Origin of the sequence: Sinomonas susongensis, assembly GCF_005877005.1 — a bacterium.
In the GTDB taxonomy this organism is placed as follows: domain Bacteria; phylum Actinomycetota; class Actinomycetes; order Actinomycetales; family Micrococcaceae; genus Sinomonas; species Sinomonas susongensis.
The window spans coordinates 569440-627110 of sequence record NZ_SSNH01000001.1 but is presented as its reverse complement, the minus strand read 5'-3'; the positions used below and the strand labels follow the sequence as shown (position 1 = coordinate 627110).

Below are 57671 nucleotides of genomic sequence, written 5' to 3'. Positions count from 1 at the left end.
AGAGCCCGAGGGCGAGCGCCGCGCCGAGGACCCCGGCGACGAACGTGAGAGGGTCTCGCGCCCACGTGACCGTGGTCGAGGCGAGGGCGACGGTGGTGCACACACCGGGCACGCCGATGAGTCCGCCCAGCGCCTGGCCGACGAGGAGGCGCGAGAGCGGGATCGGGTACGGCGCGAAGCGTCCCGGGTCGAGGGTGAGATCGACGCCGGACACCAGGATCGGCGCGAATGTCCACCCGGCCAGGAGCGCCGAACCGCCGAGCACGACGATGGGGCCCGCGATCCCCGCGTTCACGAGCCGCAGCAGGATGAGGCCGAGAACGGCCAGGAAGAGCAGCCCGAGCCCGTAGAGAGACGCGACGATGAGGCCGACGAGCTGTGCAACATTGCGGCGAAGGCCGTTGCGCAGGAGCGCCAGCTTGAGCGTGATCAGGTGTGCAACCACGAGAGCCCCTCTGCGGGGCCGTGTCCGCCGACGAGTTCGACGAAGCGGTCCTCGAGGCTCGACCCGCTCCTCACCTCGTCGACGGTCCCTGCCGCAAGGATCCGTCCCTGGGCGACGACCGCGACGTGGTCGCACATCCGCTGCACGAGGTCCATGACGTGGCTCGAGACGATCACCGTCCCGCCGGAGTGCACGTAGTCGGTCAGGATTGCGCGGATGTTGGCCGCGGAGACGGGATCGACCGACTCGAACGGCTCGTCGAGGACGAGCAGGCGCGGAGCATGCACGAGCGACGCGGCGAGGGCGATCTTCTTGGTCATGCCGGCCGAGTAGTCGACCACGAGGTTCCGCGCGTCGCCCGTGAGGTCGAATGCCTCGAGGAGATCGCGGGTCCGCGCCACCACGGTTGCCCGGTCGAGCCCGTGCAGGAGGCCCGCGTACGTGATGAGCTGCTCGCCGCTGAGGCGGTCGAAGAGCCGCACCCCGTCCGGCAGCACTCCCATGAGCCGCTTCGCACCGAGCGGATCCTGCCACACGTCACGGCCCAGCACGAGCGCGGTTCCGGCATCGGGTCGGAGGAGGCCCGTGGCCATCGAGAGCGTTGTGGTCTTGCCCGCCCCATTGGGGCCGACGAGCCCGTAGAACGAGCCGGTGGGGACCTCGAGACTAATGCCGTCGACTGCGGTCTTTCCCGCGAAGGCCTTGGCGAGGCCTCTGATGGAGAGCGCCGAGCCGGCGGGGTACCCCGCGCCCTCGGGCACCGGGTAGCTGGGCAGGGTCATGACCTCACGCTAGCAAGCCGATCGGGCAAAGGGATCCCTCCCACGGAGGACACCCTGGGAAGGAGGACTCGAGAAGGCGTCCTCCCCGACGGACAAGGACTAGAAGAGCGCGCGGGCGAGCTGCTGGCGCGCCGAGCTGACGCGCGGATCCGTTGCGCCGACCACCTCGAAGAGCTCGAGCAGGCGCACCCGGGCCTGCTCGCGCTCGGGCCCGAAGTTGCGCGAGATGAAGCCGACCAGCCGGGCGAACGCGTCCTCGACGTGGCCCCCTACGAGGTCCAGATCGGCGACAGCGAGCTGCGCCTCGACGTCGTCCGGCGCGGACGCCGCCGTCGCACGCGCGCGCTCCGCCTCCTCCTGGCCGAGGCTCTCGACCCGGGACATGAGGTGGACCTGCGCAAGCATTGCCTTCGCCTCGTGGTCAGCGGGGTATTCCGCGAGCTCCTTCGTCAGGGCCGCCTCGGCCGCCGCGTAGTCGCCCGCATCGAGCGCCTCGTATGCCTCCTGGAGGCGAGGCGGAAGGGGCGGCTCCGCGGGCTCGGCCGCGGGCTCGCCGTCGACCGTGCCCGTCACTCCGTTGGCCTCGGCGACGCGGAGGAGCTCTTCGACGAGCTGGCGGGACTGGGCCGGAGCGGCGGCCCCCTGGAAGAGCGGGATCGGCTGCCCCTTGAGGAAGGCGATGGCGGTAGGGACAGCCTGGATGGCCAAGGCCTGGGCCAGCTGCGGGAACGCCTCGATGTCCGCCGTCGCGTACGCGAGGCGGCCTCCGTACCCTGCTACCTCGGTCGCGAGCTCGTCCCGTGTCCGCTGCGATTCCGGCGAGTACTGCGCCCAGAGGAGGACGACGACGGGCACCTCGGCCGAGAGCTGGACGAGCTGCGGGAAGTTGGCCTCGTCGACCTGGATCGGCTGGCCCGCGCCCTGGGCGGCCTGCTCGCCGCCCGTCTCGGCGGGCGCCGGCGAACCGCTTCGCGCAGTGTTCGCAGCGCCGGCATTCGGGTGCGCCGGCGGCGTCGCCGTCGCGCGCGCCTTGAGCGCCGAGAGGTCGACGGCGCCGCGGAGGCTCATCGAGGGCAGGGGGCTTGGCTGGCGGGAACCGGGAACGCTCATGCCTCCACCATAGTGCGAGGGGCGGAGCCGCTCACAGCGGCTTCGCCCCTCGCGAAAGCTCCAGTGGGCGGCGGTCAGCTCACGCTCGCGCCGACCAGGTTCCGGGTTGCGGAAACCAGGCTGACCGGCTGCTTGCTGCCGACCGGCGGGATGTACAGTGCGACCGACTCGAGGAACTGGAGGGTCATCTTGGTGGTCGCCTCCTTGCCCCCGGCGAGCGCAGCCGCGTCGTCCTGGAGCGTGAGCTTGTCGCCGGGCGACTTGGGCGTGCCCTCGATGGTGAACTGGAGGGCCGCGACGACGAGAGACCCGCCGTCGGCCGTGCGGTACGCGACCGCGTCGTTGCCCGTCGGCGTGTGGGTGAACGTCAGATTGCCGTTCGGGCTCGCGTTCACGATGTCGGACTCGTACCCGAGCGTGTCCTTGATGTACGCGTTCTCGGGGATCTTGTCCTTCCACGAGCCCTGGGCGTTCGTGAGCCGATCGCCGAGCCCGCTCAGCGCCTCGTTCGGGCTGAAGGCGAGGCCGCCCTTCGAGTCGAGCGGAATCTGCTCCGCTCCGGCCCTGAGCGCATTGGGGAAGGTCGAGGCCGGAAGGAGCGGCGAGGCCTCGACGAGCTTGTAGTTGGAGCGGGCGTCGTTCTGGCGGAGCGTCAGGACCTGGGGCGTCGTGTTGCCGTCGCCCTGCGTCACAGCCACCACGGTGCGAGGCCAGCTGCGCTGGACCGACACGACGCTGGTGAGGAGGCGCGAGCTGCGAACCGGCGCGGGAGCGGCCGCCGACGAGACCGATGCACGGATCTTGTAGTTCTGCGTCCGGGCCTGGAGCGCAGAATCGTCGACCCGCGGCTGGAGCTTGGTGGCGTCCTTCGCCTGGTCGCCGGCGGCGACGGTGGTGGCGACCTGGTCGAGGATCCGCTGGAGCTGCTCGTCGATGACGACCTTGTCCTGGGCGTTCGGCGAGGCCGCGGGGCTTGCGCCGCCGGACGCGCTGGATGGGCTCGCCGAACCGGAGGGGCTGCCAGAGGGGGACGGACTCGCCGAACCGGAGGGGCTGCCAGAGGGGGACGGACTCGCCGAACCCGAGGGGCTGCCAGAGGGCGACGGACTGGTCGTGGCGTGCGCCGCAGCGGCACCCCCGGTGAGTGCGAGGACGACGGCGGCCGCCGCCGACACTGCGCGGGGCAGCGCGCGACGCTCGGAGCGTCCCGCGGCGGGCATCTCCGGCTGAGCTGCGTGCGGGGCTGCGCTCGGGCCGCCCGGCGCTGATGCCTTCCGCCCCGAGCCCGGCCGACGACGGCGCAGCACGAAGAGCACGACGCCCCCCACGATGAGCAGGCCGCCGAGGACGATGAGCGGGACTGCCCACGGAGTCGTCGCGTTGCTGGGCCACGTGACCGTGATGTCGTGCGGGGCGGGCTTCGTGCCGTCCGTTGCCAGGACGAGCTGCCAGTTGCCGTCGCCGGGGACGTCCCAGTGGTAGTCGAGCGTCCCCGAGGCGTTCTGGGTCGTGGCGAACGTGTCTGCGCCGGCCGGAGAGGGAGCCGAGGGGTCGCCGGCCGTATAGGCCGCGGTCAGCTGCTTTCCGTCGGCGGAGCCGCCGTCGATCGTCGTGTGGGCCGTCTTGCCGACCCAGGCCGCGACGTCGTCCGGGCGTCCTGTCGCGAGGATGAACGCGCCATCACCCTTGACCGTGATCTGGGACTGCCCTCCCCGGAGGCTTTCGAGCTTGGAATCGATCACGACCAGCGGGGCGGCCTTGGTGTCGGCAGGGAGAGTCGCCGTCACGGTGCTGGGGGGCGCCCAGAAGGTCAGCTGGCCAATGCCGGCCACGAGAGCTATCAGGCCCAGCAGCACGAGCGCGGCTGCGGTCTTGACTCGCACAGAAAAACACCTCACGTCGGGGAAGGGGACAGTTAATGGTAACCAAATCGTGACCTGAAGGCAGAGTCGACCCTTTCGACGGCGCTCGCTTCGCCGTCCCATCCGCGAGATCATGCGGCTGATAGTGTGACAAGAGGCCCGACCGGAAGGCAGACCCTGTGGCAGACGAACCGACCCGAACACCGGACGATCGTTCGGCCGGACTCGGCAGCCCCTCCGCCGAGGAGGCGCGCGCCCGGGCCGTCAGGCGGCAGTGGGACATGCGTTCGTTCGCGAGCAGGCTCCGACGTCCGATTCCCGGCGCGCAGCCGCGTGTGCGCTTCCAGATGCCGCCGCTCCGGGAGCCCGTCGAGGCCGAGCCGGAGGGCGAGTTCGGCAAGCCGGGACCGCGCATGTCACCCCAGCACCCCCTGTACGTCGGCTTCATGGCCACCGTCGGGGTCGGCATCGCGCTGGGGCTCTACTACATCGCGCAGCACACAACGCAGCTTCTCGTGTGGATCCTCACCGCCCTCTTCATCTCGCTCGGCCTGGACCCCGTGGTCCGCTGGCTCGAGGGACGACGCGTGCCGCGCGCCGCGGGGATCACCGTGACCCTCCTGGCACTCCTCGGGATCTTCTCGGCCTTCTTCGGGACGCTCATCCCGACGCTCGTCGACCAGATCAGCCAACTGGTGAACGCCTTCCCGAACTGGATCAACAGCATCGTCCAGTCCGACTGGTACCGGAACCTGGACGAGCAGTTCGGGATCAAGCAGCGCGTGACGGACGAGCTCCAGAAGTTCGGCCAGAACTCGCAGGCTGTCACCAACGTCTTCGGCGGGGTGCTGGGCGTCGGTACCACGATCGCCAACACGACATTCGGTGCCCTCGTCGTCCTCGTCCTGAGCCTGTACTTCCTCGCGGCGCTCCCGGCCATCAAGGCGTGGGGGTACCGTCTGGCCCCCCGCTCGCGGAGGGCCCGGGTCGAGGCGCTCTCGGAGGAGATCACCCGGTCGGTCGGCAACTACGTGATCGGCCAGGTGTGCGTTGCATTGCTCAACGCGACGTATGCGTTCATCGTCATGAGCATCCTCCGCGTGCCGTTCGCCGCGCTCCTCGCGTTCGTCGTCGGATTCCTCGCGTTCATCCCGCTCGTCGGCGGAGTCATCGCCGGGGCGACCATCGTCCTCGTCGCCCTCACGGCGGGATGGCAGACGGCCCTCGTGCTCGCCATCGCCTACTTCGGCTACCTCCAGTTCGAGGCGTACTTCGTCTCGCCCCGCATCATGCAGAAGGCCGTCGCCGTCCCGGGCCCGGTCGCGGTCATCTCGGTCATCGCGGGCGGCAGCCTCCTGGGCGTCCTCGGTGCCCTCATCGCCATACCGACGGCCGCCGCCGTCATGCTCCTCATCCGCGAAGTCTTCATCGCCCGCCAAGACCAGCACTGAGAGGCCGGCCCGAGGAGAGGCCCGCCTCCCTCAGCCGGCGGCGGTGGCGACGGGCCCCTCCCACGAGGTCGGCAAGGTCGGTCCCATCCCCGCCGCATCACCCGCCACGGTCGTGACGATCTCGCCCAGCACGCGCTGGACGAACTTCTCTCCGACCCACAGGTGCTTCGCGCCGTCGACGCCGACGACCCGCGCCTGCGGAACCGCAGAGAACCGTTCGCGCGCCTCATCAGGCCGGAGGTAGTCGTCATGCTCGGGCACCAGCACCGTGAGGGGCTTGCCCGACGACGCCCACGCCGCGAGATCCGCGTCGCCCGCTCGGTGCAGCGGCGGCGAGAGCAGGACCGCGCCGTCGATCTGGGGCTCGACGGGCGGCAGCGCGCCGTACTTGAGCACCAGCTCCGTGCCGAACGACCATCCGACGAGCCACCTCCTCGGCAGCCCGCGCTCCACGGCGAAGCGCACAGCCGCCTCGACGTCGGCACGCTCCCCCACGCCCTCCTCGAAGCTGCCCTCGCTCGTGCCCCGCGGACTCGACGTCCCCCGGGTGTTGAAGCGGAGCACGGCGAGCCCTGCGAGCGCGGGCAGGCGGAACGAGGCCTTGCGGAACACGTGCGAGTCCATGAAGCCGCCGTGGGTCGGGAGCGGATGGAACGTCACAAGCGTCGCCTTGGGCTCGCCGTCGAGCGGAAGGGCGAGCTCTCCGACGAGGGTGAGCCCGTCGTCGGTGCGAAGCTCGATGTTCTCCCTGCGGGCGGGCAGCACCGTGTTCGCGCGGATCTCGGTGGGGCCTGGTGTCGGCTCGAACTCGTAGGAGGAGGGATCGAAGGGCATGAGCCCAGATTAGGGCAGACCGACGGGAGGGCCCGCTCAGCGGTACCTGTATGTCCGGGTCTGCCAGCAGCGCGTATGCCAGTGCCTGCGCTCGGCGATGCCTGCCTCCTCGCCGAACAGGTGGTCGTCCGCCCACACGACGACGTGCGCGACGCCGGGAGGGATCGTGCGCGAGCAGCCCGGGCACGTGTACTCCTTCGCGGCGTTGCGGGTCGTCACCTGCCGCACCCGCCAGTCGCCGTCGGGCGCCGACTCGAGCCGCGCAAAGCCGGCCAGGACACGCTCGAGATCGAAGTCCTCGCCGTCGTCGTCCGGCTTCGGGCCCCCGCCCTGACGGCCGCGGCCGCCGGGGGCTGGGCGCGCGGGGCGGCGGGGACGGTTGGAACGCGGCATGCCTCCATTCTCTCCCGGCCCCGGTAGAGTGCTCGGGTGCGACTCGTCATTGCCCGCTGCTCGGTGGACTACGAAGGCCGCCTGAAGGCCCACCTACCGCTCGCGACCCGTCTCCTGCTCGTGAAGGCGGACGGCTCGGTGCTCGTCCATTCGGACGGTGGCTCCTACAAGCCGCTCAACTGGATGAGCCCGCCCGCGACGCTGCGCGTCACTGCGGCCGGAGCTGACGGGTCCCGATTCGAGGATGGGGTCGTCGAACAGTGGACCGTCCAGTCGGCGAAGTCGGACGACCGCCTCATCGTGAACATCCATGAGCACCTCCACGATTCGAGCCACGAGCTGGGCGTCGACCCCGGGCTCATCAAGGACGGGGTCGAGGCCGACCTCCAGCGCCTCCTCGCCGAGCAGATCGAGACGCTCGGCGCGGGGTACACGCTCATCCGCCGGGAGTACGCGACCGCGATCGGGCCGGTCGACATCCTGGCCCGGGACGCTGACGGCCGGACGGTCGCCGTCGAGCTCAAGCGGCGCGGCGACATCGACGGCGTGGAACAGCTGACGCGGTACCTCGAACTCCTCAACCGCGACCCGCTCCTCGCCCCCGTGCGCGGCGTCTTCGCGGCGCAGCAGATCAAGCCACAGGCTCGGGTCCTCGCAGCTGACCGTGGGATCGACTGCCTGACGCTCGACTACGACGCCATGCGCGGCGTCGACGATTCGGAGAGCCGGCTGTTCTAGGACGCCGCTCCCCCCATTGCGGGTCCCTCGGGCGGGGAGGCTCCCGGGGCACATCGTCGGACACCGCGGACGGACGCGGCTGGCGCTGCTCGCCTATGATCGTCGTATGACTTCCCCCGCCTCCCAGCAGACCCGCCGTGTCGCGCGCGGTTGCATTGTGAGCGACGGGGAGACGCTCGACGACGGGCTCGTCGCCATCGAAGGCGACCGGATCGCCTACGCCGGGCCGGCCGCCGACTTCGACGCGGCTGCCTTCGGGGGCGAGGAACTCCCGCTGCCGGACGGCGCGCTCCTGCTCCCTGGGCTCGTGGACCTGCACTGCCACGGCGCCGCCGGCGGCGACTTCCCGAGCGGGGACGAGGAAGCGATCCGCCGCGCCCTCGATTTCCTGCACCGTTCCGGGACGACCGGGCTGCTGGCGAGCCTCGTGACTGCCCCGCCGGAGGACCTCCTCAAGGGTGTCAGGCTGTTCGCGCGCCTCGACGCCGAGGACCTTGTGAGCGGAATCCACCTCGAGGGCCCTTTCCTCTCGGCGGCCCGGTGCGGGGCCCAGAATCCGGACTACCTGCTCGAGCCCGACCTGGGGCTCGCGGAAGACCTCATCGAGGCTGCCGACGGAAACCTCGAGACGATGACCTATGCGCCGGAGCTCCCCGGCGCGGCGGCGCTCGTCGACCTCCTGGTCCAGCACGGCGTCACCCCGTCCCTCGGGCATACCGACTGCGACGACGCGACGGCTGAGGCCTCCTTGGCCCAAGCGCGCGACGAGCTCACGACGGCGGGCTTCGACGGCGAGGAGACCCTCCCGACAGTGACCCATCTCTTCAACGGCATGCCGCCGTTCCACCACCGTTCCCCCGGGCCCGTCGCCGCGTGCCTGCGGGCAGCCGCGGAAGGGCACGCGGTGCTCGAGCTCGTCGCGGACGGCGTGCATCTCGACGCGGCCACGGTCCGGACCATCTACTCGCTCGTCGGCGAGGCCAACATTGCGCTCGTGACCGACTCGATGGCAGCGGCTGGGCTCGGCGACGGCAAGTACATGCTCGGACCCTCGGCCGTCACGGTGCACGAGGGCGTCGCGACCCTCGATTCCACGGGGGCGATCGCCGGCGGCACTGCGACCCTGCTCGACGTCGTCCGCACGACCGTCGAGGGCGGGGTCCCCCTCGCGGCCGCCGTGCGATCCGCTACCGCAGTTCCCGCCGAGGTCCTGGGCCGCATCGACGAGTTCGGCAGCCTGAGGCGCGGCCTCTGCGCCGACCTCGTCGCGACCGACGCGGATCTGCGCCTTGCCGCCGTCATTCGCCGCGGGCACCTCCTGCCACTTCCGGACGCGGTCTGAGGACCGTCCATTCAGGAATTGTTCTCCCGGAATTCGGGCAACGTCTTTGTATGCCATTGACCGTGCCTTCCGGGCATGATTGGCTATAACCAGTCTTGAGTAGTCAGCAGTATCTGTGAGCTAGCAGCTTGTTCAGTTAGCAGAACATGCTCGCAAGACCGTTGCGAGCGCGAAGCTCCTGATAACAGTGCGTGTCAGGTTCTTCCGCGGAGTAACTGGGCTTTCCGCACCGGCGGAACGCCATCGATCGGCAATCCACAGGAGAATCAAGGAATGGCACAGGGAACCGTCAAGTGGTTCAACGCTGAGAAGGGCTTCGGCTTCATCACTCCGGACGACGCCGAAGGCGACGTCTTCGTCCATTACTCGGAGATCAAGTCGTCGGGCTTCCGCACGCTTGAGGAGAACCAGCGCGTTGAGTTCGAGATCGGCCAGGGCTCGAAGGGCCCGCAGGCCACGGGCGTCACCGCCCTCTGACCTCGGCACATTCAAACAGGGCCCCGGGCTGACCGGGGCCCTGTTGTTTGCCCTCTGTGAATATTCTTGACGGAAAAGGTCACTAATCGCCCTTTACCGCACGAGGCTCCGGAGAAGGCGCATGCGGTGCCTCGTAGTGAGGCCGGGCAGATAGGCCTCGGCCAGAGCACGGCCAATGGCCGGCAGGTGCAACGCGTCCTGGTAGTACATGTAGAGGGCGCGGTATTCAGGCTGGAAGTGCGATTTGAAGCGCGCCAGCGAACGGAACCCGTAGACGGGCTCGAGTGCTTGCCCCGTCGCATCGAGGATCCGGCCGAGCAGCTCGTCCTCCCCTTCGACCGCTGCACGCTCTCCCGTTGGATCGGACGAAAGCGGTGAGCCGGAGAGCGAAATCGTGTCGACCATGGAACGCAGCTCGGTCACCGCAGACGCCACGAGGAATTCCATGACGCCGGGAAAGCCTTCCGGGCTCCGCCGCATGAAGTCCAAGGTCCAGCTGGCTATGCGGCCTTCACGGTAGACGGGCAGCCAGCTCGTCGCACCGTGCAGTGTCCCGCCCTCGTCGACGGCGAGGCACAGGAGAACTTCGGGATCGGCGAGCTCGTCGAGACCGCCGAGAGTGAATCCCATGTCGGGGAGGGCCTTCCGCGCTGACCACTCCTCGGCGAGGACGTGCAGCTGCGACCGCCGCTGCGAGCTCAGGGCCACGTACCGGCCCCACTCTGCCCGCACCCCCAGCTTCCGTGCGCGGTTCACCGCCGTCCGGACGTTCTGCCAGTCCTTGCCCTTGAACTCGAGCTCCCGGATCCGCAGCCGCGTCTCCTGAGCGACCTCGACGCGCCGGAAGCCCCGGTCACGGAGGAGCGGCCAGAAGTCGTCCGTCACGGAATAGAAGCATGGCACGAGGGCGTGGCGGGAGCAGTAGCCGATGAAGCCCTCGACCGCGGAGTGCCACCGCTCGGGGTCTCCGATCGGTCCGGCCACGGAGAGCGCGACCCTGCCGTGCTGCTGGAAGGCGATGCCCGCCGTCGACCCTTCGTCGAACCAGAAGCGGTTCGGCGGCCACAGCGTCATCCACGAGAGGCTTCCTCCGCCTCGGTGCACGAGGCGTCGGGCGAGCTGGAGGCTGTCGTCCCGACGGCCGAGGGACTGCTGTCCCCGGAGGACGGCGATGCTCACTCCCACGAGGCCCGCGGCCCAGACGATGAGACCGCTGTAGGTGAAGAGCCAGAGCTCGAGCGGACTCCGGTTGCTGAACAGCGGTGCGTAGCTGATCGGGATCGGCGACGGCACGTACTGCCGCAGGATCTCCCCCACGAGCCCGAGCACCCCCCCGGGGAGGCTCGTGCCGCCATCCCGCAGCCAGAGGAGAACGTAGAGGACGACGAGGCCCCCCACGAGGACTGCTCCCCCGATCTGGAGCCTCCGGCGCATGCCGCGCGCCGTTTCGACGGGAAAGAGGTCACGGTGCATCCACAGCAGGATCACGAGCGCGAGAGCGCAGATCGCAACCGGCAGGAGGTGGACGAAGCCGGAGCCCAGGATGCCGATGCGGGTTCGCTCCGGTCGGTACGGAATCCGAAGGAAGAGGGCGATGTACCCTGCCGAGAGCGCGGCGACAGCGAGCTGGACGAAGATCGCGACCCGGAGGGCCACGGACCGGCCGCGTCGCAGGCCCTCGGCGCAGACCAGGAGGATCAGGATGGGAAAGAGCGAGGTGAGGTAGCCCGCGGCCGAGAGCACGGTGGGCTGACCGGCCTGCAGGCACTGGCTGTCGACCGTTCCGCCACAGTCCTGCTGGAGCTGGTTCAGTGCCGGGAGAGGGTTGAGGACCATGTCCCGCACAAGGGCGAGGGGGCCGCTCGGGCTGTGGCTGAACGCCGTGAGGACAGGTCCGACCGCGACGAAGGCCACGCAGAGTGCGAGCAGATTCCGCCTCTCGCGAATGCTCGGGAGCCGGAAGGTCCGCTCACGGACGCCGGTGCGGAACCACCACCCCACGCCGAGGCCCACGAGCGCCCCGATGAACCCGAGCACGGTCTCCGAGTGCCCGATGTAGAGGACGAGCATTCCCGCGACCGCGAGGACGACGGCGCGCAGCCGACGCCGCACGAAGGCGCTCTGCATCCCGCTCGCTCCGAGGCCGCACACGAGGGCGGCGGGGTAGGGGCCGAGCACCGGGACGTCGACCATGGCACCGATCCAGTCGTCGCCGGCCCATTGGGCGACCTGAGCCACCGCGAAGAACACGATGAGGCTCACGAGCTGCCCGCCGAAGAACAGCGCGAGCGTCCGCAGCGCACCGAACGTCCGCTCGGCAAACGGCACGAGGGCCCCGATGACCACGGTTCCCGCGAGGTAGGCGAACGGGTTCGAGGCGAAGAAGATCGACGTCGCCACGCCCCACCACTGCCCCGAGCGCAGTGACGCGAAGTCGCCGCCGACGAGGCCGTAGAGCCGCGGGCTTGGGCCGGAGAGGAGGCTGCCAGTGCCGATGCCGACGGCCCAGAAGACCGCGATGAGGCTCAGGGTCACGGGATAGCGGCCGATCGACGCGAGCCGCCGCGCTGCACCGGCGCGCACGGTGTCGACGAGCGGTCGGGCCTCAGGCGCTTCGACCTCGGTCGTCATCCAATCCCCCATCGCTCGGCGAGCAGCCGGATTCCGTGCCCCCACGCTTTGGCAATCATCTCCCACGAATGGCCTTCGCCCTGGACGAACACCATTTCGACCGCCGCGCCGGCTGTACGTGCCTGGTCCCCCAGAACCCTTGCCTGCCCGACGAAGTCGTGGTCTTTCGACCCGACGGCGAGGAACAGGAGGCTCCCCTCCAGACGCCTTGTCGCAAAGTGGTGAGCCGGCACCTGCGCATCGAAGGCCGCCGCGTCGCCGTCGAACGCCATGCCGATGGTCTTCGAGCGGTCCTTGGCGAGTGCGGGCTCCTCCTCCGCTGCGAAGCCGAGCGCGCTGTGGACGAGTTCGGGATGCTTGGCGAGGAGCTGGACGGCGCACGTGCCCCCGAAGGAGAAGCCTGCGGAGGCCCAGTGCTCGGGCCCCTTCGCAACGCTCAGGCTCTCCTTGATCCACGGGACGACGTCGTGGACAAGATAGCTCTCCGCGGCGCCGAGCTTGGTGTCCATGCAGAGCGTGTTCGCGGACGGGCTCCCGAGCGGGTCGACGACGACGCCGACGGGTGCCACGCCTGCGTGCTCCGCGGCGAAGCGGTCGAGCTTGGCCTTCAGGCGGCCGCCTGTGAGCCAGTCAGAGGGATTCCCCGGCTGGCCGGACATGAGGAGCAGCACCGGGAGCTCGGGCCGCGTGTCCGCAAAGTAGGCGGGCGGAAGGTAGATGTACGCGGGGCGTGCCCGGAAGCCCGAGGCGGTCCCCGGAATGTCCGCAGTCCGCAGCTCGCCCGCATGCGGAAGGCCCTTGGCCGGCGGAACCCATGCGGCGAGCGGAACCGCCGGTGCCGCCGAACGCCGGAGCTCCCGTTCCAGGAGGCGAACCTCCGCGGACGTCCTCCCGACGAGGTCGCCGAGGGTCGGGCTGAGGCCGAAGTAGGCGTTGACCATCTGCCCGGACAGGAGTGCAGTCGAGGCCGCGGACGCCACCGCGAGACCGCGCTGTCCCCACGCCCCCCTCCTGGGACCGATCCGCGCGAGCGCGGTGGCTCCCAGCAGAAGGCCGAGGAGCCCGAAGCCTGAGGCCGCAAGCACTTCGCCGGGGAGGTTTTCGGGGAAGACACTGGCACATTCGACAAGGAGCCAATGGATGGTGGCAGTGAGGGCGACGGCCCCCAGCGAGACCGCCGTGAGGACCACCAGCCGGGCAGGGCGGAAAGGAGCGCCGCCGAGAATGACCCAACAGAGGGCGGCTGTCCCGCAGGAGGCGAGGATCCAGCAGGCGGCCGCCACGGGGCCGTCCACGATCCTCAACTCGTACAGCGCGTCCATCTTGTACAGCGCGTCCATCTGAGGCTCAGCGCCACGTTCCGACGCCGATCACAGGCCCCGCCTCGAGCCACGAGGCGAGACCGGCGTACGCCCGGAAGTCCATCGCGAAGCGCACTTGGCTCCCCTGATGCGTCAGTTCCACGATCACGACGTCGGCCTGCACCTTGGGGCGCTCTGCCTCCGTGGGCATTCGGCGGCCTTGCAGTACCAGCGCGCTCCGCGTGAAACGGCGTTTGGGAAGTGGGCTGAGGGATAGCAGGTCGAACCACTCGAGCTCGGTGTCCTGATAACGGCAAACCCCCATCCGCCATGACCCGGAGGACAGGCTGATGGAGGCGTCTACCGTGCCCAGGGTGCGCCGCAGGACGAAGCGGCGCACCCCTAGGGCAAGGAGCAGTGCTGCAAGGAGCAGGAAGACCGCTGCCAGGACGATGAACGGAAGAGCAGAATCGTCCATCAACGAGGGCTAACGGGTCCCCGCGACTGACTCGCTGATGTGGGCGTTGTCCGCGACGATGACCACGCGGTTGCTGTCCACCGAGAAGAAGCCGCCGTCTGCCTCGACCACGATGCGGTCGCCGGAGACGGGCTGGATCTCGATGCTGCCCGCGTCAAGGATCGCAAGGACCGGAGTGTGGCCGGGCAGGATCCCGATCTCGCCGTCGGCCGTGCGGGCCTTCAACATCTTCGCGCCGCCGGACCACACGAAGTGGTCCGCCGCCACGATCTCGACTTCGAGTTCGGCCATGCTACTTCGTCGATTCCTGGATCTTGGCCCAGTTGCGCTCGACATCGTCAAGGCCACCGACGTTGAAGAAGGCCTGCTCGGCAATGTGGTCGAGCTCGCCGTCGCAGATCGCCTTGAAGCCCTCGATCGTGTCCTTGATGGAGACGGTCGAGCCCTCGACACCCGTGAACTGCTTCGCGGTGTAGGTGTTCTGCGAAAGGAACTGCTGGATGCGGCGGGCGCGGGCCACGACGATCTTGTCCTCTTCGGAGAGCTCGTCGACGCCGAGGATCGCGATGATGTCCTGCAGCTCCTTGTTCTTCTGGAGGATCTGCTTGACGCGCACCGCGGTGTCGTAGTGCTCCTGGCCGATGTACTGCGGATCGAGGATGCGCGAGGTCGACGTCAGGGGATCGACAGCCGGGTAGAGGCCGCGCGAAGCAATCTCACGCGAGAGCTCCGTCGTCGCGTCGAGGTGCGCGAACGTCGTAGCCGGTGCCGGGTCCGTGTAGTCGTCGGCGGGGACGTAGATGGCCTGCATCGAGGTGATGGAGTGGCCGCGGGTCGAGGTGATGCGCTCCTGGAGCACGCCCATCTCGTCCGCAAGGTTCGGCTGGTAGCCCACGGCAGACGGCATGCGGCCGAGCAGCGTCGAGACCTCGGAGCCGGCCTGCGTGAAGCGGAAGATGTTGTCGATGAACAGGAGCACGTCCTGGTTCTGCACATCGCGGAAGTACTCCGCCATGGTCAGCGCCGACAGGGCGACGCGGAGACGCGTTCCCGGCGGCTCGTCCATCTGGCCGAACACGAGGGCGGTGTCCTTGAGAACGCCCGCCTCCTCCATCTCGACCCAGAGGTCGTTGCCCTCGCGGGTACGCTCGCCGACGCCCGCGAAGACCGAGGTACCGCCGAAGTTGCGGGCAACACGGGTGATCATCTCCTGGATGAGAACCGTCTTGCCGACGCCGGCACCGCCGAAGAGGCCGATCTTCCCGCCCTTGATGTACGGCGTGAGGAGGTCGATGACCTTGATGCCCGTCTCGAGCATCTCCGTCGAGCCCTCGAGCTGCGCGAAGGACGGTGCCTTGCGGTGGATCGGCCAGTAGTCGGAAGCCTGGATCTCGGACTCGTCGACGTCGAGCGGCTTGCCGAGGACGTTGAAGATGTGGCCCTTGACGCCATCACCGACCGGAACCGAGATCGGGGCGCCCGTGTTCTGGACCTTCGTACCGCGCACGAGGCCGTCGGTGGCCTGCAACGAAATGGCGCGGACGACGTTGTCGCCGAGGTGCTGGGCGGTCTCGAACGTGATGGTACGGGTCCTGCCGTCGAGCGTGATCTCGGTGGTCAGGGCGTTGTACATCTCCGGGATCGAGTCCGCGGGGAACTCGACGTCGACCACCGGACCGATCACGCGGGCGATCCGGCCCGTCGCGCCGGCGGTGGCAACCGCTTCGGGGGCAGTGGCAGTCATGTCTCTCACTTCTCCAGTTTGGCGTGTAGTCAGTCTATTGAGTGGGGCCGAGGCTCCGGGGGCCTCAGGCGTTCAGCGCGTCAGCGCCTGCGATGATCTCGGTGAGCTCCTGCGTGATCTCCGCCTGGCGGGCGGTGTTCCGCAGGCGCGTGTACTTCTTGATCAGGTCGCTCGCATTGTCGCCGGCGTTCTTCATCGCCCGCTGGCGCGAGGCGAGCTCGCTGGCGGCCGCATGCAGCATCGCTGCGAAGATCCGCGACTCGATGTAGCGGGGCAGAAGCGCGTCGAGGACCCTCTCCGGCTCGGGCTCGAATTCGTACAACGGCAGGATCTCGTTCGCCTCGGACGCCTTCTCGGACACAACCTCGAGCGGGAGCAGGCGGATGACGACCGGCTCCTGCACGACCATCGACCTGAACGACGTGTAGACCACGTGGATCTCGTCGACGCCGCCCTCCTCGTACGGTGCCGAGAACGCCTCGAGGAGGACCTTGCGGATCTCCTGTGCACGCTCGAACTCGGGGTTGTCCGTCTGGCCCGTCCACACCTGCACGTAGGCGCGGTTGCGGAAGTCGAAGTACGCCTGGCCCTTGCGGCCGACGAGGTACGTCGCAACTTCCTTGCCTTGGCTGCGCAGGAGCTCCGTGAGGGACTCGGCGCGCTTGAGGATGCCTGCCGAGTAGGCGCCTGCCTGGCCTCGGTCGGCCGTCAGCACGAGGACGGCCGCGCGGCGGACGTTCTCGTGCTCCGTCGTCAACGGGTGCTCGAAGTCGCTCGTCGACGCGACAGCCGAGACCGCACGGGTGATAGCCCGCGCGTACGGCAGTGAGGCAGCGAGCCGAGCCCGCGCCTTGCCGATGCGGGAGGTGGCAATCAGCTCCATCGCCTTGAACATCTTGCGCATCGAGGTCGTCGAGGCGATCTTCTGGCGGTAGACCCGGATCTGGGCACCCATTCTTGTCCTTTCCTGTCCATCGCTGCCCTGCTGGGGCCGCGGCCCGGAGCTGCCCTCCAGACCGACGGCCCCAGCGGGCCACCGAGTGGAATCAGTGCGTCTGCTTGACGATCCGTTCCTGGTTGACGTCGCCCTCGGCAAGAGCCTCGTGCTCCTCGTGGCCCGCCGCGACCAGGTGGCTGTCGCCCTGACCGAAGAAGCCCTGCTTGAAGTCCGTGATGGCGGACTTGAGCGCCTCGGCCGTGTCATCGTCGAGGACGTTCGTCTGGGCGAGCGTCGTCAGGATGGACGTGCGGTGCTTGAGGTATTCGAGGAAATCGGCCTCGAAGCGACGCACATCCTCCACCGGAACGTTGTCGAGGTAGCCGTTGGTGCCGGCCCAGATCGAGACGACCTGCTCCTCGACCGGGAACGGCGAGTACTGCCCCTGCTTCAGGAGCTCCATGAGGCGGGCACCACGGGTCAGCTGCTGGCGCGACGCGGCGTCGAGGTCCGACGCGAACATCGCGAATGCCTGCATGTCCCGGTACTGCGCAAGGTCGAGCTTGAGCGTGCCCGAGACCTTCTTCATCGACTTCACCTGGGCGGCGCCGCCGACTCGGGAGACCGAGATGCCGACGTCGACAGCGGGACGCTGGTTCGCGTTGAACAGGTCCGACTGGAGGAAGATCTGGCCGTCAGTGATGGAGATGACGTTCGTCGGAATGTAGGCCGAAACGTCGTTCGCCTTGGTCTCGATGATCGGCAGACCGGTCATCGAGCCGGCGCCGAGATCGTCCGAGAGCTTCGCACAGCGCTCGAGGAGACGGGAGTGCAAGTAGAACACATCGCCCGGGTAGGCCTCGCGTCCCGGCGGGCGGCGCAGGAGGAGCGAGACGGCACGGTAGGCCTCGGCCTGCTTCGACAGGTCGTCGAAGATGATGAGGACGTGCTTGCCCCCGTACATCCAGTGCTGGCCGATCGCGGAACCGGCGTACGGCGCGAGGTACTTGAAGCCGGCCGGGTCCGAGGCGGGAGAGGCCACGATCGTCGTGTACTCGAGCGCGCCCTTGTCCTCGAGCGTCTGGCGCACGGCCGCGATCGTCGAGGCCTTCTGGCCGATGGCCACGTAGATGCAGCGGACCTGCTTGGTGACATCGCCCGAAGCCCAGTTGGCCCTCTGGTTGATGATCGTGTCGACCGCGATCGCGGTCTTTCCGGTCTGGCGGTCGCCGATGATGAGCTGACGCTGGCCGCGTCCGATCGGGATCATGGCGTCGATCGCCTTGAGGCCGGTCTGCATCGGCTCGTGCACTGACTTGCGCTGGGTGACGCCCGGTGCCTGGAGCTCGAGGGCGCGCGTCGCCTCCGCGGCGATGGGGCCAAGGTCGTCGATCGGCTGACCGAGGGGGTCGACCACGCGGCCGAGGAAGGCGTCACCGACGGGGACCGAGAGGATCTGGCCGGTGCGGTGCACCTCCTGGCCCTCTTCGATGCCGGAGAATTCACCGAGGATGATGACGCCGATCTCACGGACGTCGAGGTTCTGGGCCAGGCCCAGAACGCCGTTCTCGAACCGCAGCAGCTCATTGGCCATGACCGAGGGGAGGCCCTCGACACGGGCGATGCCGTCCGCGGCCTGAACGACCGTTCCGACCTCGACGCGCTCAGCGGTTCCGGGTTCGTAGGACGCCGCGAAGTCGTTCAGCGCATCGCGGACGTCATCGGCATTGATGGTCAATTCGGCCATCTGCAGTCCCTGCTCTCTACATCTCGTGGTCATCATCGGTGCAGTGCTGGCTGTGATGACCGTCTTGTGTGGTTCGAAGTGTGCTGTGACGTCTCAGCCGGCCTGCCCCGCGAGCTGGCGGCGCAGTTCAGTGAGCCGTGCCAGCGTCGAGGCATCGAGGACCTCGTCGCCGACCGTAACGCGGACGCCGCCCAACAGCTGAGGATCGACTGTCGTGTTGATCTTGAGCTCCCGGCGGTACAACTGGTTGAGACCGGTCTGCAACCGCTCAGCCTGATCGCCGGCAAGCGGCCGCGCGACCACGACCTCTGCGATCCACCGCTCCTGGCGCTTGGCGGCCAGGGCAGCGAAACGCTTCACGAGCTCCGTGGGCTTGAGGCCGCGGGGATCCGCCGCCGCCTGCCCAATGAGCAGACGGGCCTCGTCCGAGGCATTCGGGACGAGGCGAAGCGCAAGTGCCCGCTTCGCCTCGGCACTCGCCTGCGGCTCACTCAGGGCCGCCTGCAGATCGTGGCTCTCGTCAACGGTCCGGACGAAGGAGAACAGGTCGTTCTCGACTCGCTCGAGGCCGCCCAGTCCCGACGCCCCCCCGCTCTGTTCGGCGACGGCGATTGCCACAGTCGCTGCCAGGGTCTCGAGTGCATCGCTGATGTCGCGGGAGCCCGCCCAGCGCTGCGAGGCCAGATTCGACACGATCTCCGCCGCGTCGGTCGAGGCCTTGCCGGCAAGAAGCCGCTGGACGAGGGCTGACTTCTCCGCGCCCTCGCGCGACGGGTCCGTGAGTGCTCGGCGGAGGCCCGCCGACGCGTCGAGGACCCGCAGGATGCCGAAGAGCTCGTCCGCCAGCGACAGCGAGGCCGTGGGCAGCTTGGTCTCCAGGTCCGCCAGCGCGGTGGCCAGCGATTGGCTCGATACTCCTGCCATTACTTCGCCGCACCTGCGTTCTGGGCTTCCAGGTCCGCGAGGAAGCGGTCGACTACGCGGCTTGCACGCGCGTCGTCGTCCAGGGCTTCGCCGACAATCCGTCCGGCAAGCGTCGTCGCCATCGAGCCGACCTCGCTGCGCAGGGAGACGAGCGCATGCTGCCGCTCGGCCTCGATCTGCACGTGCGCCTGCTCCGTGAGACGCGCGGCCTCGGCGGCCGCCCGCTCCTTGAGCTCGGCGAGGATCTGGGCGCCCTCGGCACGAGCCTCCTCGCGGATGCGGTTCGCCTCGGTCCGGGCATCGACAAGCTGCTGCTTGTACTCCTCGAGCGCAGCGGAAGCCTCTGCCTGGGCCTTCTCGGCCTTGGCAATGCCGCCCTCGATCGCCTCAGCACGCGCGGCGAAGGTCTTCTCGAACGCTGGCACGACGTACTTGACTGCGATGAAGAGCAGGATGGCAAAGCCGACCGCGGTGACGAGCACCTCCCACCAGTTCGGTGCGAGCGGGTTGGCGCTCTCGGTGGCTGCTTGCACCATGAGCTGATGCATGTGGTCCACCCCTCCTATCTACTGAAGTAGCTGGTTCTCGGCTCGGTAATGCCCGTTTTACTTCAGGACGAAGGCGAAAACGAGCCCGAGGATGGCGAGCGCCTCGGTCAGGGCAAGGCCGAGGAACGCGAGCGGCTGGAGAACGCGCTGCGCCTCAGGCTGACGGGCAACGCCGTTGATGTAGGCCGCGAAGACGAGACCCACGCCGATGGCACCGCCGATGGCGGAAAGACCGTAGCCGATGAGGTTGAGGCTGCCGTTGATCGTGCCGTTCATTGATTTTCCTTTCAATCGCCCGCAGGCAGGTTGATGGGTTGGGTGCCCCCTCCGCGAGGGGAATTCTCAGTGGGCGTCTGCCCCGACCGCGCCCTGGATGTAGATGGCGGTGAGGAGCGTGAACACGTAGGCCTGAAGCACCATGATCAGTGCTTCGAGCATGTACATGGCAACTGCGAAGACCAGCACGAAGACGCTCAGGCCCTTGAGGACGACGTTCTCCTGCTCGACGAGGAATGCGATGCCGGATCCGGCGAGCGCGACGACGAGGTGGCCTGCGAGCATGGTCGCGAAGAGACGGAGGCTGTGCGTCATCGGCCGGACGATGAAGTTCGAGATGATCTCGATCGGCACGACGATCGGCATGATGTACCACGGCACGCCCGACGGGACCACCGCGAGCTTGAGGTACCGGAGGCCGAAGCGCCGCAGGCCCACACCGATCCAGATGACGTAGACGAGGCCCGCAAGGAAGTAGGCGCCGCCGACGTGGGACATCGTCGGGAGCTGGAAGAACGGGATCGCGCCGTAGATGTTGTTCAGCAGGATGAAGAAGAACAACGCGAAGAGCAGCGGCACGAACTTCATGAAGTCGCGGCCGCCGATGACGTCCTTGCCGATGCCGTTGCGCACGAAGCCGTAGAGCTGCTCCCCCAGGAACTGGAGCTTGCCCGGCACGAGCTGCTGCTTCCGGGACGCGGCGATGAAGAACCATGCGATGAAGACGACCGACAGGAGGACGAGCAGCATCTGCTTGTTGAAGCCCTCGTCTGCGCCCCACGGCAGGATCGCCGGGAGGTGCAGGCTTTCGAGGCCGGGAGGGGTGAAAGTGCCGCTGTTGTCGGCGGCCGGAAGCGTGAGCGGGGTCAACGCGATTCCTCTCTTGCAGTGTCCTTCATCGGGCAGGTGCCGGGGCGAGTGGCTTCGACCCCCACATGTGAAATTTTCGGTGGCTCCATCAGGTGCTGCTGTCCCCTTCGACGTCGTCGTCCCCGGGTTCGGCCCGCGCCGGTCCGCGCTGTTGCGTGAAGAGTCCGTGCTTGCCGGCGAGGTACAGGCCGCCGACAATCCCCAGCAGGGCTCCAATGAGCACGAACCAGCGGGTTTTCAGGAGGATATCCAGCCCCCACCCTATCAAACTCCAGACAACGGTCCCGCCAATGATGTAGCTGAAGACGGCCATGCCTGCGTTGTAGCCGCCGTCGCCGTGAGGCTCGCTTTCGGCCGGGCCCTGGGAGCTGCCCCGCTCAGCCATGGGAGCCGCCTCGAGGCGTCGCGCCAGGGGCCGGCGAGGCGCCCGGTCCCGGCTCCTCCGGGTCGTTGAAGATCTGGAGCCGCACACGGCTGAACCCCCACAGCTCGACTGCCTGCCAGACGACGACGGTTACGATTCCAGCCGCCCCGAACCACGGAGGATTGATCCAATTCGGGGTCCCCATCCAGATCAGCACGGCCGCGAAGCCGACGATCTTGATGAGGTAGACGACGGCGAACATTCCAATCGCCCCGGCAGGATTCCGCCGGCCGACGAAGTGCCCCACGAGGAGGCTGATGGCGAAGAAGGCGATGACGACGACGGCCGCGAAGGCGACGCTTCCTGCGGCGGCAGGGCCCGTGGCCACCCAGGCGACGATGGCCAGGATTGCATCCAGTGCCGCGGTCGTTCCCGTGCACAGTCCCGCGAGCCGCAGCCAGAGCGAGGAGAAGCCGACGCCAGCGGGTCCGATACCTCGACCGGGGCGTGGGGGCCTGCTGTTCATCTCGAGCCGTTCGTCGGCGGCCACCGTCGATGTGTGCGCCATCGAAGCGGTGCCGGCGTGGGTGTGGGTGCGGTCTCTATTCTACATGAGATAGAACTCAATGACTGCCGCCCAGGCGCGGGCTCAGGCCGCCTCTCGCGACCCGCCATTGGGAGAGGGCGACGCCGGCCTGGGCTACGATCCACGCGGTTCCGCAGACCCAGAGGGAGAGCCAGTACCACCCTCGGTCAGACCACGTCGGAGAGCCCACCACGAGGATGGCGATCGCGAACGCGACCACCTTCATGAGCACGTCCGCCATGAGCGTGCGCCGACGGAACGGAAGCGTCGAGGCCGCCGCGTGGAGGATCACTACTGGGACTCCTCCGCACACCGCGACGACCGCCAGCGAGAGGAAGGTCGAATAGAGGAGGGGCACTCCCCCATTTCCCAGGCCGGTGAAGCCGAGGAACGTTGCCGCCGCGACCGTCGCCGCGAAGGGGACGGTGAAGCGCGGCACCCACGGCGTCGAGCGGAGCCACACCCGGCGCACGGGACTGCTGGCGACGCTCTCCCTGACCCATGGGTGCATCGTGAGGAAGGCGACGGCCGGCAGGACGATGATGTTGAAGACCGTCAGCGGGACCCACGGGACGAACGCGTATGCGACGCCGCCGAACGCGACGAACGCGGTCCACACGTACATGACGGCCACAGCCTGACGATGCGAGTAGCCGAGGTCGAGCAGCTTGTGGTGCACGTGCTCGCGGTCCGGCGAGAACGGCGACCGTCCGCTCGCAGTCCGCCTCAGCACGGCAAGGATGAGGTCGATGAAGGGAAGGACCATGACGACGATGGGAAGCACGACCGGGACGAAGGTGGGAATGCCTTCCGCGCGGTCGTAGAGGCCCGAGGCGATCTGGCCCGTTGCGACCACACCTCCCGTAGCCATCACGAGGCCGAGCAGCATCGAGCCGGAGTCGCCCATGAAGATCTTCGCCGGATGGGCGTTGTGCGGCAGGAAGCCCACGCAGATCCCCACGAGGAGTGCCATGAGGAGGGTCGAGAGGTCGGTGTAGTCAGGCAGGAGGGCGTTGCGGTGCACCCAGTAGGCCGTCAGGAAGAACGCGAAGCCGCCGATCCCCGCGACGCCCGCCGCGAGGCCGTCGAGGCCGTCCACGAAGTTGACCGCGTTGACCGTCAGGACGATGAGGAACATCGTGAGCCCGATCTGCAGCCATACCTCCGTCACGGGCAGGAGGCCGAGCGGGAGGAACGTGACCCGCGGGCCCCACACGGCGACGATGCCCGCCGCGACGATCTGGCCAGCGAGCTTGACCCAGCTGTTCAGGTCCACGATGTCGTCGATCGCCCCTAGCAGGACGATGAAGGCGGCCCCCGCGAGGACAGCCCAGGTCTGGGGGGTGTCGAAGAAGATCGAGCGGATCCACACCGTCTGGGAAGCCGCCCAGAAGGCAGCGGCGAACCCCGCGAGCATCGCGATCCCGCCGAGGCGGGGCACGGAACGGGTGTGGACATCCCGCTCGCGCACGGGCGAGACGATCCCGAGCCGTAGCGCGACGACGCGCACCACTCCAGTCGCGGCGTATGTGACGATGGCGGCCAGCATGGCCACGAGGACGTAGATGAACATGGGTCAGCCGGCGGCCTCCCCCGAGCCGGCCGTCGCAGGCTCTTCTGGGGCCGGGAGCTCAGTGAAGGCGGTCCGGTAGCCGCGGCGGCGGACCCGCGTGGGCACGAGGCGGTACGCGCCGCGCACCAGCACGTTGCGGCCGAAGGCGAGCGGCCCGAGGTAGCGCGCTCCGAGCAGCCGGCGCTGGAGCCTGAGCTCCGCCACGAGCATCCGGCGGCCGCCGCGGCGGGCGTAGGCTCCCTCGCTCACCCTGTAGAGCACGAGGACGTCCGGCACATTGGCGCCGAGGCTTCCACCGTGGAGCATTCTGGCCCACAGCCAGTAGTCCTCCATGTCCGGCACCCCGCGGTAGCCGCCGGCCGCGCGGACCGCGGAAGCGCGGTACATGACGCTCGGATGATTGAACGGCGTGCGGAAGCCGAGCTGGGCCATGATCTCCCGGTGCGAGACCGGGACGGGACGGCTCGCGAGCCGCTGGGACTCGTCGTCGCCGATCTCGGCGATCGCCGAGCCCACGATGTCGTAGCCCTCGGACAGGAGCGCCAGCTGCCGCTCGAAGCGCTCGGGCAGTGCGACGTCGTCCGCGTCCATGCGCGCGACGACGTCGTGGCGGCAGAGCTCGAGGCCGGCGTCGAGCGCGTCGGCGAGGCCCACCCCAGCGGGGAGCCGCAGCACGTCGGCCTTGTAGTCGGGGTTCCGTTCCGCGTCACGGAGGACGGCCTCGATGTCATCCCCCACCGGGCCGTCCCGCACGATGACGAGCTGGGCCGGTGGGACCGTCTGGTCCACAGTCACGGAGGCGATCGCGCGGCGGACACGCTGCGAGGCGTCGCCGGCGTAGACCGGGAGGAGGACGGAAAAGTCAGACAGCCTGCCTGTTCCGCTGTGGGACTGGGCGTGGGTTCGTACCGGGGCGAAGTCGGCGGCCGCATCGGCTCGGAGCGCTCCGGCGCGTGCCAGGACGTCCTCATTCGGACGCGGGGCACGCGAAAGCGCCTCGCACAGGCCTGCAGCACCGGCCTTCAACACGATGCGCGGGGCCGCGCTGTTCCGCACCATGGTCCCCCAGCGGCGCAGCGTCGAGGCTCCGTAGAGGGCCTTCTCGACGGGGGCGAGCGCGGGCGAGCGGAAGAAGGTCCAGAGCTTGTTGCGCACCTCGAAGCGGAAGCGGTCCCCGACGTCGGAGGTGTGCGAGTCGTACGTCTTCGTGTGGTGCTCGACGACGGAGTCGAGGCTCGCGAGGGCCAGGCGCCGCCGCGCGAGCCGCGCCGTGAATTCGAAGTCGTCGTTCCAGAGGAAGTAGTCGGCGACCGGCAGGCCGAGGGCCCTGATGGCCTCCGCGTCGACGAAGAGCGAGACGAATGACGCCGAGCGCACCACCCTTGCCCGGTGCGCGGCGGCGAAGGACCGGTCGGCCGGAGCCGCGTCCCAGCGGTCCCGCATCGTGTTCATCGGGTGGTCCCGGCCATCGCTCCAGACCACCCGGCTCGCGATGAACGCCGGCTTGTCGGTCGGGGGGCATGCCTCCCACAGGCGCAACGCCTCGGCGAGGGTCTTGGCCAGCGGAACCGTGTCGTCGTCCATGATCCAGACGAGATCCGGGCTATGGCGCGCGACGGCGGCGGCCATCCCGACTGCGAAGCCCCCGGCACCGCCGGTGTTCTCGGAGAGCCGGATCAGCTCGTACTCGAAAGGGACATCCAAGCCCTCGAGGAACTCGCCCGAACCGTCTGTGGAAGCGTTGTCCACCACGACGAGCGCGTCGGGCCGGCGGTCGCCGGAGGCAAGGGCCGAGAGGGACCGCTCGAGCAGCTCGCGCCGGTTGTAGCTGACGACGACAGCGACGACCCGCGGCTCGCGGTCCTCAGTCACGTGGCTGCTCCGCAGCGGCCCCCGCCGTCGTCTCCTGCCCGGTCTCCAGAGCCTCTGGGTTCGCCACCTCCGGCTCCCGCGCCGGCCTCGCCGGGACGGGCTCCGCCCCGGGCGCGACCGCGACCTCTGGCTCTGCCTCGGGCGCCGGGACGGGCTCCGCCTCGGGCGCGACCGCGATCCCTGGCTCTGCCGCGGGCTCCGGGACGGGCTCTTCGCCCAGTCCGAGCACCTCAGGCACGATCTCGCGCAGGGCCTCGAGGCTCACGCCGCCCTGACGCACGACCCGGAGCCGCTCCCCGGTGCAGTCGACAATCGTCGACGGGACACCCTCGGCGCTTCCGTCGACTGGCCGGTAGCCGCCGTCGAGGTAGACCTCGACCGACTCCGCGAGCTGTTCCTGAGCTTCGGCGGCTGTCTGAGCGGCCTTGTGACCTGTTCGGTTGGCGGAGGAGACGGCAAGCGGCCCCGTGATCGTCAGGAGTGCCTGGGCGATCTCGTCGTCCGGGATGCGCAGCGCGACGGTCCCGTGCGTGTCGCCGAGGTCCCAGGTGAGGGACGGCTGCGCGTGGAAGATGAGCGTGAGCGGACCCGGCCAGAACTTCTCGGCGAGTCGCCGCCCGGCCTCCGGGATGTCGGCCGCGAGGCCGTCCATCGTCTGGAGCCGCGGGATGAGCACGGGCGGCGGCATGGAGCGTCCGCGGCCCTTGGCGGCGAGGAGCGTCGCAACGGCCTGAGCCGAGAACGCGTCGGCCGCGATGCCGTAGACGGTGTCCGTCGGCATCACGACGCACTGCTTGGCCGCGATGGCCCGCTGTGCATGGGCAAGCCCCTCGGCTCGCCGTTCCCGGTCGCTGCAGTTGTAGCTCGTGGTCGTCACGGCCCCAATTCTTCCACGCGTGGAGCCTGACTCCGGACAGCGGACGTCGCGCGTGGGAGGCCGTTGAGGTCCTCATGGGACGCTACGTCGGTCCACTTGGGGTCGGCGGCGAGCCGCCGTGCGAGGGAAGCGGCCTGCACCTCGGCGTGCTCCATGACGAAGAATCCGCCCGGGCGAAGCAGCCGCGCCCCGGACGCAATCGCGGCCAGAGGCAGCTCCAGTCCGTCCTCTCCCCCGCCGTACAGAGCGAGTTCGGGGTCGTGCTCGGCCGCCTCGGGCTCCCGCGGAACCATGCCCGACGGGATGTAGGGCGGATTGCTCACGACGACGTCCACGCTGCCGTCGAGTTCGGGGAACGCCGTGCGCAGGTCCCCGAGGACGAGCTCGACGCGCCCGCCCACCTCGGGCAGCGCGACGTTCCGGCGGGCCCATGCGTAGGCGAATTCGGAAAGCTCCACCGCATGGACCCTGCTCGTCGGGCATTCGGCAGCAATCGAGGCGGCGATGGCACCCGAGCCCGTCCCGAGGTCGACGACGACGGGCGCCGGGAGGACGGCGCGGTGGTCCCCGATCCAGTCGAGGGCGAGGGAGACGAGGGTCTCCGTCTCCGGCCGCGGGACGAACACCCCGGGGCCGACGCTCAGCGTGAGGTGACGGAAGTGCGCGGTACCCGTCAGATGCTGGAGGGGGACCCGCTTGGCCCTCTCCTCCACGAGCTCCCAGAAGCCGTCCGGAACGGGGCTGCCCATGATGGCGAGGGCACGCAGCCGCCCGAGGCCGCACGCGAGCAGGTGCTCGGCCAGCAGTTCGGCGTCGGCCCGCGGGCTCGGCACGCCCGCCTCGGCGAGCATCGCCGTCGCCCGCCGCAGCGCGGCCCGGAGGTCCTCGCCGCCCGCACCCGGGGCAGAGCTGCCCATGTGCCTACTCGCCGAGGGAATCGAGGCGGTGCTGCTCGTCCATGTCGATGCAGGACCGGACGAGAGGCTCGAGGTCGCCGTTCATGACGGCATCGAGGTTGTACGCCTTGTAGCCCGTGCGGTGGTCGGCGATCCGGTTCTCGGGGTAGTTGTATGTGCGGATCCGCTCCGAGCGGTCCATGGTGCGGACCTGCGACTTGCGCACCTCAGCGTTCTCCGCGTCGATCTGCTCCTGCTGGTGCGCGAGGAGGCGCGAGCGCAGCACGCGCATCGCGGCCTCGCGGTTCTGCAGCTGCGACTTCTCGTTCTGCATGGCCACGACGATGCCCGTCGGAAGGTGGGTGATGCGCACCGCCGAGTCAGTCGTGTTGACGGACTGGCCGCCGGGACCCGACGAACGGTAGACGTCGATCTTGAGGTCGTTGGCGTTGATCTCGATCTCCTCGGGCTCGTCGACCTCGGGGAACACGAGCACTCCCGCCGCGGACGTGTGGATCCGCCCCTGGGACTCCGTCACGGGCACCCGCTGGACCCGGTGGACGCCGCCCTCGTACTTGAGGTGCGCGTACACGCCCTCGGCCGGATCGTTCGAGCTGCCCTTGATGGCGACCTGCACGTCCTTGTAGCCGCCCAGATCCGACTCGGTGGCGGAGAGGATCTCGGTCTTCCAGCCCTTGGACTCGGCGTAGCGCGTGTACATCCGCAGAAGGTCGGCCGCGAACAGGGCCGCCTCGTCGCCGCCCTCGCCGCCCTTGACCTCGAGGATCACGTTCCGCGCGTCGTTGGGATCGCGCGGGATGAGCAGCCGGCGGAGCTTCTCCTGCGCCGTCGCGAGGGACTGCTCGAGTTCGGGGACCTCTGCAGCGAACTCGGGGTCCTCGGACGCCATCTCCTTGGCCGCCTCGAGGTCGTCGGCGAGCTGCTTCCAGCGGTTATGGGCCTCGACGATGCCGTTGAGCTGGGCTGAGCGGCGGCCGAGCTTCCGCGCGAGCGCCTGGTCCTGGTAGACCGCGGGGTCGCTCAGCTGCTTCTGCAGGTCAGCGTGCTCGTCCAGCAGTCCTTTCACGGACTCGAACATGTGGGGCCTTTCTTAGCGTGGCGGGGTGGGAGCCGACCGTCGGGCGGGTTCCCAGGTTCGGCGTCGAGACGACGACGGCGGCCGGCTCGGAGTGTCCGGGCCGGCCGCCGTGCGGGGCAGCTAGTGCTTGTCGTTCTCCGACTTCGAGGCGAGCGTCGTCTTCTGCACCTGAAGGAGGAACTCGACGTTCGACTGCGTCTCGCGGATCTTCGACGTCAGCAGCTCGAGAGCCTGCTGCGTGTCGAGGCCGGAGAGCACCCGGCGCAGGCGCCACATGATCTTGACCTCGTCCGAGGAGAGGAGATTCTCCTCGCGCCGCGTGCCGGACGCGTTCACGTCGACCGCGGGGAAGATGCGCTTGTCGGCGAGCTGGCGCGACAGGCGGAGCTCCATGTTGCCCGTGCCCTTGAACTCCTCGAAGATGACCTCGTCCATCTTGGAGCCCGTCTCGACGAGCGCCGTCGCGATGATGGTGAGCGATCCACCGTTCTCGATGTTGCGCGCCGCACCGAAGAACCGCTTCGGCGGGTACAGGGCTGCAGAGTCCACACCACCGGAGAGGATGCGTCCGGACGCGGGAGCCGAGAGGTTGTACGCGCGTCCGAGGCGCGTCATCGAGTCGAGGAGCACGACGACGTCCATGCCGAGCTCGACGAGTCGCTTGGCGCGCTCGATCGCGAGCTCGGCGACCGTCGTGTGGTCGTCGGCCGGCCGGTCGAAGGTCGAGGCGATGACCTCGCCGCGCACCGAACGCTGCATGTCCGTGACCTCTTCAGGCCGTTCGTCGACGAGCACCATCATGAGGTGGACCTCAGGATTGTTGACGGTGATCGCGTTCGCGATGGACTGCAGGATGAGCGTCTTGCCCGCCTTCGGCGGCGAGACGATGAGACCGCGCTGGCCCTTGCCGATCGGCGCCACGAGGTCGATCACACGCGGGCCGACCTTCTTCGGGTCGGTCTCGAGCCGCAGACGCTCGGACGGGTAGAGCGGGACGAGCTTGGTGAACTCGACGCGGTTCTTGAGGTCCTCGGTGTTCTTCCCGTTCACGCTCGTCACGCGGACGAGGGCGTTGAACTTCTGGCGGCCGCCCTGGTTCTGGCGGTTGTCCTCGCCGTCGCGCGGTGCGCGGATGGCGCCGACGACGGCGTCGCCCTTGCGCAGGCCGTACTTCTTGACCTGGGCGAGCGGCACGTAGACGTCGTTCGGGCCCGGAAGGTAGCCCGAGGTGCGGATGAACGCGTAGTTCTCGAGGACGTCGAGGATGCCCGCGACGGGGACGAGCACGTCGTCCTCGGTCACCTCGGTCTCGTCGACCTCGGGTCCCTGGGTGCGGCCCCGACGGCGGTCGTTGCGGTCACGGAACCGATCGTTGCGGCTTTCCTCGCGGTCACGGTCACGGTCGCGGCCTCGGCGGTTGCGGCGGCTGCGGCGGTTGCCGTCGTCGCCCTCGCTGTCGTCGCGGCGGCGCTCCTGCTGGCCGCGGTCGCCACGGTCGCCGCGGTCGCGGCGACGCTCGCCGGCCTCCGCGGGCTGGCCCTCAGCCTGGCCTGCTTCGGCAGGTGCCTGCGCAGGCACCTCGGCAGGGGCGGCCTCCGGTGCGGCGTCGGCGGTGGGCGCGGACTCGGCGACCACGGCGCCTTCGCTCTGGGCGCGGCGGTTGCGGTTGCGGGTCCGCGGCTGGCGCGGCGCCTCCGTCGGCGTCGCCTCGGTCGCGGCCTCCGCGGCGGGAGCCGGCTCGGCCTTGGCGGAGCGCTCGGCGGTGGGGGCCTCGCCGGGGAACTGCTCCTGGGCAGGCTGCGTCGGCTGCGCCGGGGCGGGCTGGGCGGACTCGGCCGGGGTCTCGGCGGCCGTCACGACGCCGTCGCTTCCGGCCCGGCGGCGAACACGGCCCCGAGCACGGGCGGGAGCGGCGTCCTCGGCGGCGGGCGCCGCGGTTTCCCTGGCTTCAGGAGCAGCGGCCGGCTGCTCGGACGGCTGGGCGGCGGGCGCGGTGCGGCGCACCACGGGCTCGCCCTTCTGGTGGGCGGAGATGGCGGCCACGAGGTCGCCCTTCCGCATGCGGGAACCGCCGGTGATACCCAGCTGGGAAGCCAGCGCCTGGAGCTGCGCGAGCTTGAGGCCCGCGATGCCCTTGGATTCAGGCGGAGTGGAGGCCTCCACTGCCGGGTTCAGCTCAGTGGTCTGTGTCACGAAGGATCCTTCCCCGTCGACTGCGGCAGCTGTCAGAAGCGGCCGCATCGTGTTGGTGACCGCATTCAGATACAGCGGTCGGATGGCTGCCCCGTCGCGCCAGAACGGCGGAACGGAGCACACTGCGATTCGCCCCAGGGCGTACGAAGGGGGACAGAGCTTGCGGCAGCTGCAAGCGGGCTGACCGGCTGCGGAGCTGGTAGGGACGGCATTCGAAGCGGATGTGCTGGGCCTGCTGGACGTCCCAATACGAAGGACGTGGGCCTGCGGGGCGAAAGCTACCGCGAATGCACTTCTACTCTAGCACCTTCAGGGTCCACAGCGAGCCGCATGACACGCCAGCGAGCACCCGTTCCCCCGGCTTCGCTTCCCAGGGCGAAACGCTCGACGGCGCGCTGCACCTCGTCGGCTTCCGCGGCGCCTCCGGCGAGGGCGAGAACGGTCGGGCCGGCTCCCGAGACGACGGCGGCGTGGCCCTCCGCACGCAGGCGGCGGATGAGCTCCGCGCTCGGCCTCATGGCCGACGCGCGATAGCTCTGGTGCAGGTAGTCCTCGGTGCCCGGCAAGAGCAGCGAGGGATCGTTCGTCAGCGCGTGCACGAGCAATGCGGCGCGCCCGGCATTCGCCGCAGCGGCCTGATGGGGCACCGAAGACGGCAGGAGCGAGCGTGCGAGCTCCGTCGAGAGCTCATAGTCGGGCACCGCGACGATGGGCACGACGTCGGGGTGCACCCGCGCGATCGCGGTCCTGAACGCGTCGCCGTCCTGCCACGAGAGCGCGAGCGAGCCGAAGATCGCGGGCGCGACGTTGTCCGGATGGCCCTCGATCTCGCTGCACAGCTGGAGCACCCACTCGCGGGTGGGCCGTTCGTCGGAAGGGACGAGCTCGGCCGCGGCCAGCACCGCCGCCACGGTGGCCGACGCTGAAGAACCGAGGCCGCGTCCGTGGGGGCTCACGTTCTCGGCCGTGATCCGCAGCCCGGCCCGGCGGTAGCCGAGGCGTGAGAGGGCCGCGTCCACCGTGCGCACCACGAGGTGGCTCTCGTCGCGCGGGAGGGTGTCCGCGCCCTCACCGGCGAGCTCGAAGGCCAGCACGCCGTCGTCGGCCGTCTCGACGCTCACGGTGTCGTAGAGCGACAGGGCGAGGCCCAGGCTGTCGTACCCCGGCCCGAGGTTCGCGCTCGTGGCAGGAACCCGCACGGTGACCCGCTGCCCGGGCTCAACGGTGAGGAGCGAGGACTCCCGGGCAGTCGACTGCATGGTCACGGTCTACGGCTCGAGGCCGAGGACGCCCGCGACGCTCACGACGTCGTTTGCGACCTTGACGGGCTCGACCTGCCCCCCGGCCTCGGTGCGGAGCGCCCACTGGGGGTCCTTGAGGCCGTGGCCGGTGACGGTGCAGACGATCCGGCGGCCCGTCGGGACCTTCCCCGCCGCGTGCATCTTGAGAAGGCCCGCAACGCTCGCGGCCGATCCTGGCTCGACGAACACTGCCTCCTTCGCGGAGAGCCAACGGTGCGCCGTGAGGATCTGCTCGTCCGAAACCGCGTCGATGAGCCCGCCCGACTCGTCCCGCGCTGCGACCGCGGTCTCCCAGGATGCAGGGTTGCCGATCCGGATCGCCGTTGCGATCGTCTCCGGGTGGGTGATCGGGTGGCCCGCGACGAACGGGGCAGCACCCTCGGCCTGGAAGCCCCACATCACCGGCAGCTTCGTCGCGACGGCGGGAAGCGTTCGGGTTGCACCCTCGCCGCCATCCCGGGCCGGGTACTCGGTGTCCTTCGCGTACTCCTTGTAGCCCTTCCAGTAGGCCGAGATGTTGCCCGCATTGCCGACCGGGAGCACGTGGATGTCCGGGGCATCGCCGAGGGCATCCACGATCTCGAAGGCGGCCGTCTTCTGACCCTCGATCCTGGCCGGGTTGACGGAGTTGACGAGGAAGACCGGGTACGCCTCGGCGAGCTTGCGCGCGATCTCGAGGCAGTCGTCGAAGTTGCCGTCGACCTGGAGGAGGGTCGCGCCGTGCGCGATGGCCTGGCTCAGCTTGCCCATCGCGATCTTGCCCTCCGGGACGAGCACGGCACACGTGAGGCCGGCTGTCGTCGCGTAGGCTGCCGCCGAGGCCGACGTGTTGCCGGTCGAGGCGCACACGACCGCCTTCGCGCCCGCCTCGACCGCTGCCGTCATCGCCATGGTCATCCCACGGTCCTTGAACGAGCCCGTGGGGTTCATCCCTTCGACCTTGAGGTACACCTCCGAGCCGGTGAGGGCCGAGAGCTGCTGGGCATGGACAAGCGGCGTGCCACCCTCGCCGAGCGTGATCACTCGGGTCGCCTCGGTGACGGGCAGGCGGTCGGCATATTCGCGGATGACTCCGCGCCACTGGTGGGCCACTAGACTCCTTCGACTCGGAGGACGCTCGTCACGGATTCGACGGCGTCGAGGTTCTTGATGTCGGCGACGGTCTCGGCGAGAGCCTGCTCCGTCGCGCGGTGGGTCACGAAGCGCAGTTCCGCCCGCCCGGTTCCGGAGCCGGGAGCACCGCCTTCCAGCGTCTGGCGCATCGCCTCGATGGAGACGCCGTGCTCGGCGAAGACCGATGCGACCCGTGAGAGGACGCCGGGCTGGTCGGCGACCTCGAGTCCGATGCTGTAGCTCGTGAAGATGCCTTCGACCCCGACCATCGGCAGCCGGCGGGTCGCAGTGTCGGTGCGTCCGGGCGCGCCCGCGACTGCCCGGCGCGCCGTGGAGACGAGGTCGCCCATGACGGCGGACGCGGTGGGACGGCCGCCGGCACCGGCACCGTAGAACATGAGCTGGCCGGCGTTCTCCGCCTCGACGAACACCGCGTTGTAGGCGCCGCGCACGGCTGCTAACGGATGCTCGCGCGGGAGCAGCGTCGGGTGGACTCGGACGCTCGTGCCCTCGGTGGCAGCTCCGCCGTCGCCGGTCCGGACAAGTTCGGCGATGGCCAGAAGCTTGATGACGAAGCCGGATTCCTTGGCCGCGGCGATGTCCTCGGCCGTGACGTTCGCGATGCCCTGGCAGCGCACGTCGTCGAGGCTCACGGGCGTGTGGAAGGCGAGGGTTGCGAGGAGCGCGGCCTTGGCTGCGGCGTCGTGGCCCTCGACGTCGGCCGTCGGGTCCGCCTCGGCGTACCCGAGCCGCTGGGCCTCGGCAAGAGCGTCGGCGAACGCCGCACCGGTGGTGTCCATCTGGTCGAGGATGTAGTTCGTGGTCCCGTTCACGATGCCGAGGACGCGCGTGATGCGGTCGCCCGAGAGGCTCTCCCGGATCGGCCGGATGATCGGGATGGCGCCGGCGACGGCGGCCTCGAAGCTCAGCTCGGCGTTGTTGCGGTCTGCCTCTTCGAACAGCGCCGGACCGTCTTGGGCGAGCAGGGCCTTGTTGCCCGTGACGACAGACGCGCCCTTGCGGATGGCGCGGAGGATGAGCGAGCGGGCTGGCTCGATCCCGCCCATGAGCTCGACCACGAGATCCGCGGAGTCCACGAGCGCCTCGGCATCGTCGGTCAGGAGCTCGCGCGGGAGGTCGACGTCGCGCTTCGAGTCCAGGCTGCGCACGGCGATCCCGGCCAGTTCGAGCCGGGCCCCCGAACGCGCAGCGAGTGCGTCCCCGTCCTCGAGCAGGATGCGCGCGACCTGGCTGCCGACCGTGCCGCAGCCGAGCAGCGCCACCTTCAGCACCTTGCTGGCCTCGGCCCCCGCGGCCTCGTCGGGCAGGGCCTTCCGCTCGGGCCGCGTCTGAGTCTCGGTCATCCGGTCTCCCATCGGGTTGTCACACTCCCATGTCGCGGGAGAGCAGGTCCTGTTCAGTTTCGCCGCGGACGATCCATCGTGCAGAACCGTGACGCACTGCGACGACGCCCGGGCGCCCGAGGTAGTTGTAGTTGCTCGAGAGCGCCCAGCAGTACGCGCCCGTTCCCGGAACGGCGAGGAGGTCGCCGCGGCCGGCGTCGGCGGGCAGGTAGGCGTCGCGCACCACGATGTCGCCGCTCTCGCAGTGCTTGCCGACTACGCGCGTGAGCTGGGGAGGGGCAACGGAGGCCCTGGACGCGAGCACGGCGGAGTAGTCGGCGTCGTAGAGGACGGGCCGGGCGTTGTCGCTCATGCCGCCATCGACGGAGAGGTACCGCCGGACAGCCGTGGAATCAGGGGCCGCACCAGTCTCCGGCACGTCCACCACCACGTCCTTCACCGTTCCGGCGCGGTAGAGCGTGAACGTCGACGGTCCGGCGATGGCCCGGCCCGGCTCGACGGAGATCCTGGGCGGCGTGATCCCGAGCTCGGCGCACGTCGAGCGGACGACGGCGGCCATCGCCTCGGCGATCTGCGCTGGCGGCCGTGGGGCGTCCACGGGCGTGTACGCGATGCCGTAGCCCCCACCCAGGTCGACCTCGGGAAGGCCTACGCCGTATGCCGAACGCATGGCCGCCACGAAGGTCAGGAGCTTCACAGCGGCAAGCTCGAAGCCCTCGGGCTCGAAGATCTGCGACCCGATATGGCAGTGCAGGCCGAGCAGCTCGATGCTGTCGTGGCCCGAGGCAGCGGCGACAGCCTCCTCGGCGGCGGACGCCCCGGCAGCGGCGCCGTCGCCCGATTCCTCGGCCACCTCGGCCCGGAACTCGGCGCTCGCGGTGCCGGGCGCCATGGACAGGCCGAACTTCTGGTCCTCGTGCGCGGTCGCGATGAACTCGTGGGTGTGCGCGTGGACGCCCGGGGTGAGGCGCAGCATGACCTTCGCCCGGGCTTCGCGCCGCTCCGGGTCGTGCGCCCAGTCGCGCTCCGCACGTGCCGCGGCGATCGCGGCGACCCGCTCGAGCTCGTCCAGGCTGTCGACGACGATGCGCCCGACCCGCATGTCGAGAGCGCGTTCGATCTCGGCGTCGGACTTGTTGTTGCCGTGCAGGCCCAGCAGCTCCCCCGGCACTCCGGCCTTGGCAGCGACCGCGAGCTCCCCGCCCGAGCACGTGTCGAGGCGGAGGCCCTCCTCGACAACCCAGGCAGCCACCGCCGAGCACAGGAAGGCCTTGCCCGCGTAGTACACGTCGACTCCCCCGCACACGTCCGCGAATGCCGAATCGAAGGCGTCCTTGAAGGACCGCGCCCGCGTCCGGAAGTCGTCCTCGCTCAGGACGAAGAGCGGCGTGCCGAACTGCTCCGCGAGCTCCCCGACTCCGAGCCCGCCCACGGCGAGCCCGCCGTCGGAGGCCCGCTCGACGTCGTGCGCCCACATCTTGGGCTCGAGCCGGTTGAGGTCGCTCGGCACAGCCAGCCACGTCGGGGCGAGCGGAGAAGGGGAGGCCGCCCGGACGCCTGATCCGTTCGTCGGCTGCGCCACGGTCACATCCTCTCCGGCGCCGAGACGCCGAGCAGGTCGAGGCCGTTGGCGAGGACCTGGCTCGTCGCGTCGTTGAGCCACAGGCGCGTGCGGTTCAGGTCGGTGACCTCCTCGTCGCCCTGCGGAGCGATGCGGCAGTTGTCGTACCAGGAGTGGTAGGCGCTCGCAATCGTCTCGAGGTGCCGCGCGATCCGGTGCGGCTCGCGGAACTCGGCGGCCTTCCCCACGATGGAGGGGTAGGCGGCGAGATGCGCGAGGAGCTCGCCCTCCGTCGGATGGCTCAGGAGCGAGGCGTCGAACACGTCCCGGCCGTCGACGGCGCGGGCCACGCCCGCGTCCACCGCGTTGCGGGCCGCCCCGCGCGAGCGGGCATGGGCGTACTGGACGTAGTAGACCGGGTTCTCGTTGGAGTGCTTGCGCAGGAGCTCCGGGTCAAGGGTCAGCGGCGAGTCCGCGGGGTAGCGCGCGAGCGAATAGCGCACGGCGTCCTTCCCGAGCCAGTCGATGAGGTCCTTGAGCTCGATGATGTTGCCGGCACGCTTCGAGAGCTTCGCGCCGTTGACCGAGACCAGCTGGCCGATGAGGATCTCGATGCTCTGCTCGGGGTCGTCGCCCGCGCAGGCTGCGATCGCCTTGAGGCGGTTGACGTAGCCGTGGTGGTCGGCGCCGAGGAGGTAGATCTTCTCGGAGAAGCCGCGGTCCTTCTTCGAGAGGTAGTACGCGGCGTCGGCGGCGAAGTAGGTGGGCTCGCCGTTGGCGCGGATGAGCACGCGGTCCTTGTCGTCCCCGAAATCGGTCGTGCGCAGCCAGACTGCGCCGTCGTCGTCGTACACGTGGCCCTGCTCGCGGAGGCGGGCCACGGCCGACTCGATCGCCCCGGAGTCGTGCAGCCCCTCCTTCTCCGAGAAGTACACGTCGAAGGAGACGCCGAAGGCTGAGAGGGTGTCCTTGATGTCCCGCATCTGGGCCTCGTAGGCCGCGTGCCGGACGATCGGCAGGGCAGCGTCGTCGGTCAGCTCGCGGACGTCCGGGTGGGCGGCGAGGACGTCGTGGCCCAGGTCCACGATGTACTGGCCCGGGTAGCCGCCCTCGGGAACGTCGCGGCCGTGCAGGCGTGCGAGCACCGAGTTCGCGAAGACATTCATCTGGCTGCCGGCGTCGTTGATGTAGTACTCGGCCGTGACCTCGGCGCCGGAAGCCCTGAGGACGCGGGCGATGGAGTCCCCGAGCGCGGCCCAACGGGTGTGCCCGATGTGGAGCGGACCTGTCGGGTTCGCAGAGACGAACTCCATGTTGATCACGTGGCCGGCGAGCGCGTTGTTGCGCCCGTAGACCGTGCCGGCCTCGACGATGACCTTCGCGAGCGCGCCGGCGGCCGCGGCATCCAGCGTGATGTTGAGGAACCCGGGGCCTGCGACCTCGACGCTCTTCACGCCGTCGAACGACGAGAGGCGCGCCGCGAGGACTTCAGCGAACGCGCGCGGGTTCATGCCGGCCTTCTTGGCGAGCTGGAGGGCGATGTTCGTGGCCCAGTCACCGTGCTCCCGGTTCTTGGGCCGCTCCACTCGGATCTCCCCCGGCACGTCGACGGCGAGCTCGCCGGCGCGGACGGCGTCCGCAAGGCAGGCGGAGATGGCGGAGGAGAGTTCTTCGGGAGTCACGGACCTAGATTACCGGCGGGGCCCCTCGGCCCTGAAACTGCAGGGCCTCCACGACGCCTGGATCGTCGTCGATATAGCGGGGGCGGCACACTACCCAACCCGCAACGGCAAGCACCACGAGGGTCAGGCCGAGGAATGCGAAGGTAGCGGTCCAGCCTCCAGTTGCGTCGTGCAGGATGCCGGCGAAGAGCGGCCCCGCGCAGGCGAGCAGGTATCCCACCCCTTGCGCGAAGCCGGAGACCGCGCCGGAGGCCCTGTGCGAGCGCGTCCGCAGGTTGATCAGGACGAGCGAGAGGGGGAACGTCGCGGGACCGAGGCCCGCGAGCAGGGACCAGAGCCAGGTGGCCGTAGCGGGCGCGAGCCACAGGCCGAGGTAGCCGCATACGAAGGACAGGAGCCCGAAGGCCACGATGGGGAAGGGATTGCGCATCCTTCCCGCGAGCAGTGGGACGACGAGGCTGAGCGGGAGCCCGATGCCCGAGAAGATCGCGAGCTGCACTCCGGCCTGGCCCGTGCTCAGGCCCGCGCCAGTGGCAATCTGCGGGAGCCACGCGAACATCGTGTACGTATTGAGCGACGTGATGCCGAACATGAGCGCAAGCGCCCATGCGGCCGGCGAGCGCCAGGGGCGGACGACCGATCTGGGGCCGCCGGCCGAGGCCGCCCGGGCGGCATGGGCCTTGCGTTCTGCGCCGCGGGGCGGCCAGACGGTCAGCCAGGGGACGACGGCGACGACGTTGACGAGCGCCCACCAGCCGATCGAGAGGCGCCATCCACCGGCGTTCGCAACGGGAACGGCAAGGAGCGGCGGAACCGTGGTGCCCAGGCTGATGACCGTCACGTAGAGGGCGGTCATGAGGCCGATCCGATGCGGGAAGTACTTCTTGACCATGGGCGGCAGGACGACGTTGCCGGCGCCCATGCCCGCGAGCGCGAGCGCCGAGCCGGCAAGGAAGACGCCCGTCTCGGGGGCCAGCGCCCGTACGGCCTGGCCGAGGGCCGCCGCGGCCATCGCCGCCACCGCGAGCGCCTCGACGCTCCACCTGCGCATGAGGAGGGGCGTCACGAGACCCGCGATTCCGAAGAGCGCGGTCGGGATCATTCCGAGGACGCCGACGAGCCAGGTGGGAAGGAAGAGGTCGTGGGAGATGGCGCCGGTGAGCGGGGAAACGCTCGTCACGGCGGTCCGCAGGGTGAACGCCACGATGAGGATGCCTGCACCAGTGAGGAGTCGGCCGCGTCCCAGGGTCCTTCGGCTTCCCGCGCTGTCCGTCTCGTCCGCTCGTGTCCCTGGTTCGCTCACCCCACGACGTTACAGCAGCGGGAAGGCGCAAGTCGGGTGGCGTTGTCAGGGTTCCGTCGGTGGCCTCATAGCCTGCGCACAGAAGGCGGCGCGCGTGAACCGAGTCTCCCGGGGCTACGTTTAAAGCTGGAGAATTTCCGCTCATCCTAGGAAGCACATCCATGCCAGCCTCACCCGTGTCCGCCGTCCGCCCGACTTCCTTCCCCGCGCGCAAGGCCGTCCTGACCACTCTCGCGGGCGCGTCCCTCGTCGGGGCGGTGGCGGGGTGTGCACCGTCGGGCGCGGCAGCGGCGCCGGACTCGACCACGAGTCCCGCGGCGTGCGCGAGTGCGCCGACAGCATCCGCGGGCGCCGCCGCGTCCAGCGCCGCCGGAGCATCGCCGTACCGAGACGGCACCTTCTGTGCCGACGGCCACTACGTCTCGCCGAACGGTCCGGAGACGATCGGCGTCGCCCTCACTCTGAAGTCGGGCGTCGTGACGGATGTGCAGATCATCGAGCATCCGACGAGCGCCAACACGCGCCTCTATCAGAAGCACTTCGCGTCGGGCATCAAGGACTTGGTCGTCGGAAAGAAGCTCGACAGCCTCAACGTCGGAGTGGTCTCCGGCTCCTCGCTCACCGGGCAGGGGTTCAACGACGCCGTCACGGTCATCAAGCGCGAGGCGTCCTAGGTCGGGGCCGTGGAGAGTTTCGCCTTCGACGCCCTCGGGACCCGTTTCGAGGTGCGGACCACGCGCCAGCTGGGCCCCGGTGTCCGTCAGGAACTGCTGAGGGAGACCGAGCGCTTCGACTGGGTGTGGTCGCGGTTCCGACCTGACTCCCTCGTGGCCCAGATGCGGGCGAACGGCGGCCGGTGGGACATGCCAGCCGAGAGCGAGCAGCTCGCCCGCCTGTACGCCCGGCTCTACAGGGTCACGCAAGGCGCGATGAGCCCGTGGATCGGCTCGAGCCTCGAGCGGCTCGGCTACGGTCCGCACTACGAACTCGTGCCGACGGGGGCTCCCGAACCTGCACCGCTCTGGGACGACGACCACGTCTGGGATGGGGTCGTCGTCGTCCTCGCCCACCCTGCCGTGCTCGACATCGGTGCTGCGGGCAAGGGGCTGCTCGTCGACCGTCTCGGCACCATCCTCGACGACGCCGGTCACGACGCGTATGTGGTCGATGGAAGCGGCGACATCCTGCACGCCGGTGCGGACCCGATCCGGGCCGCGCTCGAGCACCCCTACGACCCAGAGGAAGCGATCGGGGTAGTCGAACTGGCCCGTGGTGCCCTGTGCGCGTCGGCAGGGAATCGCAGGGCGTGGGGAGACGGATTCCATCACCTGCTCGACGCTCGGACCGGTGCGCCGGTGCGGTCCATCGTCGCGACGTGGGCCATGGCCGCGGACGCGATGACCGCCGACGCTCTCGCCACGGCGCTGTTCGTGGCGCCGGGCGCCGTGCTCGCGGCCGAATTCCATGACGCGGCGCCCGAGTGGCTCCAGGTCTTCTCCGACGGTCACGCCGAAGGCAGCCAAGTCTTCCTGGAGGGGCTCTTCTCGTGACCCCCGCCGTCTCAGCCCCTGTCGCCGCAAGGATGCGGCTCGCGGCCGCCATCGGGCGAATCGGCACGTACCGCCTCGTCGTCGTGGTGCTCGCGGTGCTCGCGGCGTACAGCGTGCTGCTCGGCGCGCTGGGCTCGCTCCCGTTCAGCGCTCCGGCCATGCTCGCATCCGTTCTGGTGTGCGTAGCCACGTCCTACGGCCTCAACCGGCTCGTCGCCGCCGCCGTCCGGGTGGCGCCGCAGGCCGACTCGGCGCTCGTCACCGGACTGCTGCTCTACTTCCTGTTCTGGCCGAGCCTTGCGCCCCTCGATCTGGCCGTCACGGCACTCGCGTGCGCCATCGCGACCCTGTCCAAGTACCTCCTGGCCTGGCGCGGTCGGCACGTGTTCAATCCCGCTGCCCTGGGAGCGTTCGTGGTCGGGTTCACGGGGTGGGGCGCGGCCGTGTGGTGGGTGGGGACGCCCGCAATGCTGTGGGTCGTCCTTCCGGGCGCGCTCCTCGTGCTCTACCGCGCCCAGCGCCTCGCGATGGCGGGCCTGTTCGCGCTCGTCGCCCTCGGAGTCTCGGCGGCCGTCCTCGCCCAGGTGGGGGTGAGTCCGCTCTCCTCCCTCCCGCAGGCGATCTTCCAGGGCCCCCTCGTGTTCTTCGCAGGCTTCATGCTCTCGGAGCCGCTCACGATGCCCGGGCGCCGCTCCTACCGGTATGGCTATGCCGCCGTGATCGGCGTGGCCTACGCTCTGCCGTTCGCTGTGGGGCCCCTCTCGACCTCGCCGGAAGCGGCGTTGCTGCTGGGCAACCTCCTGTCCTTCGGTTTCGGGCTGACCCGCGGCGCGGGACTCCGTTTCGTCGAGAGGCGCGAACTGACGCCTGCCTCGCACGAGTTCGTCTTCCTCCCGTCCCGGCACGTGCGGTTCGCACCCGGGCAGTATGCCGAGCTGTCGCTTCCCGGCGGCGGCATGGCCGGGGGCGGCAGCCGCCGGACGTTCAGCTTCACGAGTGCCCCGTCGTCAGACCTTGTGGCCTTCGGCGTCAGCACGGCGCCGCCGATTTCCCGTTCCAAGCGCTCGCTCCTGGAGTTGGCCCCCGGCCAACCGGCCTATCTCGCCGCGGTCGGTGGCGACTTCGTGCTGCCTCGCAGCATCGAGGAGCCCGTTCTGCTGGTCGCGGGAGGAATCGGAATCACACCGTTCGCCTCAATGCTGCGGGCTGCCCGCAGCTCGGGCGAGGAGCGCGACGTCGTCCTCGTCGTCTCGGTGCCGAGCGCCGCGGAACTGGGGTACGCCGACGTCCTGCGCACCTCGGGGGCGAGGGTCATCGTACGGACGTCCGACGGCGGCGCTCCCGCCCCGTTCGCCGAGGACGCGGGCTCTGCCCCGTTCACCGCCGCAAGGCTCCGAGAGCTCGTGCCCGATATCGCTGCACGCACAGCGTACGTGTCCGGGCCGCCGGCGTTCGTCGGAGCCGTGGCGAAGGCGCTCCGCAAGGCGGGGGCTCGCCATGTCCGCCGGGACGCCTTCTCGGGCTACTGACGAGCGGGCGGTCGGCGTAGGCTGACCACCGGAAATCCCTTCCGGAAGGAGTGAACATGGACCAGGACATCCAGAGCCGCATCAAGGAACTCATCGAGGAAGAGCACGGCCTGCGCTCGGCGCTCGCCGACGGCAAGATCTCCGAAGACGAAGAGCACCGGCGACTGACCTCCGTCGAGGCCGAGCTCGACCAGTGCTGGGACCTCCTGCGGCAGCGCCGCGCCAAGCGGCAGTACGGCGAGAACCCGAAGGAGGCAGCTCCCCGCTCCCCCGAGGTCGTCGAGAACTACCTCGAGTAGGCTCCTCGGCAGGCAGCCGGCCCTCACGACGGCGTAGCGCTTTGCCCTCCGGCCGGTTTGCACGGCTGGGGTGGGCACCTGATAAGCTCGATGAGTTCCCAGGAACGGGCCCTCGTAGCTCAGGGGATAGAGCGTCTGCCTCCGGAGCAGAAGGCCGTAGGTTCGAATCCTATCGAGGGCACCACGAATGGCCCCGCCGACTCGGTCGGCGGGGCCTTCTTGGCAATGAGAGGCAACGACTTCGGCGAGGCCGTGTTCACGCCTTACGCTCTGGATCGCCTTGCGGCTTCCATCCCGCAGGCAGCCTTCGGTCCAGGCTCGCGGCCGTGAGGACCAGCGCGAGCAGGATCACCATCACGCACCACAGATAGGCGAGTTGTCCGCGCAGCCCCAAGGACGCCCCCGTCAGCAGCTTGACTGCGAGAGGCACGCCGAGGGCGAGGATTGCGAAATACGCCGCAAGGTTCCCAAGCATCTTTCCTGTTGACTGATGCTTCGAACGCGGGACCTGCTCGGCGAAGAGACAGGGCCGGAAGCGATCGCCTTGCTCCACTGAAATCTCGTCTGCCTTCGCGAGCAAGCCCGGAAGCGCGGACTCGCCGACGCCACGTTTGCGCAGTGCCGAGGCAAGTTCTTTCGCTTGTGTTCTATCCATAACACCCTCTCGTCATGTCCCAGCCAACCTCCTGCCTAATTCACGTCCCTCCGCCTGTGCCGCCATGCTCCAACTGCTGCCGGCACCAGAATCCAGATCATCGCCGAGCTCAGGGCGGGAAGAACCTCGCCGCCTTCGCTGAGGAAATTGGAAAACGTTGAAGACTGCACATACGACGTCGGGATATTGGGGACCAACCCGATCAAGAGATCGGCGACTGTGGACTGGATCAGGACGACCACAACGGCCAAGGGCGTTGACATAAGGGCTGAAGCGACTGCGGCGCCCGAGATCGAACCAATCAGAACGGCGCAGGCGGCGTACCAGAGCCCCTGCCCGAGGCCCGCGTAGGTAACCTCGAGGCTGGAGGATCCCGCGAGCACCACCGCGACGAGCACCGCCAGGAGGCAGATTGCCGCCATGACCGCCGTCGCAAAAAGTGTGACCGCGATGTACTTCGCGCCCAAGATCACGAGCCGCCTCGGCTGCAGAACGTAGAAAGTCATCACGTCCTTGTGCTGCCAGTCCGAAGTCACCGAAAGGATAGCAAGCAGGGGCGCGACGATGGCTCCTGGAAGTGCCAATCCCATCAAGAGGAGGGACACTTCCAAGACGCCGCCTCTTTCGACAGCCAGTCCCGCCGCGAGAGTGATCACCGTCAGGCCGACGAGAATCATCGCCACGAGGAGCCAGCGTGCACTCCGAGTGTCCACGAGCTTCCGTGACTCCACCCGAACAGCAACGGCAAGGGGCCCCGAAAGGAAGGCTGCCATCTTAGGTTTCCTTCCCGTCGCCGATGGTGTGCTCAATGGAACCGGCCCTGAATTGTGGTGACGTGACCGCGCCGTACTGAGCCTCAAGCGTCACTGCTGCAGCTGGGCCGAGATGGTTCACTCTGACTCGGCGCGACCACATTGCCTCGCCAATTTCGTTCGCCGTACGGCGAACCCGAAATCCTGGACCAGCGGATGGCTCGTCCCCTCGACGGTGCTCGAATCCCTCGGCAACAAGAACCTTTTCGATCTCATCCAAATCAGGGCCGCTGACAAAGGTCCACTCGCTCACGGCCCCGCGCCGCATGATCTGATCTGACACCACACGGCCGCGATCGAGGATGACCGCTCTGTCGACGTAGGTCTCCAATTCGTTCAGCAGGTGGCTTGAGACGACGACTGCCGTGCCTTTGTCCCCAAGCGAACGCAGCAGCCTCTTGAGCCACGTCATTCCCTCGACATCCAAGCCGTTTGCCGGTTCGTCCAGAACCAGAACCTCGGGCTCTCCGAGGAGCGCAATGGCGAGGCTCATGCGCTGACGCATCCCAAGGGAGAGGGCGCCTACCTTCCGCGCCGGCACAGATGCAAGGCCGACTTCAGTCAACACCGCATCCACTCGGCTTCTACGGAGACGCATCATCATGGCCGCGAGCGTGACCGTCTCTCGCACGGATCTTCCTGGATGGTGCGCTCCCGGGTCCAGAAGAAAGCCAACCTTCCGGCCCGGATTCTCGAGCGACCGATAGGGCTGGCCATCGATGAGAACACGGCCCGCATCGGGGCGTACAAGGCCGGCGATCACCTTGAGAGTGGTGGATTTTCCCGAGCCATTTGGCCCGATGTAACCCATGATCGTTCCCGCGTCGCACGAGAAGCTCACGTGGCTCAAGACTTGAATCCGCCCGTAGGACTTGGATATGTCTTCGACCTCGAGTTTCATCGGGACACCTCCTTCCATTTCGCCCTCTTGAGCCAGACGGCGAGAAACGCAAGAATCAGCACACCCAGCGCTGCATCAAAGATGCCCGTCGAAATTCTTGGCGAACCAGCTAAATACACCGCGCACCCAGCCGTTCAGACCGTTCCACCAGCCGACGAAGGACGACCACCCCGACCTAACGGCACTGACTATCGAATTCCAGAGGTAAGTCGTCCAGCAGTAGGCGTCGAAAGAAGGACAGCCGCGGCCAAAGCGGCGGCAATAGCCCGGGTTCGGACTGGATTAGAGGCTCTTGCTGCTGACACCATTCGTGTCCCCCATTGATTCGCTCTGGTGCTTGTCAGATAGATCGTGATGCGATCGGACCGCCGCTGTCAAATTCAAGTTGTCGAAAATACAAGCATCTGCCACTACAAATACAAGCTGTTCCTTGGTCTGCCGGTGGTTAGCCGCATTCCGGGACCTACGCCTCTGAACCAAATCCCCGCTAAGAGCGACTCTGGGGCTGTGGGCGATGCCGCCCCGTCGGCGGAATCCAGCCCACAAGCATCCACCTCGTAAAGAAACAAGGATGGGAGGACTCATGTCACGATCGACGCCGTCTTCGCCGTCGCGGGCCTTGCCGCCCCGACCTCGACCACCGTGGCAGTGAACTTCTTCGGCACCGTCGCAAGACTCGACGGGCTCCGCCCGCTTCTGCTCGGCTCTCCCTCGCCGCGGGCAGTCCTGGTCTCGTCGATGGCAGCCCTCATGCCGAGCGATGAAGAACTCGTCGGCCTGCTCTCAGCAGCGGACGCGTGGCTCGGCGGCGAGGAGAACACGCACGTGTGCGGGCAGATCATTTACGTCGACGGCGGAAGCGACGTTGTGCTGCGAGGCGATGCCGTCTGGTGAACCAGCCTCGCGCAGCTCGAGTGGGCGCCAGCGTAGAAGCCTAGGAATTTGGAAGGGCCAACTAGACTGGATCAGCCATGGCCTTGACGATCACGTACCCCAGCGCTCTGCCGGTCTCAGAACGGCGCGACGAGCTCATGGAGGCCATCGCCGCGAACCAGGTCACAATCATCGCGGGCGAGACAGGCTCCGGGAAGACAACCCAGATCCCCAAGATGTGCCTCGAGCTCGGCCTCGCCGAGAAGGGGCTGATCGGCCACACCCAGCCAAGGCGGCTCGCGGCCCGCACGGTTGCCGAGCGCATCGCGGAAGAGCTGGGCGTCGAGCTGGGCCAGGAGGTCGGGTTCCAGGTCCGCTTCACGGGCGAAGTGGGACCCCAGACGAAGGTCAAGCTCATGACCGACGGCATCCTGCTCGCCGAGATCCAGCGGGACCGTCTCCTCCGTCGCTATTCGACGATCATCATCGACGAGGCGCACGAACGCAGCCTCAACATCGACTTCATCCTTGGCTACCTCAGGCGGATCCTGCCCCAGCGGCCGGACCTCAAGGTCATCATCACCTCCGCGACCATCGACCCGCAGAGGTTCGCCCGGCACTTCGCGCGCGATCTGCCCGGCGGAACGAGCGAGCCGGCCCCGGTGCTCGAGGTCTCCGGGCGGACCTACCCCGTCGAGATCCGCTACCGCCCGCTCGTCGCCGAGCCCTCCTACGGAGCGGCAGGCACGGCGGACGACGACGAGTCGAGCGTCGCGCGGTCCGACGACACGCTCGAGGACGACCGCGATCCCCTCGATGCAGTGTGCGACGCGGTCGACGAGCTCTCCCGCGAGGATCCGGGCGACATCCTCATCTTCTTCTCGGGCGAGCGCGAGATCCGCGACGCCGCCGACGCGCTCGGCACGCGCATCCAGTCGAACCGTCGCCTCTCGGGGGCGGAGATTCTCCCGCTCTACGCACGCCTCTCGCTCGCGGAGCAGCACCGCGTGTTCACGCCAGGCGGACGGCGGCGCATCATCCTCGCGACCAACGTCGCCGAGACGTCCCTGACCGTCCCGGGGATCAAGTACGTCATCGACACCGGAACCGCCCGCATCTCGCGCTACTCCCACCGCACGAAGGTCCAGCGGCTCCCGATCGAGCGGGTCTCGCAGGCCTCCGCGAACCAGCGCGCGGGGCGCTGCGGCCGCGTCTCGGAAGGCATCTGCATCCGCCTCTACTCCGAGGAGGACTACCTCTCGAGGCCCGAATTCACGGACCCTGAGATCCTGAGGACCAACCTCGCCGCCGTCATCCTCCAGATGACCGCGATGGGCATCGCCCGCGGACCGAAGGACGTCGAGGCGTTCCCGTTCGTCGAACCGCCGCAGAGCCGCGCGGTCAACGACGGCGTCCTGCTCCTCCGCGAACTCGGGGCCCTTGCGGAGCCCGGCTCCGAACCGGAGCCAGCCCAGAACGGGCGGCGCGGCGGCGCGGCCAACGGCCGGGCCCGCGGCAGGGGGGACGGCAGGCCGGGCGGACTGACCGCCGTCGGCCACCAGCTCGCCCAGCTCCCCGTCGACCCCCGGCTCGGGCGCATGATCGTCGAGGCCTCGAAGCGGGGCTGCGCCCGGGAGGTCATGGTCCTTGCCGCGGCTCTCACCATCCAGGACCCGCGTGAGCGCCCCACCGAGAAGCGACAGCAGGCCGACGAGAAGCACGCGCGCTTCAGGGATGAGAATTCGGACTTCTCCGCCTACCTCAACCTCTGGAACTACCTCCAGGAGAAGCAGCGCGAGCTCTCCTCTTCGGCGTTCCGCCGGCTCTGCAAGGCAGAATTCATCAACTATCTCCGTGTCCGGGAGTGGCAGGAGCTGTTCCAGCAGCTCAGGCAGCTCGCCCGGCCCCTCGGCATCAGCCTGGGCCAGGGGCGCGAGACCGATGCCGTGGGGAACCACGACGCGGTCCACATCTCGCTTCTTGCGGGCCTCCTGAGCCACATCGGACTCCTCGACGAGCGCAAGCGCGAATACGCGGGCGCTCGCGGAACCCGCTTCGCCATCTTCCCGGGCTCGGCACTGTTCAAGAAGAACCCCACCTACGTCATGGCGGCGGAACTCGTCGAGACGAGCCGCCTGTGGGCGCGGACGGCTGCCAAGATCGACCCCGAGTGGGCTGAGCTCGTGGCCCCCCACCTCGTGAAGCGCTCATACTCCGAACCGCACTGGTCCAAGCGCATGGGCTCCGTCATGGCGTACGAGAAGGTCACCCTCTACGGTGTGCCCGTCGTGCCGCAGAGGCGCGTCAACTTCGGCCGCATCGATCCGGTCCTCGCCCGCGAGCTCTTCATCCGGCACGCCCTCGTCGAGGGTGACTGGCGCACGCACCACGCGTTCTTCCGGCGCAACCGGGAGCTCCTGGAGGAGGTCGACGAACTCGAGACGCGCGTGCGCCGCCGCGGCCTCCGTGTCGACGACGAAACGCTCTTCGACTTCTACGACGAACGGCTTCCCGCGACGGTCGTCTCGGAGCGCCACTTCGACGCATGGTGGAAGAAGGCCAAGGAAGAGGACCCGCACCTCCTGGACTTCGACCGTGCGCTGCTCCTGAGCGAGCGGGCGGAGGACGTCGACGACGACGCCTACCCCAAGGTCTGGCGGCAGGGATCCTTCGAGCTGCCGCTGAGCTACGAGTTCCAGCCGGTCGTCCCCGGCGGAACCCCGGACCCCAACGACGGCGTGACCGCGGAGGTCCCTGTCCTGTTCCTCAACCAGCTCGATCCCGAGCCATTCCGCTGGCAGATCCCGGGGCTGCGGGCCGAGCTCGTCGCGGCCCTCATCAAGTCGCTCCCCAAGCAGGTGCGCAAGAACTTCGTCCCTGCACCGGACGTCGCCCGTCAGGCGGTCGCCGTGCTCGACTCGGACTTCGACCCGCAGCGGGACGAGTTCGAGCCGTCGCTCGAACTCGCCCTCCGCCGGATCAAGGGCCAGATCGTGCCCCCGGGCTCCTGGAACTGGGAGGCAGTGCCGGCCCACCTCAAGATCTCGTTCAGCGTCGTCGACGCGCGGGGAAAGGTGCTCGGGTCCGGCAAGGACCTCGTCGCGCTCCAAGAGCAGCTCGCGCCCGCCACTCGCCGGGCGATCGCCGAATCGCTCGGCGCGACGCCCAAGTCTGCACAGCCCTCGAAGCGACGGGGCGAGCGAGCCGCCACGAACGCCGGAAGCGGCGGCTCGCCGTCGTCCGCGCTGGGCAGCCCGTCAGCACAGCCGACGACGGGCGGCGACGGGGTCGGGGCGGCCGGACGCTCCGAGCTGGCCGAGCGGACGGGCCTCACCGAACGGACCGGCCTCACCGAACGGACTGGCCTCACCGAGTGGAGCGTCGGAACGATCCCGCGCACGGCCAGCACCGTCGTCGCCGGCCACACGGTCACCGGGTATCCCGCCCTGGTCGACGAGGGCCGCGGCAGCAAGGGCCAGCCGAAGGCCAGAGGCAGCGCGGGCCTGCGCGTGTTCCAGAGCGAGGATGACCAGCTGCAGGCCCACCGCGGCGGCGTCATCCGCCTCCTCGCGCTCCGGGTCCCCCCGCCCGACAGGTACGTCATCGAGCACCTCAACAACCGCGAGAAGCTCACGTTCAGCCAGAACCCCCACGGGAGCGTGGCCGACCTCATCGCCGACTGCGTTCTCGCCTCGATCGACCGCCTCGTCCCCGCCGAGCTCCCGTGGGACCGCGCGGCGTTCGACGCTCTCTACGACCATGTGCGTGCCGAGCTCATCGACACCGTCTTCGCCGTGACCGCGATCGTCGAGGAGGTCCTCGCGTCGGCCAGCCGCATCGCGAAGCAGCTCAGGGGAACGACGAGCCTGGCCCTCGTGAGCGGGCTCAACGACATCAAGGCGCAGCTCGAGCAGCTCGTCTACCCCGGCTTCGTCGCGCGGACGGGCTATGCCCAGCTCGTGCACCTCCCCCGCTACCTTCGGGCGATCGAGCACCGACTCGAGAAGATGCCGGCGAACGTCCAGCGGGACGCGGTCGCGATGGCGACCGTCCAGGGGCTGGAGGACGACTACGACGATGCCGCGGCCGCCCTCGCGCCCACCGGCCGGAATCGAGCGAAGCTCGAGAAGGTGCGCTGGATGATCGAGGAGCTCAGGGTGAGCCTCTTCGCCGTCGAACTCGGGACCGCGGGGAAGGTCTCCGAGAAGCGCGTGCGGCAGGCGCTCGGCGAGGCGCTCGCGCCGGCGTGAGGCCGAGCCGGGCGGCCTAGGACTCCGGGACGAACTGGCCGTGGCCTGCGTCGCGGAGGGCCCGGCGGAGCCGCTCCGCGGCCGCGTCCATGGCGGCCGGGTCGGGGTCGTGCTGTGACCGCTGGAAGTTGAATTCGGCCTCGGAAGTAGCGGGCCAGACGTGGACATGCAGGTGGTGGACCTCGAAGCCGGCGATGATCATGCCCGCGCGCTCGACCTCGAAGGCATCGACCTGAGCCTGCCCGATCCTCTGCGCCACGAGCATCACCTTCGTGAGAAGGTCCGGTGACGCGTCAGTCCAACGGTCCACCTCCTCCCGGGGCACGACGAGCGTGTGCCCGTCCGCGAGTGGGCCGATGCTCAGGAACGCGACGACATCGTCGTCGTTCCAGACGAAGCGCCCGGGGATCTCTCCCTCGATGATTCGCGTGAAGACTGTGCTCATGCCTGCCTTTCCTCGGCCTCGGTCGAGGCCTCCGTAGAACCCGTCGTCTCTCTGACCGCTGTGCCGAGGGTCGCAACATCCAGGACGAACCTGTAGGCGACGTCGCCCGCGACCATGCGATCGAAGGCGGTGTTGAGCCCGTCGGCCGAGACGAGCTCGATGTCCGCTGTGACCCCGTGCTCGGCGCAGAACTCCAGCATCTCCTGCGTCTCCGCGATCCCGCCGATGAGGGAGCCAGCGTAGGAGAGGCGCCGGCGGATGAGCAGCCCCGGATCGACGGGCGCCATGGTCCCCGAGGGAAGGCTCAGCTGGAAGAGCGCGCCGTCGAGCCGGAGAGTCCGCAGGTAGGCGTTGACGTCGTGCGGCGCGGCGACGGTGTCGATGACGAGGTCGAGCGTGCGCTCGGCGGCGGCGAGCGCCGCTGGATCGGAGGTCACGACGACGTCGTCGGCCCCCAGACCGCGGGCGGCCTCGGCCTTCGCGCCGGAGCGCGTGAAGACCGTCACCTCCGCGCCCATTGCCTTGGCGAGTCTGACGGCCAGGTGCCCGAGGCCGCCGAGCCCTGCGACGCCCACCCTTTCGCCGGGTTCGAGACCGAAGTAGCGCAGGGGGGAATACGTCGTGATCCCGGCGCACAGGAGGGGCGCCGCAGCGGCCGGGTCCAGCGCCTCGGGGACGCGCACCACGAACCTCTCGGTGACGACTATCCGCTGCGAGTAGCCGCCCTGCGTGATCCCGCCGCCATTGCGCGCGTCGACGGAGCCATACGTGAGGACGCTGCCGCGGTCGCAGAACTGCTCGACCCCGTCGAGGCAGTTCTCGCACTCACCGCAGGAATCGACCATGCAGCCGACCCCGACCCTGTCCCCCGCGGCGAACGACTGGACGTCCGCTCCCACCCGACGCACGCGGCCCACGATCTCGTGCCCCGGAACGAGCGGCCAAGGGCGCTCCCCCCATTCGCCGCGCGTCGCGTGCACGTCGGAATGGCACAGGCCGCAGAACTCGATGTCGATTTCCACGTCGTCGGGCTTGGGCTCCCGCCGCTCGATCACGAGCGGCACCAGACCACTCCGGGAAGACGTCGCACCGTACGCTGCCGCTTCGCGCCGATCGGTCGACGGCGACCCGCCGCGTTGGTCGGCCAGCGTACGCCGGACCTTCTCCGCGCTGGGCATGACAGGGCGTCCGGGGCTCATACTGTCGAAGCTATCCCATCCTCCGGCCCTCTCGCGACGGGCCGGGAGGGGTCTCTGGACCATTGCGAGAAGGACCCCGGATAGAGGGCGGCGTCGATTCCCGCGATGGCGAGCGCCGCGATCTCGTGCGCGGCGGTAACGCCCGAGCCGCAATAGACGGCGACCGCGCTCCCGGGCTCGACGCCCTGCTCCGCGTATCGGCGCCTGAGCTCGTCGGCGGGCAGAAAGCTGCCGTCTTCGGCAAGGTTCCGCGCCGTCGGGGCACTCACCGCCCCCGGGATGTGGCCCGGCCGGGGATCAACCGGTTCGACGTCGCCGCGGTAGCGCTCGGGAGCCCGCGCGTCGAGGAGTACCCCCGGGAAGGCCGCGGCCGCATCCGCGTCGATGGTGGGAAGCCTTCCACTGTCGAGATGAACGGTACCGGGAAGGCTCGGCGTCTCGATGCCCTCGCTCAACGGCAGGCCGGCAGCGCGCCACGCGCGAAGACCCCCGTCAAGGAGGTACACACTCTCGAAGCCGGCGTCCCTGAGGAGCCACCAGGCCCGGGCAGCCGACTGGCCCGACGAATCGTCGTAGGCGACGACGACGTCCCCGTCCTCGATGCCCCATCGCCGCGCCGCCGCTTCGAAGCCCTCGGGCGTCGGAAGGGGATGCCGCCCGCCCGCGGCATCTTCAGGGCTCCCGGGCTCTACCGGGACAGCGAGCTCGTGCTCGAGGTCCACGAAGACCGCTCCGGGGAGATGCCCCGACGCATACGCCTCGCGTCCGGGCGGCCCGTTGAGCGACCAGCGGACGTCCAGGAGGACCGTGCGCTGGTCCTCGTCGAGGCGGCGCCTGAGCTCGTCGACAGTGATCAGGACCTGCTGCTGGGTGCTCATCGATCTCACCCTAACTGGGACGCGGGGGTGCGCGAAGGATTCACTCAGACCTCGACGGACTCGCCCGGTTCGAGATGCCGGTAGTCCGTGCCGTAGAGGCTGCCGATCCGCTGTGCATGACCCTCGACCATGCCAGTACCTCGCTCGTTGATCAGCGCGTTGTGAATCGGGAAGGCACGCGGGGCGCGCACGGCGATGATGAAGTCGATGACTTCTTGGATCTTGTTCCACGGTGCGTGGATCGGCACGAGGAGTGTCCCGACCTCAAGGCCGCTCGGGACCGTGAAGGAATCGCCCGGATGGAAGACCTCCCCGTCGATGACGTACCCGATGTTGGCGACCACCGGGACGAGGGGATGGATGAGGGCGTGCTGGCTCCCGAACGTCTGTACGCGGAAGCCCGCCGCCCCGAACTCCTGACCGGGCTCGGCCGTGTGCACCCGGTCTGCCGCGGAAGGAGCAGCCTCCCGCAGTTGGCCCGCGACCTTCGCGGGCGCCCACGCCGAGAGCGAAGCGTTGCCCTCGAGGGCCGCGCCCACGCGGCCGAAGTCCACATGGTCCGCGTGCTCATGGGTCACAAGGAGCACATCGGCGCCGGCAAGGGCATCCTCGATCTCCGAGAAGCTGCCGGGGTCGATGACCAGGGCACGGTCATCCTTGTCCAAGCGGACGCACGCGTGGGTGTACTTGGTGAGCTTCATGCGGCCAGTCTATGCAGGCTTGCTAGGCTGGAATACCTGCGTGCACGTGGCACGTTTGCCACGGTAGGACGAGCCGGGAGGGAATCCCTTCCGCAGAAGAGAGGGTGAAGTGGCCGAGACGACGGCGTCGGGCCGAGCCCGAGCAACAGGAGGACGCGAGCAGCGCGTCACGAGGCAGAAGGTCGCCGTGAGCGACGCCCTCGACGAGCTCGCTGACTTCGTGTCCACTCAGGAACTGCACCGCATCCTGCAGGAGCGGGGCGCATCGGTCTCGCTCGCCACAACCTACCGGATCGTCCAGTCGATGGCGGACGATGGGCTGCTCGATGTCCTCCGGGCGGACGACGGCGAGGCACGCTACCGGCGATGCGAGGCGCACGGCCACCACCATCACCTCGTGTGCCGCCGCTGCGGCAAGGCAGTCGAGATCGAGGCGCCGACTGTCGAGGCCTGGGCCAGCCGCATCGCCGCCGAGAACGGCTACACCGCTCTCGAGCACACCGTGGAGATCTTCGGGCTATGCCCGGAGTGCTCGGCAGCCGTGGCCGCCGAGCACTCCGAAGAATGAGCTGGCTCTGACGCTACTGGCGTGCCAGCGCCGGCCTCTGACGCCGCTGGCTTCTGACAGCGCTGGCTAGGGGCCGCGCGTCGCTCGCCGCCGCGTAGCCGTCAGGGACGGATCGCCCAACCCCCGCCGCGTGTCGTGGCAACGCGGTCGATGCCGGTGATCGGCGCGCCGTTCACGTCGACGACAAATCCCGGCGCGACCGTCACGAGGAACTGGTTCGCCGGGCCCTGCCCGCGCTCGCCTTCATCCCCGGGGTTCCCGAAGCTGACAACGCGTCCGTCGGACAGCGTGACGAACACGGGCGCCGAGACCGAGACGTTCTTGACTGTCACGCCCGCCAGGCCGAGCGCCCTGACCACGTCGACGGAGCGGGCGAAGCGGTCCAGGACGCTGCCGCCCGCGACGGTGGTCGGTGTCCGACCGCCCCACACCCACACGAGTCCGTCCCGGCCCACGGCCGCAGTGACGTAGCTCGAATCGGTGTACGGGCTCGAGTGCACGGCGAGACTCTTCGCCAGGAGTGGCGAGTTCTGGCTTCCCGCCCAGACCTGCTGGGCGTACCCCGCAAGCCATGTGGATGTTCCGGTGGTCGCCCTGACGGACCAGACCGTGCCGTCAGCCTTCCGTGCAGTGATCTGCGGGTCGGCCCCTGCGGCGATTTCGACCACATCCCTGAGATCGCTGCCATCCTGCATCTTGACCGTGACGGGGGCAGGGCCGAAGTTCCTCGACGGGAGGATGTAGACCCTGCCGTCGGAGGAGAGGCCGACAGCCCCGGCCAAGTCGTTCCAGAAATGGGCGATCTGCACGAACGTCACGCCTGGAGGATTGCGCACTTGGGCCGCCGTCATGCTCGTCGTGACGTAGTGCTCCGTGAACACGCGGCCCTGCGAGGTGAGGATTGCGATGACCTGTGGACCCCCGGCGAGCGACACCATGGTCTCGCCCGGATTCAGGGCGATCGTCCGATTGGTCCTCGTCACCGGGGAGCCGGCGAACGAGACGTAGGAGAGGCCGTCTGGCGAAATCATGTAGGTGTGCTCGTCGCCCACCTGGGCGACATCGCGGTACCTGCTCCAGCCCTGGTCGATCACACGCTGTGGTGCTGCGGCGTAGGGGCGGTTGTAGGGCGTCTGTGAGATTCCGGTCCCGTTCATCGTCCCGTAGCCCCAGACCAGGGCGCTTCCCGCGAGGGGTACGGCGACCGGCGTCACGGTCAGGGTGGTGCTTCCGGGGGTGAAGCTCGTGGCCGACGCCGTCAGAGTGGCAGAGGTGACCGCCGTGGCCGGAGCGGTGACGGTGCCGACGGTGAAGGCACCCGTCACGGGATTCACGGTTGCCGTGGCGGGCCCCGTGAACCCCGCCGGGTACAGGAGGGTGACGACGCTCGGGTAGGTGCCGGACGTCAGGGTCACCCTGCCGGAGATCGTGGTGTACGTGCCCCGCGCGCTCGTGGAGTAGTTCGGCTGATCGAACGAGATGATGCCCGAGCCGGACGCGGCAGCGAGGGGAGCTGCGGCGACCGCAGCGACAACGGGCACCGTCCACGCCGCGCCGTGCAGGACAGAACGGCGCCCCAATGTCTTCTTCTGCTCTTCCATACCAGCGAGGCCTTTCAGGTGCGAATGATCTGCTACGGCGGCACCGTCGACAGGCCGGTCGTCGGAAGGATCGTCAGCGCGCCGGGAAAACGCCTCTAGCTCCGCGCGAGAAGAACGCCCGAACAGCTTCCCGGACCGTGCCTGGGCTGGACGGTTGCCGCAGCGCGCCATGGGGCAGCGCCTAGTTCACGCTATTTCCGGCCCCTGCCGGGTCAGTGGGCTGGAGGGGCGCTGTCCGTGATACGCCCCGCCGCGGGAGACATCTCAGTGGGGGCATCAGGCGAATTGAGTGTTTCCTGCCGGCTCCACCTCCGTGGGTCCGGCGGTGGGGCACGGAACCTTCAGGCTTCCGGCTCCCCCTCGAACCTACGGAACCGTCCAGCCTGGGTCGCATCACGGATCTCCCCGACCAGCTGCTCGATCACGTCCTCGAGGAAGAGCACACCCCGAGTCCCGCCTTGAGGGCCGATCACTCGGGCCACGTGGAGGCCCGTCTTCTGCATCGCCGTGAGCGCATCCTCGATATTCGTCTCCAGGCCGAGGTTGGCGAGCGAGCGGACGCGGGCCTCCCCGATCGGACGGTCGCGCTCCGTGTCAGGGATCGCGAGGACATCCTTGACGTGCAGGTAGCCGGCCAGCTCCCCATCGTCGTCGACCATGGGGAATCGCGAGAAGCCGGTCTTCGCGACGGCCTTCTCGAACCCCGAGGGCGTAGTCGACGTCGGAAGGGTCACGATCTGCTCGAGCGGCACCATGATCGAGGCGACGGTCTGGTCTGAGAACTCGAGAGCACCCGAGAGCAGGCCCGATTCGTCGTCGACGAGGCCGGATTTCGTCGAGACCTCGACGATCGACTGGACTTCCTCGAGGGTGAACGACGAGGAGACCTCGTCCTGCGGCTGGACCCCCACGAGGCGCAGGACCGCGTTCGCGGACCAGTTGAGTGCCACGATGACGGGGCGGACGAGCCGCGCGATCCCTACAAGGATCGGGGCAAGCACAATCGCTGCCCGGTCCGCGACGGACACCGAGATGTTCTTCGGCACCATCTCGCCGAACGTCACGTGCAGGATGGTCACGAGCGCGAGCGCGACGACGAAGGCCGTGGTCTCGGCGGCCTCGACCGGGATGCTGAGCGCGGAGAGCGGCACGGCCACGAGGTCGTGGATGGCCGGCTCGGCGACCTGGAGCAGCAGGAGCGAGCACACCGTGATGCCGAGCTGGGCGCACGCAAGCATGAGCGAGACGTGTTCCATCGCCCGGAGCGTCGTCGCCGCGCGCTTCGAGCCGCTCTCGGCGACCGGCTCGATCTGGCTTCGGCGCGCGGACATGATGGCGAATTCTGCAGCCACGAAGAACGCGTTGCCGAGCAGCAGCACGACCAGCCAGACAATCCCTCCCCAGTCGCCCATCAGGCCTCAGCCCCTTCGCTCGCGGCAGGAACCTTGGGGGCGGGGGCGAAGCGGAGCCTGTCCACCCGTCGCCCGTCCATGCGGGTCACCTCGAGCGCCCCGCCGTCGACCTCGATGCGATCGCCCTGGACCGGCACCCGTCCAAGCGAGCGCATCACGAAGCCGCCCACCGTCTCGTAGGCCGGATCGTCGTCGACCACCAGTCCCGGAACCTGTTCGGACACTTCGTCCGGGCGCATGAGTCCCGGGAAGAACCAGTCGCCCGAGGCACTCTGCAGCACGCCCGGCGCGAGCCGGTCATGCTCGTCGGCGACCTCGCCCACGATCTCTTCGACGAGATCCTCGAGCGTGACGACGCCCGCGGTCCCGCCGTACTCGTCGAGGACGACGGCCAGCTGCAGGTTCCCGCCCCGGAGCTGCGAGATGAGGGCGTCGAGATGGATCGTCTCGGGCACGCGGAGCACTTCGGTCATGATTGCCCCAGCCTCGAGGGAGGCGCGCCTCTCGGCCGGAACCGCGACTGCCTTCTTGACATGCACGAGTCCTCGGACGTCGTCGGGCGAGTCACCGATCACCGGAAAGCGCGAATGCCCCGTGGCGCGGGCCGCGACGATGATGTCCTCGACGGAATCCGTGGCGTCCACGGTCGTGACGCGCATGCGCGGCGTCATGACGTCCGCCGCTGTGCGTTCGGAGAAGCTCAACGTGCGTGAGACGAAGCGGGCAGTCCCTTCGTCGAGGGTGCCGAGCTCTGCCGAACGGCGCACAAGGGAGGCAAGCTCGGCCGGCGAGCGGGCACCCGAGATCTCCTCCTGGGCCTCGATGCCCATCGCATGGAGCACCCTGTTGGCGAATCCGTTGAGCACAATGATGGCGGGCTTGAACACGGCCGTGAAGATGAGCTGCGGGCGGGCGACAGCCCGGCCCACGTTGAGGGCTCGCGCAATTGCGAGGTTCTTCGGGACGAGCTCACCGAGGAGCATCGAACCGAGGGTGGCGATCACCATGGCGAGAACAAGCGAGACCGCATGCGCGGCCGGGACGCCGAGCCCGGCGAGCGGCACTTCGAGCAGTTTCCCGACTGAGGGCTCCATGACGAAGCCGGTCAGGAGGGTAGTGAGTGTGATGCCGAGCTGACAGCTCGAGAGCTGGGTCGAGAGGCTCGTGATGCACTGCATGAGCGCCTTCGCGCCCGGTTCGCCCCTGTCGATGCTGCGCTGGACCGTCGAATGGTCGAGCGCGACGAGCGAGAACTCTACGGACACAAAGAAGCCGGTGCCGAGGATGAGAATTATTCCCGCGGCGAGGAGTAGCCACTCCATTC

52 protein-coding genes and 1 tRNA gene (1 of these 53 running past the window's edge) are annotated in these 57671 nt (G+C 69.0%); 12 read left to right on the top strand and 41 right to left on the bottom strand.

Annotation, left to right across the window (positions count from 1 at the left end; genetic code table 11):
* From E6A21_RS02880 to E6A21_RS02865, 4 genes are all read right to left on the bottom strand, one after another.
* A protein-coding gene (locus E6A21_RS02880) for a transporter (protein ID WP_138442584.1) crosses the window boundary here: on the bottom strand, positions 1-445 show its 5' portion. 1133 nt of this gene lie to the left of the window's left edge; the window shows 445 of its 1578 coding nt (coding positions 1-445); the start codon lies at positions 443-445; its stop codon lies off the left edge, out of view.
* A complete protein-coding gene (locus E6A21_RS02875) occupies positions 430-1227 on the bottom strand; it encodes an ABC transporter ATP-binding protein (RefSeq protein ID WP_138442583.1) in 798 nt (265 codons plus the stop codon). The genes E6A21_RS02880 and E6A21_RS02875 overlap by 16 nt, the downstream gene beginning before the upstream one ends.
* 99 nt (positions 1228-1326) lie before the next feature.
* Complete coding sequence (locus E6A21_RS02870) at positions 1327-2337, bottom strand: tetratricopeptide repeat protein (protein ID WP_138442582.1); 1011 nt, start codon at positions 2335-2337, stop codon at positions 1327-1329.
* A 74-nt stretch (positions 2338-2411) separates the two neighbouring features.
* Complete coding sequence (locus E6A21_RS02865) at positions 2412-4220, bottom strand: DUF8094 domain-containing protein (RefSeq protein ID WP_138442581.1); 1809 nt, start codon at positions 4218-4220, stop codon at positions 2412-2414.
* A 158-nt stretch (positions 4221-4378) separates the two neighbouring features.
* On the opposite strand from E6A21_RS02865, the gene E6A21_RS02860 reads away from it, so the two are divergent.
* Entirely contained in the window at positions 4379-5650 is a 1272-nt protein-coding gene (locus E6A21_RS02860) for an AI-2E family transporter (protein WP_425471500.1), read from the top strand.
* Positions 5651-5680: 30 nt separating this feature from the next.
* Here E6A21_RS02860 and E6A21_RS02855 read toward each other — a convergent pair whose 3' ends face one another.
* Entirely contained in the window at positions 5681-6484 is an 804-nt protein-coding gene (locus E6A21_RS02855) for an alpha/beta hydrolase (RefSeq protein ID WP_138442580.1), read from the bottom strand.
* Between the two features lie 36 nt (positions 6485-6520).
* The gene (locus E6A21_RS02850) at positions 6521-6877 is read right to left on the bottom strand and encodes an ATP/GTP-binding protein (RefSeq protein ID WP_138442579.1); all 357 of its coding nucleotides are present in this window, start codon (positions 6875-6877) and stop codon (positions 6521-6523) included.
* 36 nt (positions 6878-6913) lie between these two features.
* On the opposite strand from E6A21_RS02850, the gene nucS reads away from it, so the two are divergent.
* From nucS to E6A21_RS02835, 3 genes are all read left to right on the top strand, one after another.
* Complete coding sequence (gene nucS / locus E6A21_RS02845) at positions 6914-7615, top strand: endonuclease NucS (protein ID WP_138442578.1); 702 nt, start codon at positions 6914-6916, stop codon at positions 7613-7615.
* A 106-nt stretch (positions 7616-7721) separates the two neighbouring features.
* The gene (locus E6A21_RS02840; RefSeq protein WP_138442577.1) at positions 7722-8957 is read left to right on the top strand and encodes an N-acetylglucosamine-6-phosphate deacetylase; all 1236 of its coding nucleotides are present in this window, start codon (positions 7722-7724) and stop codon (positions 8955-8957) included.
* Positions 8958-9230: 273 nt separating this feature from the next.
* Complete coding sequence (locus tag E6A21_RS02835; protein ID WP_138442576.1) at positions 9231-9434, top strand: cold-shock protein; 204 nt, start codon at positions 9231-9233, stop codon at positions 9432-9434.
* Between the two features lie 93 nt (positions 9435-9527).
* On the opposite strand, the gene E6A21_RS02830 is transcribed toward E6A21_RS02835, so the two are convergent.
* From E6A21_RS02830 to E6A21_RS02710, 25 genes are all read right to left on the bottom strand, one after another.
* Positions 9528-12065 carry a DUF2156 domain-containing protein gene (locus tag E6A21_RS02830; RefSeq protein ID WP_246036146.1) on the bottom strand — a complete coding sequence of 846 codons (2538 nt, stop codon included), beginning with the start codon at positions 12063-12065 and terminating at the stop codon, positions 9528-9530.
* Positions 12062-13405: an alpha/beta hydrolase gene (locus E6A21_RS02825; RefSeq protein WP_138442574.1), complete on the bottom strand. Its 1344-nt coding sequence runs from the start codon at positions 13403-13405 to the stop codon at positions 12062-12064. The genes E6A21_RS02830 and E6A21_RS02825 overlap by 4 nt, the downstream gene beginning before the upstream one ends.
* Before the next feature lie 7 nt (positions 13406-13412).
* Complete coding sequence (locus E6A21_RS02820; RefSeq protein WP_138442573.1) at positions 13413-13844, bottom strand: DUF2550 domain-containing protein; 432 nt, start codon at positions 13842-13844, stop codon at positions 13413-13415.
* Between the two features lie 9 nt (positions 13845-13853).
* Positions 13854-14135 (bottom strand): F0F1 ATP synthase subunit epsilon, encoded by a 282-nt coding sequence (locus tag E6A21_RS02815; RefSeq protein ID WP_138442572.1) that lies wholly within the window; start codon positions 14133-14135, stop codon positions 13854-13856.
* 1 nt (position 14136) lies between these two features.
* Positions 14137-15588, bottom strand: a complete 1452-nt coding sequence (gene atpD / locus E6A21_RS02810; RefSeq protein ID WP_138442571.1) for a F0F1 ATP synthase subunit beta — start codon at positions 15586-15588, stop codon at positions 14137-14139.
* 64 nt (positions 15589-15652) lie between these two features.
* Positions 15653-16543 carry a F0F1 ATP synthase subunit gamma gene (locus E6A21_RS02805; RefSeq protein ID WP_138442570.1) on the bottom strand — a complete coding sequence of 297 codons (891 nt, stop codon included), beginning with the start codon at positions 16541-16543 and terminating at the stop codon, positions 15653-15655.
* Between the two features lie 91 nt (positions 16544-16634).
* Entirely contained in the window at positions 16635-18272 is a 1638-nt protein-coding gene (atpA, locus tag E6A21_RS02800; RefSeq protein ID WP_138442569.1) for a F0F1 ATP synthase subunit alpha, read from the bottom strand.
* 93 nt (positions 18273-18365) lie between these two features.
* A complete protein-coding gene (locus tag E6A21_RS02795; RefSeq protein WP_138442568.1) occupies positions 18366-19196 on the bottom strand; it encodes a F0F1 ATP synthase subunit delta in 831 nt (276 codons plus the stop codon).
* Complete coding sequence (locus E6A21_RS02790; RefSeq protein ID WP_138442567.1) at positions 19196-19744, bottom strand: F0F1 ATP synthase subunit B; 549 nt, start codon at positions 19742-19744, stop codon at positions 19196-19198. The genes E6A21_RS02795 and E6A21_RS02790 overlap by 1 nt, the downstream gene beginning before the upstream one ends.
* Before the next feature lie 57 nt (positions 19745-19801).
* Positions 19802-20020 (bottom strand): ATP synthase F0 subunit C, encoded by a 219-nt coding sequence (atpE, locus tag E6A21_RS02785; protein WP_125609928.1) that lies wholly within the window; start codon positions 20018-20020, stop codon positions 19802-19804.
* Between the two features lie 66 nt (positions 20021-20086).
* A complete protein-coding gene (atpB, locus tag E6A21_RS02780) occupies positions 20087-20890 on the bottom strand; it encodes a F0F1 ATP synthase subunit A (RefSeq protein ID WP_138442566.1) in 804 nt (267 codons plus the stop codon).
* An 88-nt stretch (positions 20891-20978) separates the two neighbouring features.
* The gene (locus E6A21_RS02775; RefSeq protein WP_138442565.1) at positions 20979-21275 is read right to left on the bottom strand and encodes an AtpZ/AtpI family protein; all 297 of its coding nucleotides are present in this window, start codon (positions 21273-21275) and stop codon (positions 20979-20981) included.
* Complete coding sequence (locus tag E6A21_RS02770) at positions 21268-21804, bottom strand: hypothetical protein (protein ID WP_246036145.1); 537 nt, start codon at positions 21802-21804, stop codon at positions 21268-21270. The genes E6A21_RS02775 and E6A21_RS02770 overlap by 8 nt, the downstream gene beginning before the upstream one ends.
* A gap of 73 nt (positions 21805-21877) precedes the next feature.
* A complete protein-coding gene (locus tag E6A21_RS02765; protein WP_138442564.1) occupies positions 21878-23413 on the bottom strand; it encodes a glycosyltransferase family 4 protein in 1536 nt (511 codons plus the stop codon).
* Positions 23414-23416: 3 nt separating this feature from the next.
* Entirely contained in the window at positions 23417-25285 is a 1869-nt protein-coding gene (locus E6A21_RS02760) for a glycosyltransferase (RefSeq protein ID WP_138442563.1), read from the bottom strand.
* Positions 25278-26162 (bottom strand): L-threonylcarbamoyladenylate synthase, encoded by an 885-nt coding sequence (locus tag E6A21_RS02755; RefSeq protein ID WP_246036144.1) that lies wholly within the window; start codon positions 26160-26162, stop codon positions 25278-25280. Before E6A21_RS02755 ends, E6A21_RS02760 begins: the two co-directional genes overlap by 8 nt.
* Complete coding sequence (gene prmC, locus E6A21_RS02750; protein WP_138442561.1) at positions 26159-27079, bottom strand: peptide chain release factor N(5)-glutamine methyltransferase; 921 nt, start codon at positions 27077-27079, stop codon at positions 26159-26161. Before prmC ends, E6A21_RS02755 begins: the two co-directional genes overlap by 4 nt.
* Before the next feature lie 4 nt (positions 27080-27083).
* On the bottom strand, positions 27084-28157 hold the full coding sequence (gene prfA / locus E6A21_RS02745) for a peptide chain release factor 1 (protein ID WP_138442560.1): 1074 nt from the start codon (positions 28155-28157) through the stop codon (positions 27084-27086).
* A 120-nt stretch (positions 28158-28277) separates the two neighbouring features.
* Entirely contained in the window at positions 28278-30350 is a 2073-nt protein-coding gene (rho, locus tag E6A21_RS02740) for a transcription termination factor Rho (protein WP_138442559.1), read from the bottom strand.
* Positions 30351-30628: 278 nt separating this feature from the next.
* Positions 30629-31609, bottom strand: a complete 981-nt coding sequence (gene thrB, locus E6A21_RS02735; protein WP_138442558.1) for a homoserine kinase — start codon at positions 31607-31609, stop codon at positions 30629-30631.
* Positions 31610-31618: 9 nt separating this feature from the next.
* Positions 31619-32743 (bottom strand): threonine synthase, encoded by a 1125-nt coding sequence (thrC, locus tag E6A21_RS02730; protein ID WP_138442557.1) that lies wholly within the window; start codon positions 32741-32743, stop codon positions 31619-31621.
* On the bottom strand, positions 32743-34128 hold the full coding sequence (locus E6A21_RS02725) for a homoserine dehydrogenase (RefSeq protein ID WP_138442556.1): 1386 nt from the start codon (positions 34126-34128) through the stop codon (positions 32743-32745). The genes thrC and E6A21_RS02725 overlap by 1 nt, the downstream gene beginning before the upstream one ends.
* A gap of 19 nt (positions 34129-34147) precedes the next feature.
* The gene (locus E6A21_RS02720; RefSeq protein WP_246036143.1) at positions 34148-35710 is read right to left on the bottom strand and encodes a diaminopimelate decarboxylase family protein; all 1563 of its coding nucleotides are present in this window, start codon (positions 35708-35710) and stop codon (positions 34148-34150) included.
* A 2-nt stretch (positions 35711-35712) separates the two neighbouring features.
* A complete protein-coding gene (argS, locus tag E6A21_RS02715; protein ID WP_138442555.1) occupies positions 35713-37371 on the bottom strand; it encodes an arginine--tRNA ligase in 1659 nt (552 codons plus the stop codon).
* Between the two features lie 4 nt (positions 37372-37375).
* Positions 37376-38674, bottom strand: coding sequence for an MFS transporter (locus E6A21_RS02710; RefSeq protein ID WP_138442554.1), 1299 nt, complete (start codon positions 38672-38674; stop codon positions 37376-37378).
* Between the two features lie 161 nt (positions 38675-38835).
* On the opposite strand from E6A21_RS02710, the gene E6A21_RS02705 reads away from it, so the two are divergent.
* From E6A21_RS02705 to E6A21_RS02685, 5 genes are all read left to right on the top strand, one after another.
* Positions 38836-39348 carry an FMN-binding protein gene (locus tag E6A21_RS02705; protein ID WP_246036142.1) on the top strand — a complete coding sequence of 171 codons (513 nt, stop codon included), beginning with the start codon at positions 38836-38838 and terminating at the stop codon, positions 39346-39348.
* A gap of 9 nt (positions 39349-39357) precedes the next feature.
* A complete protein-coding gene (locus E6A21_RS02700) occupies positions 39358-40224 on the top strand; it encodes an FAD:protein FMN transferase (RefSeq protein ID WP_138442553.1) in 867 nt (288 codons plus the stop codon).
* A complete protein-coding gene (locus E6A21_RS02695; protein ID WP_342777839.1) occupies positions 40221-41753 on the top strand; it encodes an oxidoreductase in 1533 nt (510 codons plus the stop codon). The genes E6A21_RS02700 and E6A21_RS02695 overlap by 4 nt, the downstream gene beginning before the upstream one ends.
* Before the next feature lie 56 nt (positions 41754-41809).
* The gene (locus tag E6A21_RS02690; protein WP_138442552.1) at positions 41810-42052 is read left to right on the top strand and encodes a DUF2630 family protein; all 243 of its coding nucleotides are present in this window, start codon (positions 41810-41812) and stop codon (positions 42050-42052) included.
* Positions 42053-42160: 108 nt separating this feature from the next.
* A tRNA-Arg gene (locus E6A21_RS02685) sits at positions 42161-42236 on the top strand.
* A 72-nt stretch (positions 42237-42308) separates the two neighbouring features.
* On the opposite strand, the gene E6A21_RS02680 is transcribed toward E6A21_RS02685, so the two are convergent.
* From E6A21_RS02680 to E6A21_RS02670, 3 genes are read right to left on the bottom strand one after another with little or no spacing between them, the layout of a single operon-like run.
* Positions 42309-42707 (bottom strand): hypothetical protein, encoded by a 399-nt coding sequence (locus E6A21_RS02680; protein ID WP_138442551.1) that lies wholly within the window; start codon positions 42705-42707, stop codon positions 42309-42311.
* 35 nt (positions 42708-42742) lie between these two features.
* Positions 42743-43480 carry a hypothetical protein gene (locus E6A21_RS02675; protein ID WP_138442550.1) on the bottom strand — a complete coding sequence of 246 codons (738 nt, stop codon included), beginning with the start codon at positions 43478-43480 and terminating at the stop codon, positions 42743-42745.
* Position 43481: 1 nt separating this feature from the next.
* Complete coding sequence (locus E6A21_RS02670) at positions 43482-44420, bottom strand: ABC transporter ATP-binding protein (RefSeq protein WP_171041230.1); 939 nt, start codon at positions 44418-44420, stop codon at positions 43482-43484.
* A gap of 642 nt (positions 44421-45062) precedes the next feature.
* On the opposite strand from E6A21_RS02670, the gene E6A21_RS02665 reads away from it, so the two are divergent.
* Together E6A21_RS02665 and hrpA are read left to right on the top strand one after the other, a co-directional pair.
* The gene (locus tag E6A21_RS02665; protein WP_246036141.1) at positions 45063-45314 is read left to right on the top strand and encodes a Rossmann-fold NAD(P)-binding domain-containing protein; all 252 of its coding nucleotides are present in this window, start codon (positions 45063-45065) and stop codon (positions 45312-45314) included.
* Positions 45315-45391: 77 nt separating this feature from the next.
* Positions 45392-49543, top strand: a complete 4152-nt coding sequence (gene hrpA, locus E6A21_RS02660; protein WP_138442548.1) for an ATP-dependent RNA helicase HrpA — start codon at positions 45392-45394, stop codon at positions 49541-49543.
* 16 nt (positions 49544-49559) lie between these two features.
* On the opposite strand, the gene E6A21_RS02655 is transcribed toward hrpA, so the two are convergent.
* Genes E6A21_RS02655 through E6A21_RS02640 form a run of 4 tightly spaced genes read right to left on the bottom strand, consistent with a single transcriptional unit; the run spans position 49560 to position 52766 of the window.
* A complete protein-coding gene (locus tag E6A21_RS02655; RefSeq protein WP_138442547.1) occupies positions 49560-49988 on the bottom strand; it encodes an HIT family protein in 429 nt (142 codons plus the stop codon).
* A complete protein-coding gene (locus E6A21_RS02650) occupies positions 49985-51187 on the bottom strand; it encodes an NAD(P)-dependent alcohol dehydrogenase (RefSeq protein ID WP_138442546.1) in 1203 nt (400 codons plus the stop codon). Before E6A21_RS02650 ends, E6A21_RS02655 begins: the two co-directional genes overlap by 4 nt.
* Positions 51184-52065, bottom strand: coding sequence for a sulfurtransferase (locus E6A21_RS02645; protein WP_171041229.1), 882 nt, complete (start codon positions 52063-52065; stop codon positions 51184-51186). The genes E6A21_RS02650 and E6A21_RS02645 overlap by 4 nt, the downstream gene beginning before the upstream one ends.
* A 44-nt stretch (positions 52066-52109) precedes the next feature.
* On the bottom strand, positions 52110-52766 hold the full coding sequence (locus E6A21_RS02640; RefSeq protein WP_138442545.1) for an MBL fold metallo-hydrolase: 657 nt from the start codon (positions 52764-52766) through the stop codon (positions 52110-52112).
* Positions 52767-52875: 109 nt separating this feature from the next.
* Here E6A21_RS02640 and E6A21_RS02635 point away from each other — a divergent pair, with 109 nt between their 5' ends.
* Positions 52876-53334 carry a Fur family transcriptional regulator gene (locus E6A21_RS02635; RefSeq protein ID WP_138442544.1) on the top strand — a complete coding sequence of 153 codons (459 nt, stop codon included), beginning with the start codon at positions 52876-52878 and terminating at the stop codon, positions 53332-53334.
* A 101-nt stretch (positions 53335-53435) separates the two neighbouring features.
* On the opposite strand, the gene E6A21_RS02630 is transcribed toward E6A21_RS02635, so the two are convergent.
* From E6A21_RS02630 to E6A21_RS02620, 3 genes are all read right to left on the bottom strand, one after another.
* Entirely contained in the window at positions 53436-54935 is a 1500-nt protein-coding gene (locus E6A21_RS02630) for a hypothetical protein (RefSeq protein WP_138442543.1), read from the bottom strand.
* A gap of 341 nt (positions 54936-55276) precedes the next feature.
* Positions 55277-56347 (bottom strand): hemolysin family protein, encoded by a 1071-nt coding sequence (locus tag E6A21_RS02625; protein WP_138442542.1) that lies wholly within the window; start codon positions 56345-56347, stop codon positions 55277-55279.
* Complete coding sequence (locus E6A21_RS02620; RefSeq protein WP_138442541.1) at positions 56347-57669, bottom strand: hemolysin family protein; 1323 nt, start codon at positions 57667-57669, stop codon at positions 56347-56349. Before E6A21_RS02620 ends, E6A21_RS02625 begins: the two co-directional genes overlap by 1 nt.
* Positions 57670-57671: the final 2 nt, after the last annotated feature.

Bases quoted from the DNA above. Each gene is read 5' to 3' on its own strand.
- E6A21_RS02805 (WP_138442570.1), bottom strand. From the start codon at position 16,543: ATGGGTGCCCAGATCCGGGTCTACCGCCAGAAGATCGCCTCGACGACC.
- E6A21_RS02840 (WP_138442577.1), top strand. From the start codon at position 7,722: ATGACTTCCCCCGCCTCCCAGCAGACCCGCCGTGTCGCGCGCGGTTGC.
- E6A21_RS02725 (WP_138442556.1), bottom strand. From the start codon at position 34,128: ATGACCGAGACTCAGACGCGGCCCGAGCGGAAGGCCCTGCCCGACGAG.
- atpA (WP_138442569.1), bottom strand. From the start codon at position 18,272: ATGGCCGAATTGACCATCAATGCCGATGACGTCCGCGATGCGCTGAAC.
- E6A21_RS02835 (WP_138442576.1), top strand. From the start codon at position 9,231: ATGGCACAGGGAACCGTCAAGTGGTTCAACGCTGAGAAGGGCTTCGGC.
- E6A21_RS02820 (WP_138442573.1), bottom strand. From the start codon at position 13,844: ATGGACGATTCTGCTCTTCCGTTCATCGTCCTGGCAGCGGTCTTCCTG.
- E6A21_RS02640 (WP_138442545.1), bottom strand. From the start codon at position 52,766: ATGAAGCTCACCAAGTACACCCACGCGTGCGTCCGCTTGGACAAGGAT.
- E6A21_RS02775 (WP_138442565.1), bottom strand. From the start codon at position 21,275: ATGGCTGAGCGGGGCAGCTCCCAGGGCCCGGCCGAAAGCGAGCCTCAC.
- E6A21_RS02875 (WP_138442583.1), bottom strand. From the start codon at position 1,227: ATGACCCTGCCCAGCTACCCGGTGCCCGAGGGCGCGGGGTACCCCGCC.
- hrpA (WP_138442548.1), top strand. From the start codon at position 45,392: ATGGCCTTGACGATCACGTACCCCAGCGCTCTGCCGGTCTCAGAACGG.
- atpD (WP_138442571.1), bottom strand. From the start codon at position 15,588: ATGACTGCCACTGCCCCCGAAGCGGTTGCCACCGCCGGCGCGACGGGC.
- E6A21_RS02650 (WP_138442546.1), bottom strand. From the start codon at position 51,187: ATGAGCCCCGGACGCCCTGTCATGCCCAGCGCGGAGAAGGTCCGGCGT.
- E6A21_RS02670 (WP_171041230.1), bottom strand. From the start codon at position 44,420: ATGAAACTCGAGGTCGAAGACATATCCAAGTCCTACGGGCGGATTCAA.
- E6A21_RS02680 (WP_138442551.1), bottom strand. From the start codon at position 42,707: ATGGATAGAACACAAGCGAAAGAACTTGCCTCGGCACTGCGCAAACGT.
- E6A21_RS02645 (WP_171041229.1), bottom strand. From the start codon at position 52,065: ATGAGCACCCAGCAGCAGGTCCTGATCACTGTCGACGAGCTCAGGCGC.
- E6A21_RS02675 (WP_138442550.1), bottom strand. From the start codon at position 43,480: ATGGCAGCCTTCCTTTCGGGGCCCCTTGCCGTTGCTGTTCGGGTGGAG.
- E6A21_RS02620 (WP_138442541.1), bottom strand. From the start codon at position 57,669: ATGGAGTGGCTACTCCTCGCCGCGGGAATAATTCTCATCCTCGGCACC.
- E6A21_RS02815 (WP_138442572.1), bottom strand. From the start codon at position 14,135: ATGGCCGAACTCGAAGTCGAGATCGTGGCGGCGGACCACTTCGTGTGG.
- E6A21_RS02625 (WP_138442542.1), bottom strand. From the start codon at position 56,347: ATGGGCGACTGGGGAGGGATTGTCTGGCTGGTCGTGCTGCTGCTCGGC.
- E6A21_RS02630 (WP_138442543.1), bottom strand. From the start codon at position 54,935: ATGGAAGAGCAGAAGAAGACATTGGGGCGCCGTTCTGTCCTGCACGGC.
- E6A21_RS02690 (WP_138442552.1), top strand. From the start codon at position 41,810: ATGGACCAGGACATCCAGAGCCGCATCAAGGAACTCATCGAGGAAGAG.
- atpE (WP_125609928.1), bottom strand. From the start codon at position 20,020: ATGAACGGCACGATCAACGGCAGCCTCAACCTCATCGGCTACGGTCTT.
- E6A21_RS02855 (WP_138442580.1), bottom strand. From the start codon at position 6,484: ATGCCCTTCGATCCCTCCTCCTACGAGTTCGAGCCGACACCAGGCCCC.
- E6A21_RS02790 (WP_138442567.1), bottom strand. From the start codon at position 19,744: ATGCATCAGCTCATGGTGCAAGCAGCCACCGAGAGCGCCAACCCGCTC.
- E6A21_RS02830 (WP_246036146.1), bottom strand. From the start codon at position 12,065: ATGACGACCGAGGTCGAAGCGCCTGAGGCCCGACCGCTCGTCGACACC.
- thrB (WP_138442558.1), bottom strand. From the start codon at position 31,609: ATGCAGTCGACTGCCCGGGAGTCCTCGCTCCTCACCGTTGAGCCCGGG.
- E6A21_RS02655 (WP_138442547.1), bottom strand. From the start codon at position 49,988: ATGAGCACAGTCTTCACGCGAATCATCGAGGGAGAGATCCCCGGGCGC.
- E6A21_RS02795 (WP_138442568.1), bottom strand. From the start codon at position 19,196: ATGGCAGGAGTATCGAGCCAATCGCTGGCCACCGCGCTGGCGGACCTG.
- E6A21_RS02705 (WP_246036142.1), top strand. From the start codon at position 38,836: ATGCCAGCCTCACCCGTGTCCGCCGTCCGCCCGACTTCCTTCCCCGCG.
- prmC (WP_138442561.1), bottom strand. From the start codon at position 27,079: ATGGGCAGCTCTGCCCCGGGTGCGGGCGGCGAGGACCTCCGGGCCGCG.
- prfA (WP_138442560.1), bottom strand. From the start codon at position 28,157: ATGTTCGAGTCCGTGAAAGGACTGCTGGACGAGCACGCTGACCTGCAG.
- E6A21_RS02765 (WP_138442564.1), bottom strand. From the start codon at position 23,413: ATGTTCATCTACGTCCTCGTGGCCATGCTGGCCGCCATCGTCACATAC.
- E6A21_RS02825 (WP_138442574.1), bottom strand. From the start codon at position 13,405: ATGGACGCGCTGTACAAGATGGACGCGCTGTACGAGTTGAGGATCGTG.
- E6A21_RS02870 (WP_138442582.1), bottom strand. From the start codon at position 2,337: ATGAGCGTTCCCGGTTCCCGCCAGCCAAGCCCCCTGCCCTCGATGAGC.
- E6A21_RS02850 (WP_138442579.1), bottom strand. From the start codon at position 6,877: ATGCCGCGTTCCAACCGTCCCCGCCGCCCCGCGCGCCCAGCCCCCGGC.